Origin of the sequence: Wenzhouxiangella sediminis (genome assembly GCF_003410055.1) — a bacterium.
GTDB classification, from domain to species: Bacteria; Pseudomonadota; Gammaproteobacteria; order Xanthomonadales; family Wenzhouxiangellaceae; genus Wenzhouxiangella; species Wenzhouxiangella sediminis.
Window position 1 is genome coordinate 1 of the sequence record NZ_QUZK01000052.1, and the last position, 55947, is coordinate 55947.

A 55947-nucleotide genomic window follows, 5' to 3' on the forward strand; every position below is an offset into this window, starting at 1 on the left:
TTCCAAGAAGAAGGCTTCCAAGAAGAAGGCTTCCAAGAAGAAGGCTTCCAAGAAGAAGGCTTCGCGCAAGGCTGCCGCAGCCGAGGGTGACATGGCACACGTGCTCGCCGCGGTCGACCAGCTTCGCGACGCCCTCCACGACCTGGCAAGCCACCAGATCAACCAGCGCCGACAGCTGGTGGAGGAACTGCGCACCGCGGCACGCTCGGGCTTTTCCGAAGTCGAGACGGCCGCGCGCAAGACGCTCAACCGCCTGACCGGGAAGGGTTGAGCCGAAACGGTGAGCACTCGGGGGCGGACCCATCCGCCCCCGACTCCCCCGCCTCGCCGCATGCGAGGCTGATCGACGCCTTTCTCGATTCGCTCTGGGCCGAACGCGGCATTGCCCCGGCAACCGCTGAAGCCTACCGAAACGACCTGGCCGGCTTCCTGGCCCGTGTCCCCGCTCCCGTTGAACAGCTGTCCCGAGCCGATGTGCTCGAGTTTCTCGCCGCGCGGATGCGATCGGGCAACAGCACGAGCAGCATCGTCCGCCAGCTCTCCTGCCTGCGACAGTTCTTCGCCTGGGCCCTGAGGGAGCGCGTTGTCGCGCAGGATCCGATGCTCGACCTGGAAGGTCCCCGCCGCCCCCGGCCGTTGCCGGGCACCATGACGCCGCGCGAAGTCGAGGCGCTTCTCGCCGCCCCTGCCGGTGATGCGCCTCTCGACCTGCGCGACAGGGCCCTGCTCGAAACGCTCTACGCCACGGGTATGCGGGTCTCCGAGCTTGCGACGCTTACGCTTTCGAGGATGAATCTCGGCCAGGGCGTGATCCGCGTGCTTGGCAAGGGAGGGCGCGAGCGGCTCGTGCCGCTGGGTCGGGCCGCCATCGACGCCATCGAAGCCTGGCTCCGGGTTCGGTCCAACCTGAAACCGCTTGGCGACTGCTTGTTCGTTTCCAGGAGCGGGCGCGCCCTTTCCCGCCAGGCGATCTGGGCTCGGATCCGTCAGCTTGCGCAACGGGCCGGAATCCGGGATGCGGTTCATCCCCATCGCCTGCGGCATTCCTTCGCGACCCACCTTCTGGACAATGGCGCCGACCTTCGTGTCGTCCAGATGCTGCTGGGCCACGCAGACCTGGCGACGACCCAGATCTACACGCATGTGTCGAGAGCGCGCCTCAAATCCCTGCACCAGCGGCACCATCCAAGGGGTTAATTGGGTGAAACTTGTGCTTTCCGGCGTGTTCCAATGAACAGATCGCGGCACTCGGCTATCATTCGACGGTCCGAATGCACCGCACGACAAGTCTTGTTTCCGAGGAGTGAAGAATGAGGATTTTTTCAGGAGTCATTTCGTTGCTTGCGCTCGCCTTCGCGGCGCAGGTTTCGGCCGCCGACCAGCAGGCGATCGAAGAGCGCGTACGCGCCCTGGTGCCCGAGGTCGAAACGCTGGCCATCGCTGAAACGCCTGTCGGGGGCGTCATGGAAGTCCAGCTCAACAACGAAATCATCTACATGAGCGAAGACGGTCGTTACCTCATGCAGGGTCGTCTGATCGACCTGGAAACCCAGACCGACCTGACCGACGCGGCCAAGTCCGTGCTGCGCCGTGAAAAGCTGAACGATCTGGACGACTCCCAGATGGTGTCCTTCGGCCCGGAAGATGCGGACTACGAGTTGATGGTGTTTACGGATACCGACTGCGGCTACTGCCGGCGTCTCCACGAACAGATCGACGAATATATCGACGAAGGAATTCGTATCAACTACCTGGCCTTCCCGCGCGCCGGCGTGGGTTCGGAAACCTACAACACGATGGTTTCGGTGTGGTGTTCGGACGACCGTCAGAGCGCGATGAATACCGCCAAGTCGGGTCAGCGGCCGCCGGAAGCCGAATGCGAGAATCCGGTTGAGGACCAGTATCGTCTGGGTCAGTCGCTTGGCGTGACCGGCACGCCCTCGATGATGACGCCCAACGGCGAAATGATCCCCGGCTACGTGCCGCCCAGGCAGCTTCGTCAGCGCCTGGACAATCTGGCCAAGGCCCGATCGTCGGCCGAGTAGCAATCCTCGCCCGGACCGCTCTGCCGGTCCGGGCATTCTGTGGCCTATAATGTCGCGCTCACTTGAGCGTTCTCGCGGGGTCACGCATGATCGTCCTGCTCGGCAGGGACTCGCTGCCGCCGTTTCGTCTTTCCCGGCTCGCCACCCGAATCTCCGCGCTAGAAGAGCGTGAGGTCCGTGTCACCGCCCGGGAACTGTTCCTCGTCGATGCCGAGCGGCTGCCCGAGCAGCCTCAGCGCGATCGATTGCTTTCCCTGCTGTCAGCCCGGCCCTTTGACGGTCAATCGCTGAGCCCGAATCAACTCCTGATCGTTCCCCGGCCCGGCACGGTGACCCCCTGGGCCAGCAAGGCCGGCGATATTCTCCGTCGATGTGGCCTTGAAGGCTTTGCCCGCCTGGAACATGCAACCCTTTTCGAGCTCGACGGTGTTGCGGCTGCCGAACTTTCGGCGGACGCCCGACAGCTGATCCACGATCGAATGACCCAGGTCGTGATCGAGGCGCTTGGCGACCTCGACGACTGGTTTCACGAGCGCCCGCCGGCGCCGCTTTCGGTCATCCGACTCGGAGCGGACGCAGCCAGCACCCTGAAGTACCAGAACGACGAGCTCGGTCTGGCGCTCAGCGACGACGAGATCGACTACCTCGTCGATGCCTACCATCGCATGGGACGGGACCCCAGCGACGCCGAACTGATGATGTTCGCCCAGGCGAACTCCGAGCACTGCCGGCACAAGATCTTCAATGCCAGCTGGAGCGTCGATGGCCTCCCCGTGGACGGTTCGCTGTTCGGGATGATTCGCAGCACGCACGCTGCGACGCCGGCCGGCACCCTGGTGGCCTACGACGACAACGCCGCGGTAATCGAGGGCTTCGACGTCGAGTTTCTGACGACATACCGGGAGCAGCCGTCGTATGCGGGGCGCCCCGGCCGCGCCCATATCCAGATCAAGGTCGAGACACACAACCACCCCACCGCCATTTCGCCCGATTCGGGTGCCGCGACCGGTTCGGGCGGTGAAATCCGCGACGAGGCGGCGACGGGTCGGGGCGCTCGGCCGATTGCAGCGCTGTGTGGCTTCTCCGTTTCAGACCTGCGCATTCCCGGCTGGGCCCAGCCCTGGGAGACGGCTCCGGCCGAGCCTGACCGCCTGGCATCGGCACTGGAGATCATGCGCGACGGGCCCATCGGCGCCGCGCGCTTCAACAACGAATTCGGCCGGCCGGCCCTGCTCGGTTACTTCCGGACCTTCAGCGCAAGCATCGACGACCGACTGTGGGGATATCACAAGCCCATCATGATCGCCGGCGGCAGCGGCATGATCGCCGACGGGCTGACCCACAAGCAGCCGCTGGCGGCCGGAGACCGCATCATCGTGCTGGGCGGCCCGGCCATGCTGATCGGCCTCGGCGGCGGCGCGGCCTCCTCGATGAGTTCGGGCCAGTCCGACGCGGAACTCGATTTCGCTTCGGTCCAGCGCGGCAATCCCGAGATGCAGCGCCGCGCCCAGGAGGTGATCGACCGCTGCTGGATGCAGGCCGACCGCAACCCGATCAAGTCGATCCACGATGTCGGCGCCGGCGGGCTTTCCAACGCCCTTCCCGAGCTTCTCCACGACGGCGGGGTCGGTGGGCGGCTGGAACTGCGCGAGATCCCGACCAACGATCCCGCGCTTTCGCCCATGGAGCTGTGGTGCAACGAGGCGCAGGAGCGCTACGTCCTGGCCGTCGCCCCGGAAGACCTGGAGCGGTTCGGCGCCCTGTGCGAACGCGAACGCTGTCCCTGGGCCGACGTGGGCGAGGCCAGCGAGGACGGCCGCTTGCTGCTCGCCGACCGCCTCGGCGAGCGACCGGCCGTCGACATGCCGCTGGAAGTGCTGCTCGGCAAGCCGCCGAAGATGCACCGGGATGCCGCCACCGTGCACCACGCGCTCGAGACCGACGTTCTCGACGGCGTCTCCCTCGACGATGCCATCGACCGGGTGCTCGCGCTGCCCGCGGTGGGCAGCAAGCAGTTCCTGGTCACCATCGGCGATCGAACGGTGGGTGGCCTGAGCGTGCGCGACCAGATGGTCGGACCGCATCAGGTGCCCGTGGCCGATTGCGCGATCACGCTTCTTGACTACAGCGGCTACGCCGGCACGGCCATGGCGATGGGTGAGCGCACGCCGCTGGCCGTTCATGACTCGGCCGCTGCCGCCCGGATTGCCGTGGGCGAGGTCCTGACCAACCTCGCCGGCGTGGCGGTTCGCGATGCGTCCCACATCAAGCTGTCCGCCAACTGGATGGCCGCCGCCGGCGCGCCCGGACAGGATGCCGCGCTGCGTGCTGCCGTCGAGGCCGTGGCCGAGCTGTGCCCCGAGCTGGCTTTATCCATCCCGGTCGGCAAGGACTCGCTGTCCATGCAGACCGTATGGCGCGACGATGAGGGAGACCAGCGCATGATCGCGCCGGTGTCGCTGATCGTCTCGGGTTTTGCGCCGGTGCCCGATGTGCGACGGCATGTCACGCCCGAGCTGAGCGCCGAACCCGACAGCCGCCTGCTTTTCATCGACCTGGGACGCCGCCGACTCGGCGGTTCCTCGCTGGCGCAGGTGTTCTCCCGCCAGCTGGGCGCCGTGCCCGATATCGACGATTCCGACTCGCTCAAGGCGGCTTTTGCCGCCGTGCAGCGCTTGCTGGCCGACGGGCGCCTGCTGGCCTGCCACGACCGCTCGGACGGCGGCCTGTTCACGACGCTCCTGGAAATGGCGCTGGCCGGTCGGCGCGGCCTCCGGATCGATCTGGGCGAGACGGAAGCCGACCCGATGGCCGCCCTGTTCAACGAAGAGCTCGGGCTGGTGCTGCAGGTTTCCGGGGACGAACTCGCGGCGGTGTTGGCCGAGCTGGCGAATGCCGGGCTCGACGAACGGGTTTCGGTCATCGGGACACCGGTCGACGACGCCAGTCTCGAGATCGTCGCCGGGGGGCGCAGCCTGGTCTCGCGTGCGCTCTCCGACCTGGCCGGGCGTTGGTCGGAAACGAGTTATCGCATGCAGCGCCTGCGCGACAACCCCGACTGCGCCGACGAGGAGTACGAGGCGATCCGGCAGTTCGACGGCGCCGGCCTGACCGCCGAACTGACTTTCGAACCGCCCGCGCCGGTCGCCGTCAACACCGGCGCGCGCCCGCGCGTCGCCATCCTGCGCGAGCAGGGCGTCAACGGACAGCGCGAGATGGCCCGGGCTTTCATGTCCGCCGGTTTCGAGGCCGTGGACGTGCACATGAGCGACCTCGAAAGCGGCCGACAGTCGCTCCGCGATTTTCATGGGCTCGCCGCCTGCGGTGGGTTCTCTTTCGGCGACGTGCTCGGTGCCGGTCAGGGCTGGGCCCGCTCGATCCTGTTCAACGATTCCCTGCGCGACGCCTTCCAGGCCTTCTTCGACGATCCCGGCCGTTTCGCGCTGGGTGTGTGCAACGGCTGCCAGATGCTTTCGGCCCTGCGAGAGATCATTCCGGGCACGGAATCCTGGCCGGATTTCGTGGTCAATCGCTCCCGCCAGTTCGAGGCGCGACTGAGCCAGGTCGCGGTCGAGGACAGTCCATCGCTGTTCTTTGCCGGCATGGCCGGTTCGCGCCTGCCCGTGGTGACGGCCCACGGCGAGGGCAGGGCGGACTTCGGCGACCGACCGGCGTCGGGAGCGCCGGTCGCCATGCGCTATGTCCAGGCCGACGGCACCGCCGCCGAGTGCTACCCGGCCAATCCCAACGGCTCGCCCGAGGGCATTACCGGCCTGAGCAGCACCACCGGCCGGGCAACCGTCATGATGCCGCACCCCGAGCGTCTTCTCCGGCGCGTCAACTTTTCCTGGGCACCCGCCGGGTGGGGGGAGCTTTCCCCGTGGATGAAGATGTTTCACAATGCAAGGTTGTGGCTTGATTGAGCCGGATGCGATGAGCGAGCAGGAACAGCAACGAAAAAACAGCACAGAAAGCACCGACGAGCAGGGCAAGAACCCGGTCAAGGAAATGTTCGTCCTTGCTGCGCTCTACCTGCCGCTGGGCTTTTTCCTGTGGTTCTTCATGGCCAGCGGGCTGATGTTTCCCACTTCCCGGCTGGTGGAGTGGTTGCTGGCCGGCCTGTATCCGGACATCTTCGAGCAGGTCGTGCAGCTGGGTTTCCGTTTCGAGGTCCAGACCCTGGTCATCATGCCGCAGCAGGTCGACGGCCGGACCGCCGCCCTGAACCTGGATATCAATCCGATGATCTATGCCTGGGGCCTGGCCTTGTTGTTCGGTCTCACCATGGCCACGCCCACGCGCGGTGTGAGGCGGCTGGTGCAGTTGCTGATCGGCTTCGCGGTGGTCACCCTGGTCACAACCTGGGGCGTGTTCTGGGAGGTCTGGCGCGACATGGCGTTCCTGATGGGGCCGCAGGCCGCGGCGGCCGTGCAGTCGACGAATCTGTCGGCGACGACCATCGCCCTGTGTTACCAGCTGGGCTACCTGATGTTCCCGGGCGTGGTTCCGATTGCCGCCTGGATCCTGATGAACCGACCGTTCATCGAGCAGCTGGTCGATAGCCGGCATCGATGAACCGAAGCAGCCCGGGGCTGTCTGTTTGAGACGTGACTATGGAAACTGAACCGCTGACCGCCACCGACGATACCGAGCTTCTTCCGAGCATCGGCGACCACCTCGAGGATCGGGCCGCCGACTTGTGCCGGCTGATGATCGAGCAGGAGCGCCTGCGCGAGGAAGACCTGCAGCGCGCCAAGGCCTACCGCGAACAGCACGGCGGCAACCTGCTGACGTTGCTGGTGCGCCTCGGCCTGGTGTCCGAGCGCGACCTCGCCCGCGCCCAGTCGGAGCTGCTCGAGATTCCGATGGTCACTGAGAAGGACTACCCGGAGAGCGCGCCACAGATCGAATCCGTGTCGGTGCGCTACATGAAGCAGCAGCACCTGGTGCCCGTGCGCATCGACGACGACACACTCGAAGTCGTCATGGCCGACCCCTGCGACGATTTCGCGCTGCGGGCCCTGGGCATGGCCACCGGGCGTGAAGTCAAGCCGCGCGTGGGCGTGACTTCCGAGATCGACAACACCATCGAGCGCTATTTCGGCGGCGGCAAGTCGGCCATGGGACAGATCGCCGAGCACCTCGGGGGCGAGGGCGGCGGCGGTGAAGACGAGGAAGACGTCGAGCACCTGCGCGACCTGGCTTCCGAAGCGCCGGTCATCCGCCTGGTCAACCTGATTCTCCAGCGCGCGGTCGAATCGCGCGCCTCCGACATCCACATCGAACCCTTCGAGAACCGCCTGAAGGTGCGCTATCGGATCGACGGCGTGCTGCAGGAAGTCGAGGCGCCGCCGGCGCGATCGACCGCCGCGGTCATCTCGCGCGTGAAGATCATGGCCCGGCTCAACATCGCAGAGCGCCGCCTGCCGCAGGACGGTCGCATCATGCACCGCGTCGGCGGCAAGGAGCTCGACCTGCGTGTCTCGACCGTGCCCACGGCGCACGGCGAGTCGGTGGTCATGCGTATTCTCGACCGCGAAGCCGTGGTGCTGGACTTCGCCAGCCTGGGCTTCGCCGAGGATGTGCAGGAGAAATTCATCCACGAGCTGGAAGTGCCGCACGGCATCATCCTGGTCACCGGCCCGACGGGCTCGGGCAAGACCACCACGCTCTACACCGCGCTGTCGAAGCTCAACACGCCCGAGCGCAAGATCATCACGGTCGAAGACCCGGTCGAATACCAGCTCGAGGGCGTCAACCAGATCCAGGCCAAGTCTTCCATCGGGCTGGACTTCGCCCGTGCCCTGCGTTCCATCGTTCGTCAGGACCCCGACGTCATCATGATCGGGGAGATGCGCGACCTGGAGACGGCCAAGATCGCCATCCAGTCGGCGCTGACCGGTCACCTGGTGCTCTCGACCCTGCATACCAACGACGCGGCCGGCGGCGTGACGCGAATGATCGACATGGGCGTGGAAGACTACCTGCTGACCTCCACGGTCAACGCCATCATGGCCCAGCGCCTGGTGCGGCGCCTCGATCCCGAAACGGCCGAGCCCTACGAAGTGCTGCCGGAGATGATCGACGAACTGGGGCTGGAAAGACTGACCGACGAACGACCCATCAGGCTATACCGCCCGGGCACCTCCGAGGCCAGTCCCACCGGTTACCGCGGCCGGACCGGCATCCACGAACTGCTGGTCCTGACCGAAGAGCTCCGGCGCATGGTCATGAAGCACGCCACCTCGACCGAGATTGAAAAGCAGGCGCGCGCCGAGGGCATGCGCACGATGTACGAGGACGGCCTGATGAAGGCGCTGCAGGGCATCACCTCGGCCGAGGAAGTCCTGCGCGTGACGCAGGAAGCCTGATGCCTTTGTTTGAATACAAGGCCGTGACGCCGGCCGGCGAGACCATGACGGGCGAGATGGATGCGCCCAGCAAGGACCTGGTGATCGCCCACCTGCAGGAGTCGGGCAACATTCCGGTCTCGGCCAGGGAGGTCGGTTCCGGATTCAGGCTCTCGACCCTGCTGCGCGGTCGGCGCGGGCTCAAGCAGGGCGAGATCGGCGATCTGACCCAGCAGCTGGCCACCCTGCTGAGTGCCGGCCTGCCGCTCGACCGCTCGCTGGGCATCCTGGCCGAGCTGGCCGAAAACGAGCGGGTGCAGGACACCGTCGAGAAGATCCGCAACCGGGTTCGCGAGGGCGGTTCATTGTCCGAAGCGCTGGAAGAACGCCACGGCGTGTTCTCGCGCTTCTACATCAACATGGTGCGCGCCGGCGAGATCGGCGGTTCGCTCGACCAGACGCTCTCGCGGATGGCCGAGTACCTCGAACGCTCGAAGGAACTCAAGGATTCGGTCATCTCCGCCATGATCTACCCGGCCTTGCTGGTGGTGCTGGCGATTGCCTCGCTGATCCTGCTCATGGGTTACGTCATTCCGCAGTTCACGCCGATGTTCGAGGAGTTCGGCGCCGAGCTGCCGCTACTGACCAAGATCGTCCTGGCGGTGGGCAATGCGCTCCAGAATTACTGGTGGGCGATGATCGGCACTGTCATCGTGGTGTTGCTCTGGTTCCGCGGCCAGATGCGTCGACCGGCCTCGCGCCGCAAGTGGGATGCGCGCTTCCTGCACATGAGAGGCATCGGCGACGTGATCGCCAAGATGGAAACCGCGCGGCTGGCGCGAACGGCGGGCACCCTGCTGGTCAACGGCGTGCCGATCCTGTCGGCACTTTCCATCGCCAAGAATGTCATGAGTAATACGGTGCTGGCAGACGACGTGGCCGAAGCGGCCAAGCAGGTCAAGACCGGCACTCCCATGGCCCGTGCGCTCGCGGCCAACGACAATTTCCCGCGCCTGGCGCTGCAGATGGTCAACGTCGGTGAAGAGACCGGCAAGCTCGACGAAATGCTGCTGAAGGTGGCCGACACCTACGACCGCGAGGTTCGAACGACCATCGATCGTCTCATGGCGCTGCTGGTCCCGGGACTGACGCTCGGTCTGGCCGTGCTGATCGGCGTGATCGTCATGTCGGTGCTGGTGGCCATCCTCGGCATCAACGAAATGGTGGCCTGACGGCCGCAGATGATCGGCAACCTTAAAAACCAAGGCCCGAAAGGGGTCGGAGGAAACTCAACATGAACACTATGCGTAATGGCGCCGGCTTCTCGCTGATCGAGTTGCTCGTCGTGCTGATGATTCTCGGTCTGATCGCCGGCCTGGTCGTGCCCAACGTGCTCGAGCGCGGCGAGGACGCCAAGCTCAAGGCGGCCGCTGCCGAAGTGCAGCGCATTTCGATGGCCGTCGACGAGTACTACCTGGACAACGGCCGGCCGCCGGAAGAACTGCGTCAGCTCGTCGACAAGCCCGGCAACGCCAGCAACTGGAACGGCCCCTACATCAACGAGTCGAACCTCAACGATCCGTGGGAGAACGCCTACCAGTACCGTTACCCCGGCCAGCATCGTTCCTACGACATCTGGTCGCACGGCGCCGATGGTTCGCCCGGTGGTGAAGGCGCCAACGCCGATATCACCAGCTGGGACTGACTTGAGCCAGGGGTTCAGGTTTCAGGTATCAGGTTTCAGGGGTGGGCATCGATGAAATGGCTGCCGGGCCTTCGCGCGGGTGGATTCAGCCTTCTCGAGCTGATGGTCGTGATGCTGATCGTGTCGATGCTGTTCGCCGTGGTGGGTGTTTCGGTCAGTCGCTCCATCGAGGGCGCGGAGATCCGCAACGCATCTCGTGAGATCGTCGCCGGCATCCGCCACACCCGCGGCCAGGCCATCATCCAGCGCCAGCAGCAGGTTTTTCATGTCGATGCCGATGCCAGGACCTGGACGGCCGCCGGGCGTGAACCGGTCAAGATTCCCGAAGGCCTCGACATCACCATCGAGACGGCGCGCTCGGAACTGACCGGCGAGAACGCCGGCGGTATCCGCTTCTATCCCGACGGGGCCTCGACCGGCGGTTTCGTCGAGTTGCTGGCCAATGAACGCACCTGGAAGGTCGAGGTCTCCTGGCTGACCGGCGAGGTCAGCCTCGAGCAGGTGGCCGACGATGCTTGATCGTCGTTCCTTTCGCGCGGGTCCCGGGTCGGGGCTTCGAATGCCTGCGGGGGTGCGTCGGGAAGGTCCCGGATCGGGGTCCGGGACATCCTGCCGGCGGAGCCGGCAGGATGGCTTTACGCTGATCGAGGTGATGGCGGCCTTTATGGTCTTCGCCCTGTTGTTCGGTGTGGTCCTGCAGGTGCTTTCGACCTCGGTGGGCAATACGCGCCTGTCCGGCGAGTACACCCAGGCGGCGCTTTGGGCCCAGTCCAAGCTCGACGTGCTCGGCCTGGATGGGATGATCGAGCCGGGCGTCACCCAGGGCAGTTTCGACGACACCTATGACTGGACCATGGAAATCAACGAAACCGAAGTCGTCGACGAGCGCGCCCTGGATGCCCAGGACGAGTTGCCGATCGCGCTCTACCACGTGCGCCTGACGGTCGAGTGGGGCGAGGGCCGCCGCCAGGCGGTGTTCGAAACCCTGCGTTCGGTGGACATTCACTGGGAAGAACGCCAGATGCAGATGGGCGGCGGGCCGCGGCCATGAGGGCGTGGCGTCGGGTTTCAGGCAGCGGATCCCGCGTTGGGCCGGCACGGCGCGTTCAGGAAGGTCCCGGATCGGGGTCCGGGACGCCCTGTCGGCGTCGCCGACAGGGCGGCTTCACCCTGATCGAGGTTCTGCTGGCCATCGCCCTGGTGTCGATCATCATGGCCATGGCCTACGGCGGGTTCCGCGCCAGCGTGCGCGCGACCAAGTCCGGCGAGGAGGTCATCGAGCAGACCAATCGCCTGAGGGTGGTGCAGCAGTTCGTGCGGCGCCAGCTCATGCAGTCGCGAGCGCTCATCATCGAGCAGTTCGAGGACGGGGAGATCGTTCGCTTCCAGGGCGATCGCGATCACGTCCGCTTCGTCTCGCCCATGCCGGGTTATCTCAGCTACGGCGGCCCCTACGTGCAGGAGCTCAGTCTCGAGCGCGGTTCCGAAGGAATGGAGCTGGTCTACTACTACGCCATGCTCAACGGCTACGAAACCGGCGCCCTGGAAGACACCACCGACGGGCGCGTGCTGATGGAAGACATCGGGGACGGCGAATTCATCTTCCTCGACTTCGACCCGGAGACCGGCGAGACCTTCTGGACCGATCTGTGGGAAGAGCCCGAGCGCCTGCCGCTGGCCGTCGGCGTGCTGCTCGACCTGGAATCCGATCGCGGGCTGGTCTGGCCGGACCTGATCGCGCCCGTCATGGTGGACACCAGCCAGTCGCGCGCCCGGAGCGTTCGCAGTACGCGCGACATGATGATCCGGCAGCGCGGGGCCGGAGACTCGGACCGATGATCCCCTGCCGGTCCGGACAGCGGGGCATCGCCCTCATCGTGGTGCTGTGGATCCTGGTGCTGCTGACCATCGTGGTGGGCACCTACGCGGTCCTGGCGCGTACCGAGAGCCTGCAGTCGCGCTTCCTGTTCGACACCACCCGGGCGCGCTATGCCGCCGAGGCCGGCATTCACCGTGCGGCCTACGAGATGCGCAACATGGACATCGAGACCCGTTGGGTGCCCGATGGTCGGCCCTACACAATCGATTTCGGCGCCGCCCGGGTCGAGATCCGCATCACCGACGAGTCCGGCAAGATCGACCTCAACGGCGCCGACGCCCAGACCTTGTCGGACCTGTTCATTTCTCGCGGCATGGATGAAACCGAGGCCTGGCACCTGGCCGATGCCATCGAGGACTGGCGCGACCCCGACGAGCTGCCCCGGCTCTACGGCGCTGAAGTGGATGATTACGAGGCGGCCGGGTATCCTTACGGGCCGGCCAACGAGCCGTTCGGCTCCGTCGACGAGTTGCAGCAGGTCATCGGCATGAGCTGGGACCTGTTCCGGGAGCTGGAGCCGATGCTGACCGTCCATGCCGGCGGTCGCATCAATCCGGCCTTTGCCTCGGCCGACGTGCTGGCGGCCAATCCGGAGATCTCCGCCGAGGATGCAGCGGCATTCGTCGAGGAGCGGCGACAGTTTCACCCCCGCGACCAGCAGGCGCTGATGCTGCCCGACGGCACGATGGTCAGCTTGCAAGGGGGTGGCCGGACCTTTAGCATTCGCTCGCGGGCGACGCTGGACACCGGCACCTGGAGCGAAGTACAGGCCACGATTGAACTCGGTGGCGACCAGCGCGGTCGACCCTTCCGGGTGCTGCGCTGGCGCGACAATATCGAGGATCGATGAATCAGAGTGCCATCAACGAATACTGGGGCAGCGTCGTTGCCCGCTACCGCGCCGGGCCCCTGCCGGGGTTCCTGAAGTGGTGGCGTGGCGAGCTGGCGGGCCTGTTTCCGCGCTCCCTGCGCGAGCGCATGATTCCGCCTCGTCCGCAGCTGTGGCTGGTGCCGCAGGCCGAGGGCCGGGAGTTCACGGTCTGGGCAGGCGGCGATTCGCCCGATCGACGCGACACCTTCGGTGCGTCCGAAGATGCCGGCCTCTTGCGCGATCGTTGGCAGGAACTGCTGGGCGGTTTCGAAGACGGCCAGCCGGAGATCCGGCTGTGCCTGCCGCCCGAAGACATGCTCCACTGCCCGGTCGAGTTGCCGCTGGCGGTGGAAGCCAATCTCGCCGAGTCGCTGCGCTACCAGCTCGACCAGGTCACGCCGTTCAGCGCCGACCAGGTCTATTTCGACTACGACATCGTCGAGCGCGACGCCGAGCACGGCCGCCTGAAGATCGACCTGCGCCTGGCGATGCGCTCGCGCGTGGACGCCCTGCGCGAGCGCCTGGCGGCCATCGGTATCCGGCCGCACGCCATCGATTGCCTGGGCGGCGAAGCCGGGCATCCCGAGTGCGAAGGCTTCAACATGCTGCCGCTTGCCGAGCGCCCCAGGCACGTCTATCGCCGCGCGCGCATCAACTGGCTGCTCGCCGGCGGTCTGGTGCTGGTGTTGGCGGTGGTGATGGTCGAGTCGCTGTTTCTTCACCAGCGCACGGTGGATCAATTGCAAAGCGAAGTCGACGCCCTGCGCGGCGAAGCCGACCAGGTGCTCGCCCTGCAGCGCGAACTGCAGGACGCCCTTGCGGCCGCCAACTTCCTGGCCGAGCGCCGTCGGCGCCAACCGGTCAGCGTGGAGGTGCTCGACGAGGTCACCCGAATCCTGCCCAACGACATCTGGCTGACGCAGATGCAGATTCGAGGCAACGAATTGATGATCCAGGGCCTGGCCGACCAGTCGCAGCGGCTGATCGAGTTGATCAATGAATCCGACCTGCTGGCCGAAGCGGAATTCCGCGGCTCGGTCAGCATCGACCCCGGCAGCGGCCGCGAGCGCTTCAACGCCCAGGCCCGAATCGAGACCACAGGAGGCGAGCGTGCAGCTGCTGCCGGATCTGGAGAATAACCGCCCGCTGGCCGTCGGCCTGCTGGTCATCGTGCTGGTCGTCGTCTACTTCCTGGGCTTTCACTGGTTCGTGATGCGCCATTTGGATCTGGCCGACGAGGTCAACTCGCTCGAGGAGCGCGCGGCCCGCTTCAAGGCGGCCGTCGCCCGCCGCCCCGAACTGGAGGCGCAGCTCGACGAACTGCAGGCCGAGCGGCTGGACTCGGCGCTGTTCCTGCCCGAGTCGAACTTCAACGTCGCAGCGGCCGGTCTGACGCGCCGGCTTCGGGATATCATTCAGCGCGAGGCCGACGACGCCGACCTGTGCCGCATCGTCTCCACCACCAACCGTCCCGACGACGAGCCTGAACGATTCGAGCAGGTGACGGTCAATGTGCGCATGAACTGCCCGCTGCCGGACCTCACGCGGATTCTCTACCAACTGGAAAACAACGTGCCGCTGATCTTCGTCGACAACCTGATCATCAACCAGCGGATTCCGGCCGACCGCGCGGGGCGGCGCGGCAGCAACGGCTACGGCCAGCTCGACGTGCGCTTCGACATCTACGGTTTCCTCTCCCAGCAGGTGGAAGGCTGACCATGCTCGATTTGCAGCGCAACCTGCTGACCACCCTGCTGGCCGCCGGAATCGGCGTGCTGGTCGTCGCCGGCGGGGTGATTGCGCTGTTGATGGGGCGGCCCGACCTGGCCGCCATCGAACCGCAGGGCAGCACCGAGGCCGCCGAGGTGCAGGTCGACGTGCCGCAGACCGGGCTGGAGGATTTCAGCGCCTATTCGGCCATCATCGAACGCCCGGTGTTCTTCTCCGACCGCCAGCTGCCGATCGTCGAAGCGCCCGGCGACGAAGAACAGATGGCCGTCGACGAGGAAGAGGTCGAAGAGGTCCAGGATCTCAAGGCCGCCCTGGCCGGGGTCGTCATCACGCCGGAGATGAAGCTCGCCATGGTTTCCGATGAGCAGGCCGGCAAGACCTTCGTGCTGCGCGAGGGTATGAGCCTGGAGGGCGAGCAGGCCGCCTGGAAGCTGGACGTCATCCAGGCCCGCCAGGTCAGCTTCGTGTCGGTGGACGGGCGGCAGACCGATCTGGAATTGCAAGTGAACACCGCCGGGCTCGATGCGCCGGCGCCACCCGTCAGCACCAGCGACGCTTCGCAGCAACAGGACGCGCAGCCGCAGGGGCAGCAGGCCGAACAGCCCGCCGACCCGCGGCAGGCCAGCGAAGAGGCGCGGGCCCGGGCAGAGGAAATCCGCCGGCGGGTCGCCGAACGGCGCGCCCAGTTGAGGGCCGAAGCCGAGCGACGCGCGCGACAGAGACAGGAACAACAGGACAACAATGGCTGAACGAATGCGACAGAGCTTGACCCGATACCGAGCGGCGCTCGCCGTGCTCATGCTGGCCGGCCTGGTGCTGTCCGGCTGTGCCTCGATGCGCGGGCGCGACGGAGAAGAAGCCGACACCCGCCTGCGTCCCGGCCAGAGCGCCGTCGACCCCGATACCCTCCGTGGCGACTCGGAAGGCATTCGCCTCGGCGGCGCCGACGAAGAAGGCGAGGAGGCGCAGTTCGACGAAACCGAGACCTATCCCGGCACCGGCGTGTTCATCGACCAGAGCGCCACCAAGCCCCGTGCCGAGCCCCCGGGCGAAGACGGCGAAATCACGCTCAACTTCGAAGGGCAGGGCATCCAGGAAGTGGTCCACGCCATCCTCGGCCACATGTTCGAGGAGAACTACGTCATCGCCCCCGGCGTCAGCGGCGAGGTGACCTTCTCCACGGCCAAGCCGATCAAGCGCGACCAGGTCATGGGCGTGCTCGAGATGCTGCTGCGCTGGAACAGCGCCACGCTGATCTGGCGCGAAGGCCGCTACCACGTCGTCCCCGTCTCGCAGGCGGTGGCCGGCAACCTGGTGCCGCGCATGGATTCGGCCAGCAAGGCCCGCGGCTACGAGGTGCTTGCCGTGCCGCTGGAATACATCTCGGCCGGCAAGATGGCCGAGATGCTCGAACCCTGGGTCAAGGAAGACGCGATCTTCAACGCCGACAATGCCCGTAATCTGCTGTTCCTGGCCGGCACCCAGTTCGAGCTGAACAACTACCTGCAGATCGTCGAGACCTTCGACGTCGACTGGCTCGAGGGCATGTCTGTGGGTATCTTCAACCTCGAGCGCATCGAAGTCGACGAACTGTTGCCGGAGCTCGAAGGCGTCTTCGGCGCCGAGGGCGAAACGCCGCTGGCCGGCATGTTCCGCTTCATGCCGCTCAATCGCCTCAATGCCATCATGGTGATCACGCCCAACGAGCACTACCTCGACGAGGCCGAGAAGTGGATCGAGCGCCTGGACCGCTCCAGCGCCGAGGGCGGCGCCAGGCTCTACGTCTACCGGGTCAAGAACCTCGAGGCCGATATCCTGGCCGGCTACCTGGGCGACCTGTTCGGCACCGGCGGCGGCAGCCGCTCGCGCGAGTCGCGCGGCTCCCTGGCGCCGGGCCTTGAGCGCGCTTCGGCCTCGAGCGTCAGTGATTTCCAGCAGTCGCGCTCGGGCACCGGCGGCTCGGCGTCCGACAGCAACCGCTCCAACGGCAATCGCTCCACCGGCGGCGGCAGCGTTTCCCTCGGAGAAGAGGGCGGGGTGCGCGTCACGGCGGTGATGGAAACCAATTCACTGCTCATCCAGGCCTCGCCCAGCGAATACGACGGTATCCTGTCGGCGATCGAGCGCCTGGACCAGGAGCCGCTGCAGGTCATGATCGAGGCCCAGGTTCTGATCGTTACCCTCACTGACCAGTTGAGATACGGTGTGAGCTGGTTCCTGGCCAATGGCGGCGTCGAGGACAGCGTTCCCGGCCTGCCGGACGGCTTTGCGCCGAGTCGCGAGGCGAACGCAGCCCTGTTCGGTCAGGAGACGGGTTTTCTGGGCACCATTACGCGGCGCTCGGTCGGCCGGAACTTCGTTTCGGCGACCATCGACGCGCTGGAGACGGTTTCCGACGTACGAACGATTTCTTCGCCCAGCCTGATGGTGCGCAACAACTCCGAGGCGAGCATCAATGTGGGCGACCAGCTTCCCGTCCAGTCGACCCGTTTCGTCGGCGGCGGAATCGGGGGCGACAACGGCACCATCGGCAATGTCCAGTACCTCAATACCGGCGTCATCATGGAGGTCACCCCGCGCGTCAATCCGGGTGGCCTCGTCTACATGAAGATCCGCCAGGAAGTGTCCTCGCCCGGCGAGTCGGGCGTGGGCGGTAACCCGTCTGTAGACACGCGCACCATCCAGACGGAAGTGGCGGTGCAGTCCGGTCAGACCATCATGCTGGGCGGCCTGATCCAGGAAGACACGACTAACCGGAAGTCCGGTGTGCCCTTCCTTCAGCGAGTGCCGCTGCTGGGGAACCTGTTCCGCAGCACCCAGGACGACATCACGCGGACGGAAACCCTGGTCATGATCACCCCGACCGTCGTGGAGTCGACCGAGCAGCTCAAGCGCGTCTCCGATGACGTCAGGAGCCAGTTCGAGGCCCTCAAGCCGCTCCGCGGCTTCGGGAAGGGCTCCAACTAAACACATTCAAATCAACTAATTAGGAGTTTTTGAAGCGTGACAAAGCCAGACTTCAATCCCCTTGCCGCCGCTGCGGCTGTTGCCGCATTGCTGCTGCTGGCGGCTTGCCAGCAGCCCGCGGAAGAGCGCTCGGCCGATGAAATCGTCCAGGAACGGGCCCAGGCCCGCTGGGACGCCCTGGTCAACGAGGAGTTCGCCGCCGCCTGGGAGTACTATACGCCCGGATACCGGCAGATGAGCCCGCAGGACGCCTTTGCCGCGGACATGTCCGCCCGGCCGGTGCAGTGGAACGCCGCCACCGTCGTCTCCGCCCAGTGCCAGGAGGCGGAATCCAAGTGCACGGTCCTCACGGAAGTCACCTACCAGCCCGGCGGCGGGGCCGAAGAGCTCCGAAATGTCGAGATCACCCGCGATCTCGAGGAACAATGGATCCTCATGGACGGTCAGTGGTGGTATGCGGCGAACTGATTGCTTTACATCGCTGTATCGATTAGCATAGAATTGAACACGCTAGGGCAGGTTCGGTCCGAACCGTTCTTGCTCGGCTGTGTTTGCACAGAGCCCTGTGTCCAACAACTTTAGGAGTGTTGTAATGAAAAGAAACACCTTGACGACCGCAGTTCTGGCTGGTCTGACGGGTATGGCGGGCATGGTCAGCGTTGCGAGCGCTGTCAACGTCAACCCCGAAGGACTGGGTCAGGTTCTGCTGTACCCGTACTACACCGCCCGCGGCGGCAATGACACGGTCATCTCGATCGTGAACACCACCGAACGCGGCAAGGCGGTCAAGATTCGCTTCATCGAAGCCCTGAACTCGCGCGAAGTGCTCGACTTCAACATCTACATGTCGCCGTATGACGTGTGGACGGGTGCCGTGACCGCGGAAGGCGACGGTGGCAAGCTGGTTACCAGCGACTCCACCTGCTACGTGCCGAACTTCGGCGGCGAGCAGCCGTTCCTGCGCTTCGGTTACGCCGGCGACGGCGGCCCGCAGGGCCTCGAGCGTACCGCTTCCGGTTACATCGAAGTCATCGAGATGGGCACCATGGTCGCTCAGCCGGGTAGCCAGCCTGGCGGCGCTGATCCGGCGATCATTCCGTGGTCGGCCAAGCACGTCAACGGCGTGCCGCGCGACTGCGCCCGTCTGGAAGCCGAGTGGACCGATGGTTCCGGCCTGTTCTGGCTGGACGGCGGTGACTCGACCTTCGGTTTCGACACCCAGCAGGGCGCCAGCGGTGGCCTGTTCGGTTCGGCCAACATCATCAACGTCGCCGAAGGCACCCTGCTTTCCTACAACGCGACGGCCATTGATGGTTTCTGGGCCGCCGGCGACATGAACCACAGTGAGCCGGACTCGGTCCTGCCCGACCTGTCGAACGGCACGAACTCCGAAAGCTTCGTGTTCGACAACGGCGTTCTGGAACAGCACACCTGGTCGGAGCCGCTGCTTGCTCTGAACTCGGCCCTGACGCTGGACCGCCTGATGAACGAATACGTCACTCAGGACGGCCTCAACGCCCAGACCGAGTGGGTTCTGACCCTGCCGACCAAGCGCTTCCACGTGGATCCGGAAATTGGCGCCGCTACCGCCAACAACCCGATTCCGCCGTTCACGCGCACCTGGCACATCAATGGCGACGGCTCCCTGAACCTGCCGTGTGAAGACATGGAATACAGCTTCTGGGACCGCGAAGAGCGCGAGCCGAGCCCGCAGGTCGGTCCGCCGATCGTCTCGCCGCGTCCGCCGCAGGAAGAAACCCCGCAGTTCCAGCTGTGCAAGGAAGCCAACGTCATTCGCTTCTCGAGCGGTGGTGAGGATCTTCCGGCTGCGACCGAAATCCTGAAGGAAACGGCTCGTGACGGCCAGTATGCTCGCCTGGGTTACACCAACTTCGAGCTGCCGTACGACGCCGGTTGGGTCCTGTTCGACCTGGCTCAGGTTCCGGCCGACTCGCCGACCTTCGGTACCTACGGCCCGCGTCGCCAGAGCGTCGCTGCCAACGACGGCACCGTTGTGGAAGGTCTGCCGGTCATCGGCTTCCAGGCCACGACCTACACCAACGGTCAGCTGGGCGGTGGCTCCGTGCTGGCGAACTACGGTGGTGCCTTCAACCACCGCGGCTCGCGCAGCTTCGTGAGCTCGGCTCCGTAAGGACAGCCGTCAGGCTTGCCCGAAAGGGTAATAGAGCTAAACGGGGGCCATCCACAGGGTGGCCCCTGTTTTTTTAGTAAAACGAACTCTTAACGCGCGATTTGGTCTACTGTGCGTGTTGTCGCCTCACGACCCTTGCAGTCGCACCAAACACGAGAGTCATTGCAAATGAACGAGTACCTTCGAATTCTCCCGGCCGCACTCGGCCTGCTGTTCCTGGTTGGAGCGGCCACCTCCGATGCCCAGACCACCAGAAAGCTCATCATCAACGATGAGGTCGAATGCGACCTGGCGCAGATTCAGTCTCTCGGGCTCGTCGATCCCCAGAGCAACGTTCGCGTAACCGTTCAGGATCTGGCCGAATGCATTAACGAAGGCGGCGGACTCGCCGTCAGCCCGATCGTTCTGGAGCCCGAAGTCGTCGAACCGGGCGGTTCGTTCACGGCCGTCTGGGCATCTACCGGCTCCGTCTCCTGCGAACTCAATCTGCCCAGCGGCTGGCAGGCGCCAAATGTGGCCTTGGCCGATGCCGTCAACTTGACGGTTCCCTCGGGTACGACGGAGGCGTCCTACCCCGTGGAAATCAGCTGTTCGGATGCCGGCGGCAACGTTGTCGCGGCGGACTCGTTGCTGCAAGTCGAAGCTTCTGTTCCGACCAGTCCGCCGGAAGCCCCACTCATTGCTAGAACCGTTGTGGAGCCCGTTGCACCCGGCCAGATTCGAATCGACTGGACGAGCTCGGCCACGGCCACCGACTGCGAAGCCAGCAGCAGCCCCACCGTGCCCGGTTGGAACGGCTCCGTGGGCACCGGTGTCGACCAGGAAACCCTGCTGACCGGCCTGAGTGCCGGCAGCTACAACTTTGCGCTTCGCTGCTCGAATGCGGCGGGTGATTCACCCTGGGAAGCGGTCAGTGCGACTATCGCTTCGTCAACTCAGTGCGCCAATCGACAGCCGCCCTCCGGGTGGGCCAGGCTTGGCGAAGCCGGTACGAGCAGCTGTTACTGGACCGGCAATTCCTGGGACCCCAAGGACTGCACGGTCTGGAACGGCGGAATTTCCAACACGCCGTTCTACGCAGAGTCAGGCGTTTCGCATCGCCTGGCTTATGCGGGTCGCCCCGATGCCCACCAGTATCTGGCAATTGAGCTGGACACGACCGGAATGAGCCCGACGAATACCGGAAGGCTGCAGACCTCGTCATCCGATACGTTCGCGCTTTCCGTGACAGGCATCGTGACAATATCCAGCTGCCCGGGTGACTTCCACAAGTCCGAAGTCCTTCAGGACACCGGCTGCTATGCAAGAAGCGCGTTCTCTCCCGGGATCGAATACGGCGGCACGAGCACCAGTAAAACCTGCAAGCTCGAGTCCGGCCGGACCTACTATTTGAACATCATCCCGACCACGTCGCTGGATGGGACGGATCCGGACCTGATCGTGCCGCACCCTAACTGTGAGGAAGGCGTCTGCGGCAGGGTGACCGCCTGGCAGGACTAAGCCGCCTAAAGATAGATTCAAAGGAAAGAAACGAATGAAGAATTGCCTGACAAGCGCTTTGGTAATAGCGGCCCTACTGGGGCCGCTCGCGCACCAGGTTCGTGCCGAAACCGTCGAACAGTCACGATGCGTGAGCTATGAGTCGGAGCTGTTCGCCAAAAGAGACACGGCGACCGTAACCCACAGCGATGTCGATGCATTCATTGCAGCGCAAGTGCCGCCCGACCAGCGCAAGGTCTTTCTCGACAGCCCCGACCGTATTGCAGAAATGGTCGAAACGCTTTTGTCCACCTACGCCATGGCGAATCGCGCCCTGGACGCGGATCTGACTACTGATCCCGTGGTGTCCGCCCGCCTCAACATGAATCTCGCTCGTGAGTTGGCGTCCATGTACCGCGACGAGTATTTGTCATCGAACCGACTCGATGACTACGAGTCCGCGGCCCGGGAGATCTATCTGACCGATCCCGAAAGTTTCGTCGGCGGGGACAGCTACGACTTGCGCCACATCCTCATCGAGGACAGGGGCAGACGCAATTCCCCGGAACTGATGAGAAAGGCGCTCGATATCTATGAGCGGCTTGCCGCGGGCGAAGACTTCGATCAGGTCTCGGCCGACGTGGTTTCAGAAAACGACCCGGCACCTGAAACCAGCCTGGAAGGAGTCCGGCCGACCGAACTTGTTTCACCGCTCCGGGGTGCGCTTTCCGACGCCGAAGAGGGTGAACTGTTGGCGCCGATCCGCAGCCAGTACGGCTGGCACATCGTTCGGCTGGACTCGGTCAACGAAGGCGAGCAGATGCCCTGGGAAGAGGCTCGCTCCAAGGCCATCAACCTGGCAAGGCAGCGACACGAGCAAAAGCTCCTGGAGCGCCTGCGCATGGAGATCCAGGGCGAAGAGGCGCAACTGACCGAAGGCGCGGTTGCCGAATTGCTCGAACGTTACGATGTCGAATGGTCCGGCAGCGGGAACCCCGATCTGCTGATGCAACAGACGGGTTCCAACTAGCCTTCTCCCTTGCCGGAGCATGCAAGGCAACTCCTGAGCCGCCTGATCGCACGGGAAGTGCGGTCGCGGTTCCAGGGCAGCGCAAGCGGATGGATCTGGCTGATCCTCAATCCGCTGCTCCTGCTTGCCGTCTATTCATTCGTCTTCGGCGTCATCTTCAAGGCCCGGGTACCACCCGGGCTGGAGATGCCCTTCGTGGCCTGGCTGGCCGTCGCGCTCTGGCCCTGGCTGATGTTCTCCGAGGGCGTACTTCGCGGCGCGCAGGCCATTCGTGACCACGCCGCGCTGATCTCGAAGGTTGCCATGCCGCGCGAGATGCTCGTGCTGGCCTCGGTATCCGCCGTCTTCATCCTGCACCTGACGGGCTATGCGGCCGTCATTGCGGTCCTGGCCGCCATCGGCGTCGACCTGAACTGGCCTGGCCTGCCGCTGCTGTTGCTTTCCCTGAGCACGCTTTTCGTACTGACGGTGGGTCTTGCGCTGGCGCTGTCGGCCATCCAGGTCTACGTGCGCGACCTCGAGCAGGCCCTGCCCACTGTGTTCATGTTCTGGTTCTTCCTGACGCCCATCCTGTATGCCCCTTCGCTGCTGCCGGACGAATATGCGGCCTGGCTGGACTGGAATCCGATGACCTGGTGGATGACCGAGATCCGCAGCGCATTGCTCTACAACCAGATCCTTCCCGGTTGGCCCTTCCTGGCCCTGCTGGCCGGAAGCCTCTTGATGCTCTGGCTGGGGCGCATCGTATTCAGTCGCCTCAGTCCCTACTTCGAGGATTTCCTGTGAACGCGCCCCTGATGCGGCTCGACGGCGTGTCGAAGCGCTATCCGCCTACCGTGCGCTCGGGCGAGCGGATGCGTGCGTTCTGGCAGTTGCTCTGGCGCGGCCAGGCGCAGGGCGGGACCAGCGTGCTCGAGGACGTCAGCTTCGACATCATCCCCGGCGAATCCCTCGGCATCATCGGTTCCAACGGTGCCGGCAAGTCCACCCTGCTCAAGGTGATTACCGGGGTGCTCGAACCCACTCGCGGCGAGATCCAGAAGCGGGGCAGTGTGGCTGCGTTGCTGGAACTGGGCGCCGGCTTCGATCCGGAGTACACGGGGTTCGACAACCTGCGAATGAACGCCGCCTTCCTGGGCTTGTCGCGTGCGCAGGTGGAAGAACGCCTCGACGACATCCTGTCATTTGCCGACATCGGAGACTCCATCCACGAGCCCGTCAAGCACTACTCGTCGGGGATGGTCGTCAGGCTCGGTTTCGCGGTGGTTGCCTCTGTGCGCCCGGATCTCTTGATCACCGACGAAGTCCTGGCCGTGGGCGACGAGTCCTTCCAGAAGAAATGCATTCGCTGGATCGAGGGCTACCTGGCCGACGGCGGCACCATGATGATGGTGTCGCACAACATGTACCAGGTGCAGAAGCTCTGCCGGCACGCGCTGTGGCTCGAAGCGGGCAGGGTGGCTCGCTACGGCGACGTGTTCGACGTGACGCAGTCCTACCTTGCCTGGCACGAGCGCAAGCACGCACGACAGGAAAGCCCCGCGCACGGTCGCAACGAGAACGCGCCCTATCGCATCGACAGAATGGTGTTGTCACCGGCCAACGATGGCAGCACGGTCGTGGCCATGGGCGGCAGGCTGGACGTCAGGCTGGAGCTGTCGTCCCCCGACGAGCGCCCCCCCGTGGCGGTAGTGGGCGTTGTTCGCGCCGACGGCACCCCGATTTACGGCGTCGGTACGGACCATGATGGTGTGGAGCCGGTCGAGATCGCCCCGGGCCGTTACGCGATCGAGATCAGCTTCAGCGATTTGCCGCTCCTGCCCGGCGGTTACGCCGCACGAGCCCACGCCCTGGACTCGGAAGGACTTCGAATGCACGACACGGTCGAAGAAACTTTTACCGTCACCGGTAAGACGCGTGAAGTGGGCCTGGTCCGGCTCAAGCACGAGTGGCGTCGACCATGACGGTCGTCGTCGTACCGGTCTTCAACGCGCCCGACGCCACCCGCCGCTGCCTGGCGGCCCTCGAATCGACACTGGACCGGCGCCAGCCGGTGATCGTGATCGACGATGCCTCGGACGACCCCGCCATTCCCGAGCTCTTCGCCTCCCTGCCTCGCAACTGGACGCAGGTCCGCAACGAGTCCAACCTGGGCTTCGTCGCCAGCGCGAATCTCGGCATGACGATGGCCACGGGCCAGGACGTGGTCCTGCTCAATGCCGACACCCAGGTCACGCCCGGCTGGCTGACCGCCCTGGAGCGTTGCGCCCGGGGGAATGATCGCATCGCCTCGGTCACGCCCCTGACCAACAACGGCGAGATCGCCTCCATCCCCGAGTTCTGCCGACCGAATCCCTGGCCGAATGATCCTGAACGCTGGGCAACGGCCTGCCGCGAATCCGGTCCGGCCCTGTACCCGGAAGTGCCTACGGCCGTGGGCTTTTGCATGTTCATGCGGCGCGCGGCCATCGATGAGATCGGCCTGTTCGACGAGGCGGCCTTCGGTCGCGGTTACGGCGAGGAGAACGACTGGTGCATGCGCGCGATTGAAGCCGGCTGGCGGCATGTCATCTGCGACGACGCCTACGTGGCCCACGAAGGCGGCGCGAGCTTCGGCCCGCTTGGACTCAAGCCCGGCGGTGAGGCGATGGAAACCCTCCTGGCCCGATATCCCGACTACATGGACCGCGTACGCGCCTTTATCGAAGCCGATCCCCTGGCCAACCGGCGACAAGCCATCCTAAGCCGCTACAGAGCGCTGAACCGCGAGTCATAGTCGCCTTAAGCGCCGATCGCCGAAACCGATCCACTCCATCGTCCCGAACCCCGAACCCCGAACCCCGAACCCCTATCCCGAGCGGTTAAACTGACCGCCACCATCGATCGATCCCGAAACATGCCCGACCCGAGACCCCTCGATTTCACCGGCGAGCGCTTCACGCCGGAGTGCGTGCGCGAGATGGCCTATGAACACTGGCACCGCTATGCCTGGGCCGCCGAGCTGGTCGAGGGGCTGGATGTGCTCGACGCCGCTTGCGGAGAGGGCTACGGCAGCCACCTTCTCGCGGCGCGCGCCCGATCGGTCACGGGCCTCGACATCGGCGAGGAGGCCGTCGCCCACGCGCGCGAAAGATATGCCCGAGACAACCTGAGTTTCGACCAGGGCGACGCCACGACGCTGCCCTACGAAGACGACCGCTTCGACGTGGTCGTCTCCTTCGAGACGCTCGAGCATCTCGAAGCCCAGGAGACCCTGCTGGCCGAATTCCGGCGCGTGCTGCGTCCGAACGGCTTCCTGGTCATTTCCTCGCCCGATCGCAAGACCTACAGTGACGAGACGGGCTACGACAATCCCTTCCACGTGCGCGAGCTCTATCGCGACGAATTCGAATCGCTGGTTTCGGCGACCTTTCCGGCCTTCCGGCTCTACGGGCAGAAACTCATGTTCGTATCCGCGCTCTGGAACCTAGCGACCGCCGAGGGCAGGCAATTCCAGACCGACGAGAACGGTTCCATCCATTCGGGTTCGACGCCGGACTACCCGCCGCTGTATTTCATTGCCGTGGCGGCCGCGCGCGAGGAATCGCTTCCGCCGGTGCCGGGGCTGTCGCTGTACGGCGACCGATCGGAGTCGGTTTACCGGCACTACAACGAGGAAGTGGCCAAACACATCCGGGCCGGCCATCTGCTGGCCGAGCGCGACGCCGAGATCGAGCGCCTCAAGACCAAACTCGCGCGCCCCTGGTGGCGGCGCCTACTGGGCCGGTCATGAGTGCGACAAAAAGTCCGATCTCGCGCGTCACCGCGGTCATCGTGAACTACAACTCGGGCCGCTGGCTGGCTCGCTGCATCGAGAACCTGCGCGGACGAGGTGCGGCCTCGCCGGAGGTCATCGTCATCGACAACGCCTCGGAGGATGGTAGCGTCGACATCCTGCCCGATCTGCCGGGCGTCACGGTGCGACGGGCTCACCGCAACCTCGGCTTCGGCCGCGGCGTCAACCAGGCCCTGCGCACGGTTCGAACCGAATACATCCTGATCATCAACCCGGACTGCCTGCTCATCCCCGCCTCGCTGGCGAGCCTGGTGGAAGAACTCGACGCGCAGCCCGATGTCGCCCTGGTTTCAGGCCGGGTATTCGACATGCGCGGGGCGGAGCAGCGGGGCAGCCGGCGTCGACTGCCCACCCGCCGCCAGGTGCTCTCGGAAGTGCTGCCGTTCAGCCATGTCAACGGCATCGACCTGACGCACGAGCCCGCGCCGGATGAGCCCACCGATGTCGAAGCCGTTTCCGGCGCCTGCATGCTGGTCCGAACCGCCGCGCTCGAACAGGTCGGCGGCTTCGATCCGCGCTTCCACATGCACTTCGAGGACCTGGACATGATGGCGCGCCTGCGCGAGGCCGGATGGCGCATCCGCCTGGTGCCTTCGGTGTTCGTCTCGCACGCCGGCGGCGTGTCTTCGCGACGCCGCCCGGTCGCCGTGATGTGGGCCAAGCACAAGAGCCTGTGGCGCTATCTCAACAAGCACTGCAGCGAAGGATGGAGCTGGCTCAGCCGGTCGCTGTGGTGGCTGCTCATCCACCTTCATGCGGTGGTGATGACCCCGGTGTGCCTGGTCACGCGCCGATGAGCGAGGCCGCCATCATCCTGCTGCTCGGTGCCAGCGGTCCGGTCGGGCAGTGCTTTCTCGACCGTACCGCCGGCCAGCGAATCCGCGTCATCGCCATTTCCCGCCGCGATCCCGAAAAGGCCTGGCCCCACGTCACCTGGCTGCAGCACGACCTCGAGCGCGGCCCGGGCGATGTCCGCGCCGGCACGCTGGTCAGCTTCGGTCCGCTCGCGCATGCGCTCTCGCAGGTCGAGCAGGGCATCGGCCTGGGCCGCGTGATCGCGCTCAGCTCCGCCAGCACCTTGTTCAAGAAGAATTCGAGGGATCGGGCCGAGCGCCGGCAAATGGCTGCCCTGGCACAGTGCGAGGAAGCGCTGGAGCGCGCCTGCCGCGAGCGCGACATCGTACTTACCCTGCTCAAGCCCACCCTGATCTACGGCGGCGGTCAGGACGCCAACGTCAGCCGCATCGCCGGCCTGGTCTCGCGCCTGCCCCTCGTGCCCGTTGCCGGCCGCGGCTTGCGCGCGCCCGTGCACGCCGACGACCTGGCCCGCCTGGCCGTCGAATGCGTCATCTCCGGCCCCAGGAGCGCCGGCACCTGGCTGCTCGCCGGCGGCGAGACCCTGACCTATCCGGACATGCTCAAGCGCGTTGCCGCGGCCGAAGGCCGGCACGTCCGCCTCCTGCGCCTGCCCGCCTGGCTGATGAAGCCCGCCGTACGCGCCGCCCACCTGGCCGGCCGCATGACCGACATCAAGCCGGCCATGATCGAACGCCAGGGCATGGACCTGGTCGTCGACGACACACCGGCGCGCGAGCAGCTGGGGTGGGATCCAAGGCCTTTCCGGCCCTAGTCCTTCAAGCGCTTGTACTTCAGTCTGTGCGGCCCGGCCTGGTCGCCGCGGCGGCGCTTGTAGTCCTTTTCGTAGTCGGTGAAGTTGCCTTCGAACCACTCGACGTGGGAATCGCCTTCGAAAGCGAGCACGTGGGTGGCGATGCGGTCGAGGAACCAGCGGTCGTGCGAGGTGACCAGAACGCAGCCGGGGAAGGCCAGCAGGGCTTCTTCCAGGGCGCGCAGGGTTTCGACGTCGAGGTCGTTGGTGGGTTCGTCGAGCATCAGCACGTTGGCGCCCGAGCGCAGCACCTTGGCCAGGTGGACGCGGTTGCGTTCGCCGCCGGAGAGCTGGCCGATGCGCTTCTGCTGCTCAGCCCCCTTGAAGTTGAAACGGCTGGCGTAGGCGCGCGCCGGCATGCGGTAGTTGCCGACGTGGATCTCGTCGGCGCCGTCGGAGATTTCTTCCCATACCTGGCGATCGTCCTTGAGGCTGTCGCGCTTCTGGTCGACGTAGCCCAGCTCGACCGTCTCGCCGACCTCGATCGTGCCCTTGTCGGGGCCTTCCTGGCCGGAGATCATGCGGAACAGGGTGGTCTTGCCGGCGCCGTTGCCGCCGATGATGCCGACGATGGCGCCCGGCGGCACCTTGAAGCTCAGATCCTCGATCAGCAGGCGGTCGTCGTAGCCCTTGTAGATGCCGTCGACCTCGATCACCTTGTCGCCCAGGCGCGGGCCCGGCGGGATGTAGATCTGCTGGGTCTCGTTGCGCTTCTGGACTTCCTTCGAGTTCAGCTCCTCGAACTGCTTCAGGCGCGCCTTGGACTTGGCCTGACGGCCCTTCTGGTTGGAGCGCACCCACTCGAGTTCGTGCTTGATTTCCTTCTGGCGGGCCTGCTCCTGCTTTTCTTCCACGGCCAGGCGGGCTTCCTTCTGTTCCAGCCAGGACGAGTAGTTGCCCTCGAAGGGGATGCCGTGGCCGCGGTCCATTTCCAGGATCCAGCCGGCGACGTTGTCGAGGAAGTAGCGGTCATGGGTCACGGCCATGACGGTGCCCGGGAATTCATCGAGGAATCGCTCCAGCCAGGCCACCGACTCGGCGTCGAGGTGGTTGGTGGGCTCATCGAGCAGCAGCATGTCGGGCTTGGACAGCAGCAGGCGGCACAGGGCGACGCGTCGGCGCTCGCCGCCGGAGAGCACTTCGACCTTGGAGTCCCACTCGGGCAGGCGCAGGGCGTCGGCGGCCACTTCCAGCGTGCGCTCGATTTCCCAGCCGCCGGCCGAGTCGATCTTGTCCTGCAGCTCGGCCTGCTCGGCCAGCAGCTCGGTCATTTCGTCGTCGTCCATCGGCTCGGCGAACTTCTCGGAAATCTCCTCGAAGCGCACCAGCATGTCGCGCAGCTCGCCGACCCCGTCCATCACGCACTCGCGCACGGTCTGGCCCTCGGGCAGTTCGGGCTCCTGCGGCAGGTAGCCGATGCGGATGCCGGGCTGCGGGCGGGCTTCGCCGTCGAACTCCTTGTCGACGCCGGCCATGATGCGCAGCACCGTGGACTTGCCGGCGCCGTTGAGCCCCAGCACGCCGATCTTGGCGCCGGGGAAGAACGACAGGGACACGTCCTTGATGAGCGTGCGGTTGGGCGGCACCACCTTGGAGACGCGGTGCATGGTGTAGACGTACTGGGCCATGTTGCTGCTTCGAGTCCTGGAGTCAGTTGGGAAAAGTGGGGGCGAGTGTAACGGATTGCTACCTACCAAAAGGGTTCAGGTTTCAGGGTTCAGGTTTCAGGGGCGTCGTCGGAGGCTGAGGGATGGTTGCCGACAACCCATACGCCGTGCTCGCTTAACGCATGGGGATGGATAGGACAGAGGTCCCAGGCCGATTCCGGTTCTTTGGCTCCGACCATTACCCGGCGAAGCCGGCCCGCAGAGCGGCCCGTGCCGCCGGAACCCCGAACCCCGAACCCGGAACCCCTTCTTTTCCAACCCCGAACCCGAAACCCGTCATCCTTTTCCTGAAACCTGAAACCTGAAACCTGAAACCTGAAACCTGAAACCTGAAACCGACGCAAAGCGTCGTCCCGGACCCCGATCCGGGACCTCCCAACCGAAGGCGCCACTGGATGGAAGGCCCCGGATCAAGTCCGGGGCGACGGGTGCTAGTTCCTGAAACCTGAACCCTGAACCCTGAAACCTTTTCACCGTGCACCCCGAAGCCACTCCGGATAATCTGTGGCGACTCCAATGAAGAAAGGCAAACCCATGCGAGTTCTCGTAACCGGCGGAGGCGGGTTTCTGGGCCAGGCGATCGTGCGCCAGCTCCTTGCGCGCGGCGATGCGGTCTCGACCATCAACCGCTCCGATTACCCCGAACTGGCAGATCTGGGCGTGACCTGCCATCGCGGCGATATTTCCGATCGCGAGGCGGTGATGGCCGCCGTTGACGGAGTGGATGCGGTGATCCACGTGGCCGCCAAGGCCGGGCCGGGCCTGTACGCGCCCGATTTCGTGGCCGCCAACGTGGTCGGAACCGGCAACGTCGTCGAGGCCTGCCGTGCGCACGGCGTGCGTGTGCTGGTGCACACCTCCTCGCCCAGCGTGGTGCATGCCGGCGGTGATATCGACGGCGGTGACGAGTCGCTGCCGTACCCGGATCACTTTCCGGCGCCGTACCCGGCCACCAAGGCCGAGGCCGAGCGCCTGGCCCTGGGCGCGAATTCCGCCGGGCTGTCGGTCTGCGCCCTGCGGCCGCACCTGATCTGGGGCCCCGGCGACAATCAGCTGTTGCCGCGCCTGATCGAGAAGAACCGCGCCGGTCGGCTGAAACTGCCGGCACCCGAAAAACTGATCGACACCGTCTACATCGACAACGCCGCCGCGGCGCACGTGCTGGCGCTCGACAACCTCACCGCTTCGGGAACGGCCGCCGGCCAGGCCTACTTCATTTCCAACGGCGAGCCGATGCCGGTCGGCGAAATGCTGTCGAGGATGCTCGAGGCGGCCGGCGAGACGCCGAGACTGGGCCGGGTGTCGCCGAAGGTGGCCATGGCTGCGGCCACGCTGGTGGAGTGGTTCTGGCGGGCGACGCGCCGCAGGAGCGATCCGCCGCTGTCGCGATTCGTCGTCGAGCACCTGGCCACGGCGCACTGGTTCGATCTCTCGGCGGCGCGCCGCGACCTGGGCTACGAGGCAAGCATCAGCATCGACGAGGGTCTGCGGCGCCTGGCGGCTTCCTGGCGGCCCTCATAGCCCCCGGCGCCGCGCCCAGTGGTTGACGCGTTCGATGCGCGAGCGCCGCACCAGGTGGCGATCCAGCTCGTCGACGCGGTCGTAGCTTCCGTACTTGAGCTTGACCCAGCCGTTGAGGTCGATCTGTCGAAGGTAGTCGAACAGCCACTTGTTGAGCGGATGCCAGCCGGGCCTGAGCACGATGGCCGTGCCCAGGTCGATGATGATCGGTCGGCCGTCGCCGGCGACCATGACGTTCTGGCGGCTCTTGAGGTCGCCGTGCGCCACCCCGCGCTCGTGCATGGCCTTTATGGCGCCCCTGAGCTCCTCGAAGAACCGTTCGGGTTCGGCCGGAGTCGCGTGCTTGAGCAGGGCGCCGTCGACGTACTCCATGGCCAGGTGGCAGCCGCCGAAAAGTCCATAACAGCGAGGGAAGCCGGGCACGCCTTCGATGCGCCGGTAGGCCCTGTGCTCGCGCCGCAGGGAGAACTGCCGCGCCCGCCAGGCGATGCCGCGCCCGCGCGGTGTCTTGACGGCCAGATCGAGACTGCCGGATCGCACGCGCACGATGAGGCCCTGGTTGCTTTCGGCCACGATGGGCCAGTCCGCGGGATCGAAACCCTCGAACAGCGCGGAAAGATCGTCGGGTGAAGCTCCTGCCAACGGCATGCGCCAATCATAGCGGATTGGCGCGGCGCGTCAGGGCGCGCGATAATAGCCGGTTTGGGCCCGCCCGGACTCGAAAACCGGGTCGGCGACCCCCACAATACGCACCAACCAAGGATCCAGACGGGGATTTCGAACCATGCCGATCTATGAATACCGCTGCCAGGCCTGCGGACACGAACTGGAAAAGCTGCAGAAGATTTCCGACCAGCCCCTGGTCGACTGCCCCGAGTGCGGCAAGCCGACGCTCACCAAGCTGATTTCCGCCGCCGGATTCCGGCTCAAGGGCGGCGGCTGGTACGAGACCGACTTCAAGAAGGACAACAAGCGCAATCTCGCCGGCGACGGCAAGTCGGACAAGAAGTCCGACGGGGGTTCCGAGTCGAAGGCCGACAGCAAGCCGGCCAAGTCCTCCGACAAGAGCGGCAGCGCCAGCAGCGCCCCGGCCGGCCAGGTGGCCTGATGCGTTCCCACCTGTGCGGAGAAGTCAACGAAGCGCTCGACGGCCAGACGGTCACCGTCTGCGGCTGGGTCAACCGCGCCCGTGACCTCGGCGGGCTGATCTTCATCGGCCTGCGCGACCACGCCGGTGTGCTGCAGGTCGTGGTCGAACCCGACAACGAACCCGCCTTCGCCGAGGCCGAGAAACTCAGGAACGAGTTCTGCGTTCGCCTCAGCGGCAAGGTGCGCATGCGCCCCGAAAGCCAGTGGAACGCCGACATGCCCACCGGCAAGGTCGAGGTCGTCGCCGACTCGGTCGAGATCATCAACGCGGCAGCGCCCCTGCCGCTGCTGATGAACGACGAGGACGGTGAGGAAGTGCGGCTGAAGTACCGCTTCCTGGACCTGCGGCGGCCCCGGCTGCAGCGCAACCTCAGGCTGCGCTCGAAGCTCACGCGCGCGATCCGCAACTTCCTCGACGACCGCGATTTCGTCGACGCCGAGACGCCGATCCTGACCCGGGCCACGCCCGAGGGCGCGCGCGACTACCTGGTGCCCAGTCGTGTCCATCCCGGCAGCTTCTTCGCGCTGCCCCAATCGCCGCAGTTGTTCAAACAAATCCTGATGATGGCCGGGCTCGACCGCTATTACCAGATCGCGCGCTGCTTCCGCGACGAGGACCTGCGCGCCGACCGCCAGCCCGAGTTCACCCAACTCGACATGGAGATGGCCTTCGTCGAGGAAGCCGACGTGCAGGGCGTTGCCGAGAACCTGATCCGCAAGGTCTTCTCCGAAGTGCTCGATGTCGAGCTCCCCGATCCCTTCCCGCGCATGACCTATGCCGAGGCGATGCGTCGCTACGGTTCCGACAAGCCGGATCTTCGCATCGACCTGGAGCTGGTCACGATCTGCGAGCACGTGCGGCACGTCGAATTCAAGGTCTTCTCCGGCCCGGCCAACGATCCGGCCTCGCGCGTGGCCGCGCTGCGCGTGCCCGGCGGCGCCGAGCTCACGCGCAAGCAGATCGACGGCTATGCCGATTTCGTCGGCCGCTACGGCGCGAAGGGCCTGGCCTGGATGAAGGTCAACGACGCCGCTGCCGGTCTCGAAGGCGTGCAGTCGCCGGTGGCCAAGTTCCTCGACGAGCAGGCCGTCACCGGCATATTGAACGACACGGGCGCGCAGAACGGCGACATCCTGTTCTTCGGCGCCGGCGAGAAGGTCACGGTCAGCACTTTCCTGGGCGCGTTGCGCCTTCAGGTGGCCAGGGACCTCGACCTGGTCGGCGAAGGCTGGAAGCCCCTGTGGGTGGTCGATTTCCCGATGTTCGAGTACGACACCGAGGACGAGCGTTACTACGCGCTGCACCATCCCTTCACCGCGCCGGCCGTGCACGACGGCGATGCGCTCAAGGCCGATCCGGTCAACGCGCTCTCGCGCGCCTACGACATGGTGCTCAACGGCTCGGAGATCGGCGGCGGTTCGATCCGTATCCACGACCCGAAATTGCAGCAGGCCGCCTTCGACGTGCTCGGCATCGACGAGACCGAGGCGAAGGAACGCTTCGGCTTCCTGCTCGAGGCGCTCAAGTACGGTTGTCCGCCGCACGGCGGCATCGCCTTCGGCATCGACCGCATCGCCGCGCTCATGGCCGGCGAGGACTCCATCCGCGAAGTCATCGCCTTCCCCAAGACCGCCAATGCGTCCTGCCTGATGACCGGCGCGCCGGCAGCGGTGGAGGCCGAGCAGCTTCAGGAGCTACAGCTGAAGTTGGGGTCATCGGAATGAAAACCTGTTAAACGCAAAGACGCGAAGACGCAAAGCTAAACAAGTGAACGAGTGAGTTCATCACCAGGGAACGCCGGAAGCCTCAGGTGAATGAGTCTTCTCATTGGTGACTTCCTTGCCTTCAATGTAATGATTGTTTTCTTTGCGACTTCGCGTCTTTGCGTTAGAAGGATTATGCTTTTCCTGCACACAGGTTCCGACATGTTCCTCAGACAGGTTGCCCCATGAGCCGCTCCGTGGTGCTCGTCCACGGCCTCTGGTGGGGCCCCTGGAGTATGGGGTTGCTCGGGCGTCGGCTCGGGCGCCGGGGGCTGGAGACTTGTGCTTTCGGCTACCCGACGATTCGCCGCGGCCTGCAAGACAATGCCGCGGCCTTGCGTGAGTTCATCGACACCCTCGATGCAGAGCGGGTCGATCTGGTGGGACATTCCCTGGGCGGGCTGGTGATCCTGCGCATGCTCGACGAATACGCCGACCTGCCGCCCGGGCGGGTGGTGCTGCTCGGGTCGCCGGTGCACGGCTCCGCCGTGGGGCGTCGCGTGGCCGACCGGGGGCTGTTCCGGCCGCTGGTCGGGCGGGCGCGCACGGCACTGGAGAACGGCTTTTCGCACGCACCGGCCGGCCGTGAAACCGGCGTCGTCGCCGGCAGCCGTTCGGTGGGAGTGGGCCGCATCTTCGGTCCCCTGGACGGCCCCAACGACGGCACGGTCACCGTGGCCGAATGCCGCCTGGACGGGGCGAGCGAGTGCATCCTGCCGGTGACGCACACCGGCCTGGTCACGGCGCCGTCCGTCGCTCGCGCAGTCTCGGATTTCCTTCTCGAAGGCGATTTCCCTCACTCGCAGGACTGATCGCCGGGGCTTCGAGCGTCGGTCCGGTCCGGGTGCCATCGGCTCGGTTCGACGCGGTGGCGAGGCCCTCGCCGATGACACCCGGATCGGACCGACGGTGGGGTGCTGCCGCCGGCGCGGCGGCCTGTCATTAGATCGACTGCGCGGGTCGGGAGGCCTGGTCCCGACCCGCGCGCCGTGGGGGTTATTGCCAGGGATTGCAGTCGTAGCCGGCCATTCTCAGCAAGCGGGTGGCCTCGAACTGTCCGGCACCCAGCCCGCCTTCGGAAAAGTTGTAGCCGACCAGCAGCGTGTTGCAGTCCAATGCCTCGATGGTCATGGTGCCGATCGAATCGATGTCGACATCGCCCGGGTCGTAGCTGCCGGGGTTGCTGGTAATGAACTCGCCGCCGGCGAACTCGAGCATGTCGAGCGTGACGATATCGAATCCGGGCTCCAGCTCGGTCGCGGCACCCAGTACCCAGAACGGCGCGCCGTTGAAGTAGGTAAAGAATATGGCGGTGACGTTGTTGGTGTCCGGCCCATTCGGGTTGTATTGCTCGCCGATCTGCAGCACCAGGCCGCTGTAGGGCAGCCCTTCGACCGTGTACTGTCCCGACATGCGCCCGTGCAGGGTGGGGAATGCATTCTGGGGCGGATCGAATTCGGGCACGTACTCCGGAATGCTGAACAGAACGTAATGTGATTCGTCCGAGCCGGAATAGTCGCCCCAGTACATATCCAGCGTGAACAGCCCGTTGTAGTCCTCAGGCCAGAATTCGGTTTCTCCGTCGATCGAGAAGGGGTCGACGCCGAGCATGTAGGTGATGCCCTGCTCGCCGATCTCGTTGCCCGAGGCGCCGACATTGCCCACCGCCGGGTGGCGGATCAGCTGGGCCATATGGTCGGGCACGTCGACCTCGCCGGCTTCGGCGAAGACCCGGGGAACGAGCACGCGGCCGCCGCTGACCTTGCGCAGGCGCACCATGACCACCGAATAGCCTTCGTCGTGGCAGCCGGTGCGCCAGATCCGGACCCGAACCTGCGCGGCCGGCTGGCTGGCGTTGACCGAGGGCACGGCGATGGTCTCGTTGAAAAGCTCATCGCCACCCGGCGCAGGTCCCTGCGGCAACGAGACCGCCACGCATCCCGGCGGGAAGGGCGACTTGAGATCGGTCAGCACGTTGATCTCACCGGTGGCCGAGGCCTGGCCGACGAGCAGGAAGGTCAGGGCGAGCAGCAAACTACGCATGGTCTTGGCAATCCCGTTGAATACGTCGCCAATTCTAGCGCCGGTTTCTGACCGTTGGCTGAATGGGAAATGCCGACAGGTTTCAGGGTTCAGGTTTCAGGTTTCAGGGTTCAGGAGCGTGTGGAGGAGGCTGGGGGTCTGGCGCCCGTAATCCCGGCGCCGTGCATTGCCCGGCGAAGCCGGCCCAGCGCCCTCCGCGCCGCCTGAAACCTGAAACCTGAAACCTGAAACCTGAAACCTCCGTAGCTTCGGTTAAAATGCCCCATTACCCCGAACGAGAGGCAATCCAGGCATGGCCGGTCACAGCAAATGGGCCAATATCCAGCACCGCAAGAAGGCGCAGGACGCCAAGCGGGGCAAGATCTTTACCCGACTGATCCGTGAAATTTCGGTGGCTGCGCGCGAAGGCGGCGGCGACCCGGACACCAACCCGCGGCTCAGGCTGGCCGTCGACAAGGCCAACGGCGCCAACGTGCCCAAGGACAACATCGAGCGGGCCATCAAGAAGGCGACCGGCGATCTCGAGGGCGCGTCCTACGACGAACTGCGCTACGAGGGCTATGCGCCCGGCGGCGTGGCGGTGATGGTCGACTGCCTGACCGACAACCGCAACCGCACGGTCTCGGAGGTGCGTCACGCATTCAGCAAGCACGGCGGCAATCTGGGTACCGAAGGTTCGGTGGCTTTCCAGTTCGAGAAGAAGGGCGTGATCACCTTCGCGCCGGGGGTCGGCGAGGACAATGTGATGGAAGCGGCCCTGGAGGCCGGTGCCGAGGACATCGTCAATCACGAGGACGGCGCCATCGAGGTGCTCACCGAGCCCGAGGAATTCGAGGCCGTGCGCGACGGGTTCCGCAAGGCGGGCCTGGAATTCGAGGAGGCCGAGGTCACCGAGCGGCCCAACAACCTCATCGAAGTCGACGTCGAGACCGGGAAGAAGGTGCTGAATTTCCTCGACGTGCTCGAGGATCTCGACGACACGCAGAATGTCTGGTCGAACGCCGATATTCCGGCGGAGGCGTATGAGTAAGGTTTCAGGGTTCGGGTTTCTTGTTTCAGGGGGGCTGGCCGGCTGCGTCGGTTCGCCATGAGAATCCTCGGCCTCGACCCCGGCTCGCGCAAGACCGGAGTCGGCATCATCGACGGCGAGCGGCTGGTCCACGCCGAGACGCTGAGGCTGGGTGACGGGCCGATGCCCGAGCGGCTGGGGCTGATCTTCTCTGAGTTGCGGCGGCTGATCGCCGAGCACCGGCCCGACGTGGCGGCCGTGGAAACCGTGTTCATGAGCCGCAACGCGCAGTCGGCGATCAAGCTCGGCCAGGCGCGCGGGGCGGCGATCTGCGCGGCGGTGGAGGCCGGGCTCGAAGTGCACGAGTACGCGCCCACCGCCATCAAGCAGGCCATCGTCGGCCGCGGCCGGGCCGGCAAGGAGCAGGTCCAGCACATGGTTCGCGCGATCCTGAAGCTGGACTTCGATCCCGGCGAGGACGCGCACGATGCACTCGCCGCGGCGCTGTGCCATCATCACACCGCACAGACCGCCAGCCGACTGCCGCCCGGAGTGGTATTGCGATGATCGTTCGACTTTCCGGAACTCTCGTCTCGCGCCAGCCCCCGTCGCTGGTCGTCGACGTGCACGGCGTCGGCTACGAGGTCGAGGCGCCGCTCAACGTCTTCGATCGCCTGCCGGCCGACGGCGAGGCGCTCTCGATCCTGACCCACATGGTGGTCAAGGAAGACGCCCACACGCTCTACGGCTTTCTTTCCGAGGCCGACCGCAAGCTGTTTCGCGAGCTGCTCAAGGTCTCCGGCATCGGCCCGCGCCTGGCCCTGGCCATCCTTTCGGGCGTGTCCGGCGACGACTTCGCCCTGATGGTCGAGGCCGGCGACAGCCAGGCCCTGACCCGCCTGCCCGGCATCGGCAAGAAGACCGCCGAGCGGCTGATCCTGGAGATGCGCGGCAAGGTGTCCGACCTGGGCGACGGCGCCGGTGGCGCCGGCGGCGGGGCGCTCAGCGCCGAGGCCGAGGCGCGCGAGGCCCTGACCGCGCTGGGTTATTCCTCCTCCGAAGCGCTCAAGATGATCAAGGCCGTGGGTGACAAGGATCTCTCCGCCGAGGCTTTGATCCGCAACGCGCTGAAGAAGAAGATGCAGGGATGAGCGAGGACAGACTGGTCACCGGAGAAGTCGACCGCGACGAGGCCCGCATCGAGGCGAGCCTGCGGCCCGACCGCCTGGGCGAGTACATCGGCCAGCCGGCGATGAAGGAGCGCCTGGGCATCTACCTGGAATCGGCCCGCGGGCGCCACGAAGCGCTCGATCACGTGCTCATCTTCGGCCCGCCCGGGCTCGGCAAGACCACCCTGGCGCACGTGATCGCCCACGAGATGGACGTCAACGTCCGCCAGACCTCCGGGCCGGTGCTCGAGCGCGCCGGCGACCTGGCCGCGCTGCTCACCAACCTGGAGCCCGGCGACGTGCTCTTCGTCGACGAGATCCATCGCCTGAGCCCGGTCGTCGAGGAGGTGCTCTACCCGGCGATGGAGGACTACCGGATCGACATCATCATCGGCGAGGGGCCGGCGGCGCGCTCGATCCAGCTCGACCTGCCGCGCTTCACCCTGGTGGGTGCGACCACCCGCGCCGGCCTGCTCACCTCGCCGCTGCGCGACCGCTTCGGCATCGTCGAGCGCCTCGAATTCTACGGGCCGGACGAGCTGGCCGAGATCGTGGTTCGCTCGGCCGGCATCCTCGGCATCGAGGCCGACCAGGAAGGCGCGCTGGAAATCGCCCGGCGCTCGCGCGGCACGCCGCGCATCGCCAACCGCCTGCTCAGGCGCGTGCGGGATTTCGCCCAGGTGCGCGCCGACGGACGCATCATCGAGGCCGTGGCCGCCGAGGCCCTGGAGATGATGCAGGTCGACGCGCGCGGATTCGACGCCATGGACCGCCGGCTGCTCAAGAAGCTGGTCGAGGACTTCGGCGGCGGGCCCGTCGGCGTAGAAAGCCTGGCCGCCGCGCTCTCGGAGGAGCGCGGCACCATCGAGGACGTCATCGAGCCCTACCTGATCCAGGAGGGCTACCTGATGCGCACCGCGCGCGGCCGCATGGCCACGGCGGCGACCTGGAAGCACTTCGGCCTCAATCCGCCAGACCAACCTGAAGATCTTTTCAGCAATCGCTCCGAGTCATGATCGAACCCTACCGCTACCGCGTCTACTGGGAAGACACGGACGCTGGCGGCGTGGTCTACCACGCCCGCTACCTGGCGTTCTTCGAGCGTGCCCGCTCCGACTGGCTTCTGGCCATGGGCTTTCCGCAGGTGCCGATGCGCACCGAGCAGAACCGCCTGTTCGTGGTGCGCCGGGTCGACACCCGCTTCGTCGCCCCGGCCCGGCTCGAAGATGAACTCGAGATCACGATCGGCGTCGAACACCTTCGAGCGGCTTCGCTGACGTTCAACCAGCGCATGACTCGTGCGGGCGACGGCGAACTGCTGGCCACGGCGCGCGTGGACGCTGCCTGCCTGGCCGCCGACCGCTTCGTGCCGGCGCGAATGCCCGAGGCGTTGCGCACGGCCATCCAACGACAACAAGAGAAACAGGAAACGCAATGAACGGCGAGTTGCAAGTCTGGGAACTGATTCGCGAAGCCAGCCTGCTGGTGCAGTTCGTGATGGCGCTGCTGGTGGCCGCATCGGTCGCCTCGTGGATGGTCATTTTCCGCAAGCGCCAGATGCTCGCGCGGGCCGAGTCGCGTTCGCGCAAGTTCGAGGAGAAGTTCTGGTCGGGCGCCGATCTCAACAAGCTCTACGACTCGGTGGCCGGCGGTCGCGAAGCGCGCGAAGGCCTGGAAGCGGTGTTCGAGGCCGGCTTTCGCGAGTTCACGCGGCAGCGCGAAGAGCGCCGCCTAGATCCCGACGCAATGACCAATGGCGCCCAGCGGGCGATGCGTGTGACGCTCACCCGCGAGATGGACCGCCTCGAGCATCGGCTCAGCTTCCTGGCCACGGTCGGCTCGGTCAGCCCCTATGTCGGCCTGTTCGGCACGGTCTGGGGCATCATGAACTCCTTCCGCGGCCTGGCCGGATCGCAGCAGGCCACCATCGCCATGGTCGCGCCGGGAATTTCCGAGGCCCTGATCGCCACGGCCATGGGCCTGTTTGCCGCCATTCCGGCGGTGGTCGCCTTCAACAAGTTCTCCAACCAGGTCGAGCGCCTGGAAATCCGCTACGACAACTTCAAGGAAGAGTTCGCCTCCATTCTTCACCGGCAGGCGCGCAAGCTGCAGGAACAGGGCTGACAGAGGATCTGATTCGATATGTCCGATCAACCCTATATCCGGCGCCGTCGCAAGCGCATGTCGGAAATCAACGTCGTGCCCTATATCGACGTGATGCTGGTGCTGCTGATCATCTTCATGGTGACTGCCCCGCTGATGAACCTCGGCGTGGAAGTCGAACTGCCGCAGGGCTCGGCCGAACCGCTGACCGACCAGGGTGATCCGCTGATGGTCACGGTCACCGCCGAGGGCGATCTGTATCTTGATACCGGTGATGCGCCCGAGCTGATCGACGAGCAGACCCTGGTCGATACCGTCAGCGCGATCGTGGCCCGGAACCCCCAATTGCAGGTCACCGTCAGCGGCGACCGCGACGTGGCCTACGAGCACATCTACGGCGCCATGGTCCTGCTGCAGCGCGCCGGTGTGGCCTCCGTCGGCCTGGTGGGCGACCCCGAGCCCGAATCCGAATGAAATCCCAGATGAACGCGGATGAACGCAGATGATCTGTTTGTCGGTTCTGCCGGTTCAGCAGCCAGTCGCCAGAGCGCGAATCGTCTGATCACTGCAATGAAATTCCGGTTCCTTTCTTTATCTGTGTTCATCTGTGTTCATCTGTGTTCATCTGTGGACGATTTGCTTTCCTTGACTTGAATGATGCTCTCCCCCCAGCGCAAACAGGCAATCAAGGACGGGCTGGCCGCCTTCGGGCTGGCCGTCGCCGTGCACATGGGTTTCGTGCTGGTGCTGGTGATCGGCACCTGGGAGTGGGAGCCCTTCGAGCACCGCCCGGTGCCGGTGCAGGTCACGCTCGTGGACCAGGGCGCGGTGGCCGAGCCGCAAGACCGGCAGGAAGAGGAACGTCAGGAACGGGCCGACGAACAGGAAGCCGAGCGGCGTCGTCAGGAGGAGGCCGAGCGCCAACGCCAGGCCGAGTTGGAGCGCCAGCGCGAGGAAGAAGCCGAACGCCAGCGCCAGGAAGAGGAGGCGGAGCGACGCCGGCAGGAGCAGCTCGAGCAGCAGCGTCGCGAGGAGGAGCGCCGTCGCCAGGAAGAAGCCGAGCGCCGCCGCCGGGAAGACGAAGCGGCGCGCCAGCGTGCCGAGGAAGAAAGAAGACAGCTCGAGCGCGAGCGACGCGAGCGGGAGGAAGCCCGCCAGCGCGAACTCGAGGAATTGCGCCGCCAGCGTGAGGAAGCCCAGCGCGAGCGCGAGGAACAGGAACGCCGCCTGCAGGAGCTGGCCGAGCAGCGCGAACGCGATCGCCAGCAGCAACAGGCCGAAGAGGAAGCCGAGCGCCTGCGTCTCGCCCAGGAGCAGGCGGCTGCCGAGGCCCGCCGCGCCACGCTCAAGGAAGAGTATGTCGCCACTATCCGCGAGCTCGTGCGGAGAAGCTGGATCCGGCCGCCGACCACGACGCCGGGCGTGGAATGCTCGGTGCGCGTCGTGCAGATCCCCGGCGGCGAAATCATCGATGCGAGTATCGTGTCACCATGCAATGCCGACGACGCCACCCGCCGCTCGATCACTGCGGCGGTCATGCGGGTCGGAAATCTGCCCTATCGAGGTTATGAGGATGTATTCGAGCGCCAGATCACTTTTGTCTTCGTTTACGACGGCTAGCCTGCTCGTCTTCGCACTGTTGTTCGCCGCTCCCGCTGCGGCGGAGCTGCGCATCGAGATCGTCGACGGCGTCGAGGGCGCCATGCCGATCGCGGTCGCGCCCTTCGAGTGGAACTCGGACATGCCCGAGCCCGAGGACGGCGTGGCCGATATCGTCAGCGCCGACCTGCATCGTTCCGGCCTGTTCGACCCGATGGACGAAAGTGAGATGGTCGATCGGCCCTCGGAGCCGACCGAAGTGCGCTTCGGCACCTGGCGACTCCTGAAGGTCGACCACCTGGTCATCGGCTCGGTACGCGAGACCAACGACGGCATGGGTTACGAAATCGAGTACCACCTCCTCGACGTCCATACCGGCCGCATCCTGCTTTCCCAGGCGCTGACCGTCGGTCTGGGCGACCTGCGCTTCGGCGCGCACCGCGTCGCCGATGCCGTCTACGAGGCCTTGCTGGGCGTGCCGGGCGCCTTCGCCACCCGTATCGCCTACGTGGCGGTTCGCGGCACGGGCGCGGACAACGAGACCTTCGAGCTCGTGGTCGCCGACGCCGATGGGCACAATCCGCAGACGGTGGTGCGCAACAGCCAACCGATTCTCTCGCCGACCTGGTCGCCGGATGCCCGCAAGCTGGCTTACGTGTCTTTCGCCACCGGACGCTCCCAGGTCATCGTGCAGGATCTCTATACCGGCCAGAACCGGGTGGTCAGCGCCGACAAGGGCATCAACGGCGCTCCGGCCTTCTCGCCCGACGGCGACAAGCTGGCGGTCAGCCTGTCGCGCACCGGCAGCCCGGAAATCTGGGTCATCGATCTCGAGACGGGCCGCAGCGAGCAGCTCACGCACCACTGGTCGATCAACACCGAGCCGGCCTGGTCGCCGGACGGGGAGACGATCTATTTCACGTCCGACCGGGCCGGTCGCCCGCAGATCTACGCGATGGACGCCGGCGGCGGCGATCCCGAGCGGGTGACCTGGGAAGGACGCTACAACGCGCATGCCAGCTTCGGCCTGGAGGAGCGCTACCTGGCGGTCATCTACAGCGAAGGCGACGAGGACTACAGGATCGCGATCCATGATCGCGAAACGGACCGTTTGCGTGTATTATCTGATGGTCGGCTTGACGAATCGCCGAGCTTTGCGCCCAACGGCAGCATGGTGCTCTATGCCACGCGCCGGGACGGCAAGAGCGAGCTGGCAGCCGTTTCGGCTGACGGCCGGGTCCGTCAAAGGCTGGTCCTGAGCGAGGGTGACGATGTTCGGGAGCCGGCCTGGTCGCCAATGATTCGATAATGAGAAATTGCCCCCAACAATGCCTGTACGATTCCCAGGAGGTAGCATGAAGACTGCACTGCGATTCATCGCCCTTGTCATGCTGGCCGCCATTCTGGCTGCCTGCGCGAGGGAGACGGTTGAAGAACCGGAAGCCCCGGAACCGCCGCCGACCCAGGAGCCGGTGGACGAGCCGGAAACCGATCGGCTGAATCCGCGAGATTACACCGATCCGCGCAACCTCGACAATTCCGACAGCCTGCTGAGCCAGCGCGTCATCTACTTCGAGTTCGACCGTTCCAACGTTCGCTCGCAGTTCCGCCCGATCATCGAGGCGCACGCCGAGTACCTGCGCTCCAACCCGTCGGCCCGCGTGATGCTGGAAGGCCACGCCGACGAGCGCGGTTCGCGCGAGTACAACCTGGGCCTGGGCGAGCGCCGCGGCAACTCCGTGCAGGATCTGCTGAGCGCCAACAACGTTCCGTCGCGCCAGGTCGAAGTGGTCAGCTATGGTGAAGAACGCCCGGTGTGCCGCGAGAGCAACGAGGATTGCTGGCAGCGCAACCGTCGCGTGGAGATCGTCTACACGGCCCGGTAATGGCGTTGAGACACTTCACCAAGACACTGGTGATTGCGGCGGTCGGCCTCGTGCCGGCCGTCGTCGTTCCGGTGCAGGCACAGGACAGCAGCGACCTGGTCTACGACGTCCAGGCCCTGATGGAAGAAGTGCGCGAGTTGCGCGGCATGGTCGAGTCGCAACAGCGCGAAATCGAGAATCTCCGTCGCCGGCAACGGGACCAGTACCTGGATCTCGACCGGCGCCTGCAGGCGCTGGAGCAGGGGGGCAGCGAGCCGGCGCCGGTGCAGGAGAGCGACCCGGTGCAAGGACGAACCGGCCGGGAATCGCAGCCCGTTGAGCCGGCCAGCGAATCGGTGCCGCCTTCCCGGCCCGCCCGGGATGTACCCGAAGTCCGCGAACCCATCGATGCCCAGGCCGAAATCACGACCCTGGCAGAGCCGTCTACCGGCCCGGCCCGGGACCTCGACTCGGTCGGTGAAGACGAGAAAGCCGCATACGATCGCGCTTTCCGGGCGCTTCGCGAAACCCGATATGCGGACGCGGCCGAAGGTTTCTCGTCGTTCCTGGAACAGTATCCCCAGTCGGCCTACGCGCCCAATGCGCTCTACTGGCTGGCCGAGACCTACTACGTCACGCGCGATTTCGAAACCGCGCTCGACTATTTCGACGAGTTGCTCGAGCGCTTCCCCGATAGCGGCAAGCAGGGCGACGCGCTGCTCAAGATCGGCTTCAGCCACTACGAACAGGAACGCTGGAACGAAGCCCGCGCCGCCCTCGAGCAGGTGCGCAGCCAGTACCCCGGAACGACCCTGGCCCGCCTGGCCGAGGGGCGCCTGCGGGATATGCGGCTGGCCGGGCATTACTGAGGACGGAAGGCAGAAGACGGAAGACTGAGGACTGAGGACTGAATTCCGACCTCCGACCTCCGGCTCCTGTCCTCCGCTCTCCGTCCTCCGCTCCCCGTCCTCCGTCCTCGCCCCCCGCGCCCTGAATCGGCTACCATGTCGACCTTTGGCACGCCAGGGGCTCATCCACCATGATCGAAACCGTCGTCTTCCCCGTCGCCGGGCTCGGCACGCGTTTCCTTCCGGCAACCAAGGCCATTCCGAAGGAAATGCTGCCGGTCGTCGACAAGCCGTTGATCCAGTACGCGGTGGAAGAGGCCGTAGCCGCCGGTGCGCGTCGGATGGTGTTCGTCACCGGTCGCACCAAGAACGCCATCGCCGATCATTTCGACATGGCCTACGAGCTCGAGACCGAGCTCGAGCAGCGCGGCAAGCACGAACTGCTCGAACTGGCGCAGAAGACGGTGCCGGAGGGTGTCGAGTGCCTGTACGTCCGGCAGCGCCAGGCGCTTGGCCTGGGACACGCCGTGCTGTGCGCACGTTCGCTGGTGGCCGGGGATGCCTTCGGCCTGATCCTGCCCGACGACCTGATCGACAACGGCGACGATCCCGTCCTGTCGCAGTTGGCCCGGCATCACGCCGAAACCGGCGCATCGGTCATCAGCGTCGAGGAAGTGCCGCGCGAGAAGACCCGTTCCTACGGCGTGGTCGATGTCGAGTCGTTCTCCGGGCGCAGCGGCCGCATCCGCGGCATGGTCGAAAAGCCCGAGCCGGAGGATGCGCCGTCCAACCTGGCCATCGTGGGCCGTTACGTGCTCAGCTCGCGACTGTTCGGGCTGCTCGAGAACACCGCTCCGGACCACCGCGGCGAAATCCAGATCACCGACGCCATCGCCGAGCTCCTGAACGAGCAGGTGGTCGATGCCTACCAGTTCGAAGGCCGGCACTACGACTGCGGCTCCAAGCTCGGCTTCCTGCAAGCCACCGTCGACCTGGGCCGCAAGCACTCCGAGCTGGGTGCCGACTTTTCCGCGTGGCTTGAGAACCTTTAAAACGCAAAGACGCGAAGACGCAAAGAAAACGAGAAATCAAGAAGGCGCAGAGCCGAAACCCGGAGCTTTCCCAAGCCATTCTGTCCCATGCATGAATGACTTTTCATTCCTTCGCGTCCTGGCGTCTTTGCGTTTCAAAGATCTTGCCCGAATCGAATCAATCGACTAATCGAGAAGACTATGCAATTGAGTGAAATGTTGCCTCGCGTGCGCGAGGCCGTGGCCGAGGCCGGGAAGGCCATCATGGCCGTCTACAACGACCCGGCGACCACCGAGGTCGTCGACAAGGACGACAAGAGCCCGCTCACCGAGGCCGACCTCGCCGCCAACCGGATCCTGGTCGAGCGCCTGAAAGCGCTTACGCCCGATATCCCGATCCTTTCGGAGGAATCGAAGCAGGCGCCGTGGTCCGAGCGTCGTCAATGGAAAGCGCTGTGGGTGGTCGATCCGCTCGACGGGACGCGCGAGTTCATCAAGCGCAACGGCGAGTTCACGGTCAACGTGGCGCTCGTGCGCGATCACAAGCCCGTGCTGGGCGTGGTCTACGCCCCGGCGCTCGATCGCTGGTATTTCGCCTCGGTCGACGACGGTGCCTGGCGGCAGGACGACGAAAGGGAACCGGTTCGGATCGAGGCGACCGACAAGCCCGACGACCGTCCCTGGCACGTCGTCGGCAGCCGCTCGCACAACACGCGCGAAGTGGAAGATTTTGTCGCGCGCCTGGGGTCGGCCGAGTTCGTGGCCATGGGCAGTTCGCTCAAGCTCTGCCTCGTCGCCGACGGTTCGGCGCACATCTACCCGCGGCTCGGGCCGACCTGCGAGTGGGATACCTGCGCCGCGCAAGCGGTCGTCGAGGCGGCCGGCGGGCAGGTGGTCAATGCCGAAACCGGCGAGCCGCTGACCTACAACGCCCGCGAGGAAGTCCTCAACCCCTGGTTCATCGTGTGCCGGGATCCCAGGGAAGAGTGGTTCAAGGTCGAGACGACCGGCTGACCCGGTCGTCCCGCCGGGCGGCGCTCAGGCCTGGGGTGACTTGACGCTCTTGTTGAGCGTCTGTGCCAGGCCGGCGACCACGCCGCCGATGTCCGACAGTTCGGCCGGCAGGATGAGCGTGTTGGTCTCCTTGGCCAGGTTGCCGAATTCCTCGACGTACTGCTCGGCGATGCGTAGGCTCACCGCCTCGCTGCCGCCGGGCTGATTGATGGCCGTGGCGATGCGTTCGATCCCGGCCGCCGTGGCCTCGGCGATCAGGCGGATTTCCTCCGAACGGCCCCGCGCCTCGTTGATCTGCTTCTGCATGTCGCCTTCGGAGACGTTGATCGTCTCCTGCTTCATGCCTTGCGAGACGTTGATCTTGGCTTCGCGTGCACCCTCGGATTCCGCCACCACGGCGCGTCGTTCGCGTTCGGCGCGCATCTGCTTCTCGAGCGCGTCGCGAATGGTCTCGGGCAGGGTGATGTCGGCCACCTCGTAGCGCAGCACCTTGATGCCCCAGGGCTCGGACGCTTCCGACAGCACTTCGACGACCTTCTCGTTGATGATCACGCGCTCCTCGAAGCTCTTGTCGAGGTCGGTCTTGCCGATCACCGAGCGCAGCGTCGTCTGTGCCAGCTGGATGGCGGCATAGCGGTAGTTCTCGATGCCGTAGGAGGCCAGTCGCGGGTCGATGACCTGCATGTAGATGACGCCGTCGACGTGGATCTGGATGTTGTCCTTGGTCACGCAGGCCTGCTGCGGCACGTCGATGGCTTCTTCCTTGAGCGTGTGCTTGTAGGCGACCTTGTCGACGAAGGGGATCATCAGGTGGAAGCCGGCGTCGAGCACGCTGTGGAAGCGGCCGAGCCGTTCGACCACGTAGGCCGAGCGCTGCGGCACGATCTGGGCGGTCTTGACGACTGCGATGATGACGATCAGCAGGACGATCAGGGAAAGAATAGTGGCAGAGTCGAGATCCATCGTTGGTCCCTCTGGTGGCGTTAGTAGTTGGGTTGGCGATCAGCCGGCGGCCTGATCGTTCGAATGCTCGGGGCGGGTGGCGGAGACGAGCAGGGTGATGCCGCGGTGACCGACGACCCAGGCGGTGTCGCCCTCCGCGAGTTCGCCGTTTTCGCACTCTGCCTTCCAGTCGACGCCGCTGAGCCGGACCTGCCCGACGCCCTCGGAGAAGCTGCGGGTCACCGTGACCCGTTCTCCACGCGTGGCGATCAGGTCCTTGTCGCCGTCCCAGCGGTCGGAGACGTTGCCGCGAAACCAGACCTTGATGCGTTCGCGGGCGAACAGCAGGCTGCCGACCGAAAGCACGGCAAAGCTGATGACTTGTTCCGGCAGGCTGTCGAGCAGCCCGATCGCCGTGGCAATACCGACCAGGATGGCGCCCGCGCCGAAGAAGATGGCGACAATACCGGTGATGAAGAACTCGGACAGGACCAACAAGGCCCCCAGGATCAGCCAGAACCAGGACTGTTCGATCATCTTGTGCTCCCTTGAGTAGTGCAACGCCCGCCCCGGAGGCGAGACTGAATTATAGCTGTTTGACCCAGAACTGCATGGGCTTGTCGGTTTCGCGTGTTTCGCCGATGTCCTGCCAGGCGAAGCTTGTCGTCAGGCCTCCGATCGGCTTGTAGCCCCGCTTCTCCCAGAATTCATCCAGCGGGCGGTAGCCGGCGGGGCGTCGCGGATGGTCGCTCGAACGCACCACCGCGCAGAAGGCCGTGATGTCGTGGCCCAGCTTGCGTGCGTGGGCCTCGCGCTCGTCGAAGAAGGCGTGGCCTGTACCCCGGCCGCGCCAGGCGGGATCCAGTACCGACTCGCCGAAATAGAAAACGCGATCGAGCGCGTAGCCCGCTTCGCGAAAGGGTGTCCGGAACTCGTCGTGGGCGTCGAGCAGGGGCAGCCCGGTCGAACAGCCCACCACGCCGCCGGTGTCAGCCAGCGCGAGTACGAACACGCTGTTCGGAGAGGCCTGGTAGTGGGCAAGGTAGTCCCGCTCGTAATCGAGGCTACCGTCATACAGGTAGGGCCAGTCGCGAAAGACCCGGATCCGCAGCTCGGCCACGGCTTCGATCCAGGGCGTGATGCTCTGGCCGGTTTCGACCCGGATCGTCACAGCCCGGCCTCCGAGCCGGCAGCCGGCTGCCAGCGCTGCCGCAGGGACGCTTGCGATTGCCACTGGCCGCGAATCACGACACCCGTGACTGCGCCGACGTGGCGGATATCCTCGAGCGGATTGGCTTCCAGCACGACCAGGTCGGCCGGCTGGCCGGTCTCTATGGTCCCGCGACGATCCTTGTCCCCGAACCAGGCGGCCGCATCCACGGTCGCCGCGGCCAGGGCCTGCTCAGGAGGCATGCCGGCTGCGACCAGTCGCTCCAGTTCCAGGTGCAGGGCACGGCCCGGAACGAGCCAGGGGTTGGGGCTATCGGTCCCCGGCAGAATCGACCCGCCAGCCGCGATCAGCGCCCGGGTAAAGCGTTCGGCATTGCGTGACTTGCAGTTGGCCGCCCTTGCGCGCTCGCTTCCGGGCTCGGGCGTGGCGCCGAGCCAGAATTGCCCGGTAATGCCGGGTGGCAGGGCGTTGAATTCGGGCTGAGCTCGGGTAAGCTCGCGAGAATCGGCGTTGCTGGACTGGTGAAACAGGGACAGGGTCGGGACGACCGTCACGCCGGCTTCCGCCAGTCGACCGGCGAGCCTCGTCAGTTGCCACTCGGGAATGTCGCAGGCTTGTCGTCCGCCGCTGAACCAGCCGGGCAGATAACCGCCGACATGTTCCAGGCTGGCCGGATCGTGGACGAGCAGTTGCTCGAGTTCGATCGCGTCGGGCATGTGGCCGACCACCGGGAGGCTGTGCCGCTTCGCTTCTTCGGCCGTGGCGGCGAGGACCGGGGCGGTCAGGCCGTCGTAGATCTTGATGGCACGGTAGCCTTCGGACGCGTAGCGTTCGACCAGTTGTCGCGCCTGCTCCGGCGTGGTGACGGGCTCGGATTGCGGCCAAAGTGGCGGCTGCCCCTCCAATAGCGGGCTTGCCAGAAAGATGTTCGGACCGAAGATGCCGCCATCGGCAACGCCCGAGACCAGCTCGAGCAGGCTCTGGTTGCCGTTCATCACGCGGATCGAGGTCACGCCGTTGGCCACGTACATGGCCAGCATCTGCTCGGTGCCCAGGTGTACGTGCATGTCGTGCAGGCCGGGGATCACCCAGGCGCCGTTGACTTCGACGACGCGGCCTTTCGTCGTCAGGCGGCCCGTATCTTCGATTGCGACGATGCGGCTGTCGCGGATCAGGATGTCCTGCGAGGCGATCGGGGGCGCACCGGTCATGGTCACCACGTTGGCGTCGCGCAGCAGCCACTCGCCGGACTGCGCGGCGGCGGGCAGCATGAACAGGACTGCGAGAACGCCCACAAGGGCCTTTCGGATCTGGAACATCGGGTCTTCGGTGGACTAAACCGATCTTCATTCTAGGCCCCGCGCGTGCTGTTGCCATGGGTGACAAGTCACGCATGGGAACAGATATTCCTTACAATCGTTGCTTCTCCTGACCCCCTCGTTGTCCATGTCCCTGGTTTCCATCCGCAAGCTCGACTTCAGCATCGGCGGTCCGCTGCTGCTCGAGAACGTCGAACTCGATATCGAGCCGGGCGAGCGCATCGCGCTGGTCGGCCGCAACGGCGCCGGCAAGTCGACGCTGCTGAAGCTGATCGCCGGCTCGATCGAGCCCGACGACGGCGAAGTGACGATCGGCGACGGGGTGCGCGTGGCGAGTCTCCAGCAGGAAGTGCCCGACGATGCCCGGGGCAGCGTTTTCGACCAGGTCGCGAAGGGGCTTGGGGACGTCGGCGACCTGCTGGCCGAGTTTCATCGGGTCAGCCACGGCGACTTCGACCCCGACGCGCTGGCGCGCGTACAGGCCAAGCTCGACGCCACGGGCGGATGGGACGTCGACAGCCAGGTCGAGCGCGTGCTTGAGCACCTGGCGCTGGACGGGGAGGCGGCGTTCACCGAACTGTCGGGCGGGATGAAGCGTCGCGTCCTGCTGGGCCGCGCGCTGGTACAGCGCCCCGATGTCCTTCTGCTCGACGAACCCACCAACCACCTCGACATCGAATCGATCGAGTGGTTGGAAGGCTTCCTGAAGGAATTTTCCGGCAGCCTGGTCTTCGTCACCCACGACCGGCGTTTCCTGCAGGCCCTGGCTACCCGAATCGTCGAGATCGACCGCGGGCAGGTGACGTCCTGGCCGGGTGACTGGCAGAACTACCTTCGCCGCGTGGAAGAACGCGCCCACGCCGAAGAGCTGGAGAACCGGCGCTTCGACAAGAAGCTCGCGCAGGAGGAAGTCTGGATCCGGCAGGGCATCAAGGCGCGACGAACCCGCAACGAGGGCCGGGTGCGCGCGCTCGAGAAGATGCGCCGCGAGCGCCTGCAGCGCCGCGAACGGCAGGGCAGCGTTCAGATGGAAGCCGCCAGCGCGGGCAAGTCCGGCCGCAAGGTCATCGAGGCCGAAAACGTCTCGTTTGCCTGGGATGGCCGGCCGATGGTGCGCGATTTCTCCACCACGGTGTTCCGCGGCGATCGCATCGGCCTGATTGGTGCCAACGGCAGCGGCAAGTCGACCTTGCTCAAGCTGCTGCTCGGCCAGCTCGAGCCCCAATCGGGTACGGTCTCGCTGGGTACCAACCTGGAAATCGCCTACTTCGACCAGCACCGATCGGTGCTGCGCGACGACTGGTCCGCTGCCGAAAACGTGGCCGAGGGCCGCGATTTCGTCGAAATCAACGGCAAGCGCAAGCACATCATCGGCTACCTGCAGGATTTCCTGTTCACGCCCGAGAGGGCGCGTGCGCCGATCAGCAAGCTCTCCGGCGGCGAGCGCAATCGGCTGCTGCTGGCGCGCCTGTTCGCCCGGCCGTCGAACCTGCTGGTGATGGATGAACCCACCAATGACCTTGACGCCGAGACGCTCGAATTGCTCGAGGAGCTCCTGGCCGAATATGCCGGCACCCTGCTGCTGGTCAGCCACGACCGCGAATTTCTCGACAACGTGGTCACCGCGACCTTCGTGATGGAGGGTGAAGGCCGGGTGGGCGAGTACGTCGGGGGCTACAGCGACTGGCTCAGGCAGCGGCGTCCGGAGACGCCGGTGACGGAAGCAGCGCGGGAACGGCCGGCTGCGCCGAAGCCGAAGCCGGCAAAGAAGAAGCCGGCCAAGCTCAGCTACAAGCTGGCGCGCGAGCTCGATCAGTTACCCGAAAAGGTCGAGGCGTTGGAAGCGCGGATGGCCGAATTGACCGAGCGGATGAACGAGCCGGACTTCTATCGGCAGGACGCCGAGGCGATCACCCGCCACACCGCGGAAGTCGAGGCACTGCAGGCCGAGCTGGATGCCGCCTACAGTCGTTGGGAGGAACTGGAAGACCAGGCCGGCTGACCGGCCCGGCCCAGGGGTGACGAGTCAGAGCCCGAAAATGCCCACGACCCCGATCACGATCAGGTAGATCGCCACGATCAGGTTGAGCAGCTTGGGCGCGATCAGGATGGCGATGCCGGCGACGAGGGACAGGACGGGAACGGCTTCGAGATGGATGGTCATGCGGATTCTCCTTGGGGATTTGATGTTGTTGTCGGCAACATCACCCTAGCAGAACGAGTTCGAAGCGTTCGGCCGAACCCATTGGGAGCTGAGGCACCCTAACGCCCTGAGCCGGGCGAGCATCGTTGCCGAATGCGCGCTTTGGCCCGTTGTTCCAGGTCGAAGACGTGTTCGTCGTTTTCGCCGAGTTCGCGGAGCGCGCCGGCCAGCCTGAGCAGGTACTCCAGGTTGTCGCCGCTGGGCCCCCGTGCGTCGAGTATGTGTTGCGCCATTGCCTCGGCATCGGCGGGGCCGAGAAAGGCCGGATTGTCCCGGCCGGCGACGTAGAGCGTTCCCGACACCGACTCGCCGCGCTCGAGCAGGTCGATCGCCACGCGGTGACGTTCGTAGCCGTTCTTTTCCCGGTGGTCGAGGTGTTCGAATACCGAATGCTCGACCCGGTAGGCCACGCCGCGGCATACCCGGCCCGGCTCGGGTACCAGCGTGGCCACCCGGCCGGGGGCCTCGGGCGTGCCCCGGTGGTCGTGCGAACCCTGCCAGAAGCGGCGGGTCCAGCCCACGATCTCGGCCGGCTCGCGATCCAGGTAGGGAAAATCCACCTTGTAGATCAGCGAGCCGTAACCGAAAACCCAGTCGCTCATCGGCAACTCGTGGGCAGGTGCTTGTCCTCGATGGCGTCGCTGCTGCAGGTCCATCCCATGAGCCGGCCGTCTTCGATCGTCGGGCTGAGCATCAGCTTGGCGTTCTGTGCCAGGCCCTGTCCGCCGGTAAGGATCAGGCGCAGGCCCGGTGGTTCCGATTGCCAGAAAGCACTGACGAGTTCGGGGCCGAGAGCGATGCCGCCGGTCCATTCGGCCGCGACTTCGCTGTCGGGCAGGCTGCCATGCTCGGCCACGTGAGTGGCGACCCGATTCCGGAATTCGGAAGTCGCGGCCAATGCCGTGGCCAGGCGGGAGCGTGTGACGTAGTCCTGGTAGGCCGGAACGGCCACGGCGGCCAGCACCCCCACGACCGCAATGCCGCCGAGGCTACCGCCGCCGGCATAGAACAGGTCGCCGGGGTTGTTCTCGAAAGCCAGGTCGAGGCCTAGCCGGCCTTCCACGTATTCCAGCCCGAAGCCGATCGTGCCGGCGTCGGGCAGGTCGAGTTCGCGCGCGGTCGGAAACGCCATGGCGTCGATTTCCGTGCCCAGCATGTCGGCCATCCCCAGCAAGGAGGCGATATAGGCATAGTAGTTGCGGCGAGGCGCGTCTTCGGCGTGAAGCGCGGCGAAAAGGGCGGCATGCCGGGTGTCCACGCCCGCGCTGGCGAGCCAGTCGCCGACTTCGACATCCCCTGGATGGTCCAGGCGGGCCATGAGAACCTGCGGGACCGAGGCGATCAGGATGCGATCGTTCTCGCGCATCCAGAACAGGTGGGTGCCCGCCTGCATCGATCGGGCCATGAGGAAGGCCAGTCCGGGATTGGACTCGGGCAGGTCGTCGATTTCGTCCGAGATGTCGATGCCCGGAATGACCAGGTGATGAATCTCCGCACCGCCGATCTTCTTGCTGGATTGTTCGATGTCGAAACGCCGCGACAGGGCGTCCCAGAACTGCGTCCAGCGCTCGCCGTCGCCGTCGTGAACGAGGTAGCTGCCGTTGGCGTCGTCGACCAGCATCATGCGGCCTGCGAAGGTGTCGACCACGGTGGTCAGGTCGATTCCGATTTCCGTTTCCAGCCGGTCGCTGATCTCCGCCAGTTGCATGTCGGCGTCCTCGCCCAGCGAGCCCAGCATCTGCCGCAGCCAGTCGTTGCCCGGCAGCACCGCGCCGATCACGAAATCGGGCTCGCCGCTGCTGCGGAAATCGACGGGGCCGGAAGCCGGCAGGGAAAGGTCCCAGACGCGGCCCTCGCTGCCCTCGGCAATCACGGCCAGATGAGCCTTGCCGCCGCTGCTGCCGTAGCCCATGGCCAGCTGGCGGGTGGCGAACACACCCATCGCCTCGAACTGCGTGAGCTGCTCGTCTTCGAGTCCCTGGCGCATGATCGGGCCCAGCCGCGCCATGTCCGCCCACAGGAAGAAGCCGTGGCCCGAGGCGTCGATCCGCTCCTCGAATCCGCGGGCCGGGCTTTCGTCTGCCGGCTGCCACTCGTAGGAGGCCGCCAGGCCCTCGGCGGTGGCAGCCATCCCGGTCAGGAATCGGGCTCGCCGGGTGTCCGGATCGAAGTCGTAGAAGATCGGGAACATCGTCGCCAGGATCTGCCCGGGTCCCTCGCCCTCGGCCGGCTCGATCAGCTGCAGCAGGCCGGCCTGGCCGGTCAGCTCGGCCATCGCGGCGTCGAGCTCGGCAACCGTCTCGAAGTCGAAGCGACCCTCGATGATCAGGTCGGCTTCCAGCGGCTGCGGGCCCTCGCCCACCAGCGCGAATTCCAGCGGCGATCGCAGGGTCTCGAGCAGCAGCGTGAGGATGGGGGCGAGCTGGCCCATGTCCTCGGCCAGCACTTCGGGCAGCCGGGTCTGAAGCGTCGTGATCGCGTCGCGATTGGCCTGGGTGTCGAGTCCCTTGCCGAGGGCGCTGGTCTTGGGCGCGCCGGCCAGTCCCCAGGGGCTGGGCAGTCGCGCATAGGCAATGGCGTTGTCGGGCAATTGCTCGACGAGTCGGGCACGGTCGGCCAGCCCGGCGTCCCAGGCCGAGAATTCGCCGCTTTGGTCGGAGTCACTGGTGGCGGGGCGTTCGCAGCCGACCGTCGCCAGTACGACGGCCAGCAGCAACGCCAGCAATACGGATCGCAGTTTCATTTCGGGCCCTCTGGATTGGGTTGGGGGTGTTTGTTCCCGGCACGGCAGTATAGCCGCCCGACCGCAGGCCTTGCCGCCGGTCGCGTGCATGTAGTTGCCGGAAGAATGATCGTATGATGGGTCTTTTGCACGGGAAAGCGACATGCCTTCTTTCGATATCGTCTCCGAGGTGGACCACCACGAGCTGGCCAACGCCGTCGACCAGGCCAACAGGGAAGTGACGACGCGCTTCGATTTCAAGGGCACGGATTCGAGCTTCGAGCTTGATGGGAACCGGATCGCGCTCGAGACCGAATCCGAGTTCCAGCTCGGGCAGATGCTCGACATCCTCTACGCGAAGCTTTCCAGACGGGGCATCGATCTCGACGGCGTCGAGGCCGACGAGCCCGAAATCGGCGCGAAGACCGCCCGGCGCAACGTGACGGTCCGGGAGGGGATCGATACCGAGACGGCGAAGAAGATGGTCAAGCTGGTCAAGCAGTCGAAGATCAAGGTGCAGGCTGCCATCCAGGGCGAGCAGGTCCGCGTCACCGGCAAGAAGCGAGACGACCTGCAGGCCGTCATGGCCCTGCTGCGCGAGGCCGGGCTGGGCCTGCCGCTGCAGTTCAAGAATTTTCGCGACTGAATCTCACGGGAGGGCTGTGCCATGAAACGCTCGATCAAGCCGGTTCTTGCTCTTGCCGGCCTACTGCTTTCCTTGTCGCTCCCGGCACTGGCTAACGACCAGGCCGACCTGGCGCGCCTGCTGCAGGATTTCCTGGCCGGCGCATCGGAAAACGACGCGGCCGTGCATGATCGTTTCTGGGCCGAAGACCTGATCTACACCAGTTCCGACGGCCGCCGATTCGGCAAGGCAGCGATCATGGAAGGCCTTACGGAGGACGGCCAGGCCGGCGACGCGGATGCGGCGACGCCGCCGGAATACTCGGCTCGCGACGTCACCATCCGCGTCTTCGGCGATACCGCTGTCGTGACCTTTCGTCTCGTGGCCGAGGTGTCGGGCGAAACCGTTGGCGAGTACTTCAACACCGGCGTGTTCAGACGGCGGGACCCGGGCTGGCGCGCGGTGACCTG

56 protein-coding genes (1 of these 56 only partly in view) are annotated in these 55947 nt (G+C 65.6%); 46 read left to right on the forward strand and 10 right to left on the reverse strand.

Translation table 11 applies throughout. The annotated features are described in order from the left end of the window. From DZC52_RS15575 to DZC52_RS14425, 26 genes are all read left to right on the forward strand, one after another. The coding region (locus tag DZC52_RS15575) for a hypothetical protein (RefSeq protein WP_181918968.1) at positions 1–271 on the forward strand (271 nt) is incomplete at its 5' end. A 68-nt stretch (positions 272–339) separates the two neighbouring features. Further along, entirely contained in the window at positions 340–1197 is an 858-nt protein-coding gene (xerD, locus tag DZC52_RS14305) for a site-specific tyrosine recombinase XerD (protein ID WP_116651971.1), read from the forward strand. A 113-nt stretch (positions 1198–1310) separates the two neighbouring features. Continuing rightward, the gene (locus DZC52_RS14310; protein ID WP_116651832.1) at positions 1311–2045 is read left to right on the forward strand and encodes a DsbC family protein; all 735 of its coding nucleotides are present in this window, start codon (positions 1311–1313) and stop codon (positions 2043–2045) included. An 86-nt stretch (positions 2046–2131) separates the two neighbouring features. Then, positions 2132–5968, forward strand: coding sequence for a phosphoribosylformylglycinamidine synthase (gene purL, locus DZC52_RS14315; protein ID WP_116651833.1), 3837 nt, complete (start codon positions 2132–2134; stop codon positions 5966–5968). A gap of 10 nt (positions 5969–5978) precedes the next feature. Continuing rightward, on the forward strand, positions 5979–6620 hold the full coding sequence (locus DZC52_RS14320; RefSeq protein WP_116651834.1) for an exosortase H-associated membrane protein: 642 nt from the start codon (positions 5979–5981) through the stop codon (positions 6618–6620). 38 nt (positions 6621–6658) lie between these two features. Beyond that, positions 6659–8416 (forward strand): type II secretion system ATPase GspE, encoded by a 1758-nt coding sequence (gspE, locus tag DZC52_RS14325; RefSeq protein ID WP_116651835.1) that lies wholly within the window; start codon positions 6659–6661, stop codon positions 8414–8416. Continuing rightward, entirely contained in the window at positions 8416–9627 is a 1212-nt protein-coding gene (locus DZC52_RS14330) for a type II secretion system F family protein (protein ID WP_116651836.1), read from the forward strand. The genes gspE and DZC52_RS14330 overlap by 1 nt, the downstream gene beginning before the upstream one ends. 62 nt (positions 9628–9689) lie before the next feature. Next, on the forward strand, positions 9690–10100 hold the full coding sequence (gene gspG / locus DZC52_RS14335; RefSeq protein WP_116651837.1) for a type II secretion system major pseudopilin GspG: 411 nt from the start codon (positions 9690–9692) through the stop codon (positions 10098–10100). Positions 10101–10151: 51 nt separating this feature from the next. Next, entirely contained in the window at positions 10152–10619 is a 468-nt protein-coding gene (locus DZC52_RS14340; protein WP_116651972.1) for a GspH/FimT family pseudopilin, read from the forward strand. Between the two features lie 40 nt (positions 10620–10659). Beyond that, complete coding sequence (locus DZC52_RS14345) at positions 10660–11151, forward strand: type IV pilus modification PilV family protein (protein WP_281268759.1); 492 nt, start codon at positions 10660–10662, stop codon at positions 11149–11151. Continuing rightward, positions 11148–11939, forward strand: a complete 792-nt coding sequence (locus tag DZC52_RS14350) for a prepilin-type N-terminal cleavage/methylation domain-containing protein (protein ID WP_116651839.1) — start codon at positions 11148–11150, stop codon at positions 11937–11939. The genes DZC52_RS14345 and DZC52_RS14350 overlap by 4 nt, the downstream gene beginning before the upstream one ends. Continuing rightward, positions 11936–12829, forward strand: coding sequence for a type II secretion system minor pseudopilin (locus tag DZC52_RS14355; protein ID WP_116651840.1), 894 nt, complete (start codon positions 11936–11938; stop codon positions 12827–12829). The genes DZC52_RS14350 and DZC52_RS14355 overlap by 4 nt, the downstream gene beginning before the upstream one ends. Next, positions 12826–13989: a PilN domain-containing protein gene (locus DZC52_RS14360; RefSeq protein WP_116651841.1), complete on the forward strand. Its 1164-nt coding sequence runs from the start codon at positions 12826–12828 to the stop codon at positions 13987–13989. Before DZC52_RS14355 ends, DZC52_RS14360 begins: the two co-directional genes overlap by 4 nt. Continuing rightward, a complete protein-coding gene (gspM, locus tag DZC52_RS14365; RefSeq protein WP_181918970.1) occupies positions 13961–14566 on the forward strand; it encodes a type II secretion system protein GspM in 606 nt (201 codons plus the stop codon). Before DZC52_RS14360 ends, gspM begins: the two co-directional genes overlap by 29 nt. 2 nt (positions 14567–14568) lie before the next feature. Further along, positions 14569–15330 (forward strand): hypothetical protein, encoded by a 762-nt coding sequence (locus DZC52_RS14370; RefSeq protein ID WP_116651843.1) that lies wholly within the window; start codon positions 14569–14571, stop codon positions 15328–15330. Then, positions 15323–17548 (forward strand): type II secretion system secretin GspD, encoded by a 2226-nt coding sequence (gene gspD, locus DZC52_RS14375; RefSeq protein ID WP_147307723.1) that lies wholly within the window; start codon positions 15323–15325, stop codon positions 17546–17548. Before DZC52_RS14370 ends, gspD begins: the two co-directional genes overlap by 8 nt. 36 nt (positions 17549–17584) lie before the next feature. Beyond that, a complete protein-coding gene (locus DZC52_RS14380; RefSeq protein ID WP_147307724.1) occupies positions 17585–18016 on the forward strand; it encodes a hypothetical protein in 432 nt (143 codons plus the stop codon). A gap of 124 nt (positions 18017–18140) precedes the next feature. After that, positions 18141–19700: a hypothetical protein gene (locus DZC52_RS14385; protein WP_147307725.1), complete on the forward strand. Its 1560-nt coding sequence runs from the start codon at positions 18141–18143 to the stop codon at positions 19698–19700. A 168-nt stretch (positions 19701–19868) separates the two neighbouring features. Further along, positions 19869–21200 carry a hypothetical protein gene (locus tag DZC52_RS14390; RefSeq protein ID WP_116651847.1) on the forward strand — a complete coding sequence of 444 codons (1332 nt, stop codon included), beginning with the start codon at positions 19869–19871 and terminating at the stop codon, positions 21198–21200. Positions 21201–21234: 34 nt separating this feature from the next. Further along, the gene (locus tag DZC52_RS14395; RefSeq protein ID WP_116651848.1) at positions 21235–22209 is read left to right on the forward strand and encodes a peptidylprolyl isomerase; all 975 of its coding nucleotides are present in this window, start codon (positions 21235–21237) and stop codon (positions 22207–22209) included. A gap of 9 nt (positions 22210–22218) precedes the next feature. Next, the gene (locus tag DZC52_RS14400; protein ID WP_116651849.1) at positions 22219–22995 is read left to right on the forward strand and encodes an ABC transporter permease; all 777 of its coding nucleotides are present in this window, start codon (positions 22219–22221) and stop codon (positions 22993–22995) included. Further along, the gene (locus tag DZC52_RS14405; protein WP_245960837.1) at positions 22992–24173 is read left to right on the forward strand and encodes an ABC transporter ATP-binding protein; all 1182 of its coding nucleotides are present in this window, start codon (positions 22992–22994) and stop codon (positions 24171–24173) included. The genes DZC52_RS14400 and DZC52_RS14405 overlap by 4 nt, the downstream gene beginning before the upstream one ends. After that, positions 24170–24985, forward strand: a complete 816-nt coding sequence (locus DZC52_RS14410; protein WP_116651850.1) for a glycosyltransferase family 2 protein — start codon at positions 24170–24172, stop codon at positions 24983–24985. The genes DZC52_RS14405 and DZC52_RS14410 overlap by 4 nt, the downstream gene beginning before the upstream one ends. A gap of 120 nt (positions 24986–25105) precedes the next feature. Continuing rightward, the gene (locus tag DZC52_RS14415; RefSeq protein ID WP_116651851.1) at positions 25106–25981 is read left to right on the forward strand and encodes a class I SAM-dependent methyltransferase; all 876 of its coding nucleotides are present in this window, start codon (positions 25106–25108) and stop codon (positions 25979–25981) included. Continuing rightward, a complete protein-coding gene (locus DZC52_RS14420; RefSeq protein ID WP_116651852.1) occupies positions 25978–26841 on the forward strand; it encodes a glycosyltransferase family 2 protein in 864 nt (287 codons plus the stop codon). The genes DZC52_RS14415 and DZC52_RS14420 overlap by 4 nt, the downstream gene beginning before the upstream one ends. Then, on the forward strand, positions 26838–27674 hold the full coding sequence (locus tag DZC52_RS14425; protein ID WP_116651853.1) for a Rossmann-fold NAD(P)-binding domain-containing protein: 837 nt from the start codon (positions 26838–26840) through the stop codon (positions 27672–27674). The genes DZC52_RS14420 and DZC52_RS14425 overlap by 4 nt, the downstream gene beginning before the upstream one ends. On the opposite strand, the gene ettA is transcribed toward DZC52_RS14425, so the two are convergent. Continuing rightward, positions 27671–29341 (reverse strand): energy-dependent translational throttle protein EttA, encoded by a 1671-nt coding sequence (gene ettA / locus DZC52_RS14430; RefSeq protein WP_116651854.1) that lies wholly within the window; start codon positions 29339–29341, stop codon positions 27671–27673. The two genes, DZC52_RS14425 and ettA, sit on opposite strands and share 4 nt — an antisense overlap. A 573-nt stretch (positions 29342–29914) precedes the next feature. On the opposite strand from ettA, the gene DZC52_RS14435 reads away from it, so the two are divergent. After that, positions 29915–30901 (forward strand): NAD-dependent epimerase/dehydratase family protein, encoded by a 987-nt coding sequence (locus tag DZC52_RS14435; RefSeq protein WP_116651855.1) that lies wholly within the window; start codon positions 29915–29917, stop codon positions 30899–30901. Here DZC52_RS14435 and DZC52_RS14440 read toward each other — a convergent pair. After that, positions 30896–31549 (reverse strand): RIO1 family regulatory kinase/ATPase domain-containing protein, encoded by a 654-nt coding sequence (locus DZC52_RS14440; RefSeq protein ID WP_116651856.1) that lies wholly within the window; start codon positions 31547–31549, stop codon positions 30896–30898. The genes DZC52_RS14435 and DZC52_RS14440 overlap by 6 nt on opposite strands. A 136-nt stretch (positions 31550–31685) precedes the next feature. Between DZC52_RS14440 and DZC52_RS14445 the strand changes: the two genes are divergently transcribed. The 3 genes from DZC52_RS14445 to DZC52_RS14455 all read left to right on the forward strand — a co-directional run bounded on the left by DZC52_RS14445 (position 31686) and on the right by DZC52_RS14455 (position 34626). After that, positions 31686–32009: an FmdB family zinc ribbon protein gene (locus tag DZC52_RS14445; protein WP_116651857.1), complete on the forward strand. Its 324-nt coding sequence runs from the start codon at positions 31686–31688 to the stop codon at positions 32007–32009. Beyond that, the gene (gene aspS / locus DZC52_RS14450) at positions 32009–33775 is read left to right on the forward strand and encodes an aspartate--tRNA ligase (protein WP_116651858.1); all 1767 of its coding nucleotides are present in this window, start codon (positions 32009–32011) and stop codon (positions 33773–33775) included. Before DZC52_RS14445 ends, aspS begins: the two co-directional genes overlap by 1 nt. A 224-nt stretch (positions 33776–33999) precedes the next feature. Then, positions 34000–34626 carry an alpha/beta fold hydrolase gene (locus DZC52_RS14455; RefSeq protein WP_116651859.1) on the forward strand — a complete coding sequence of 209 codons (627 nt, stop codon included), beginning with the start codon at positions 34000–34002 and terminating at the stop codon, positions 34624–34626. A 184-nt stretch (positions 34627–34810) separates the two neighbouring features. Here the strand turns inward: DZC52_RS14455 and DZC52_RS14460 are convergent, their stop codons facing one another. After that, positions 34811–35857 carry a hypothetical protein gene (locus DZC52_RS14460; RefSeq protein ID WP_147307726.1) on the reverse strand — a complete coding sequence of 349 codons (1047 nt, stop codon included), beginning with the start codon at positions 35855–35857 and terminating at the stop codon, positions 34811–34813. A gap of 292 nt (positions 35858–36149) precedes the next feature. Here DZC52_RS14460 and DZC52_RS14465 point away from each other — a divergent pair, with 292 nt between their 5' ends. From DZC52_RS14465 to cysQ, 13 genes are all read left to right on the forward strand, one after another. Further along, positions 36150–36887 carry a YebC/PmpR family DNA-binding transcriptional regulator gene (locus DZC52_RS14465; protein ID WP_116651861.1) on the forward strand — a complete coding sequence of 246 codons (738 nt, stop codon included), beginning with the start codon at positions 36150–36152 and terminating at the stop codon, positions 36885–36887. A gap of 57 nt (positions 36888–36944) precedes the next feature. Beyond that, on the forward strand, positions 36945–37433 hold the full coding sequence (ruvC, locus tag DZC52_RS14470) for a crossover junction endodeoxyribonuclease RuvC (protein ID WP_116651862.1): 489 nt from the start codon (positions 36945–36947) through the stop codon (positions 37431–37433). Then, on the forward strand, positions 37430–38017 hold the full coding sequence (ruvA, locus tag DZC52_RS14475) for a Holliday junction branch migration protein RuvA (RefSeq protein WP_116651863.1): 588 nt from the start codon (positions 37430–37432) through the stop codon (positions 38015–38017). Before ruvC ends, ruvA begins: the two co-directional genes overlap by 4 nt. Continuing rightward, positions 38014–39051 (forward strand): Holliday junction branch migration DNA helicase RuvB, encoded by a 1038-nt coding sequence (gene ruvB / locus DZC52_RS14480; protein ID WP_116651864.1) that lies wholly within the window; start codon positions 38014–38016, stop codon positions 39049–39051. Before ruvA ends, ruvB begins: the two co-directional genes overlap by 4 nt. Continuing rightward, positions 39048–39473, forward strand: coding sequence for a tol-pal system-associated acyl-CoA thioesterase (ybgC, locus tag DZC52_RS14485; RefSeq protein WP_116651865.1), 426 nt, complete (start codon positions 39048–39050; stop codon positions 39471–39473). Before ruvB ends, ybgC begins: the two co-directional genes overlap by 4 nt. Beyond that, complete coding sequence (gene tolQ / locus DZC52_RS14490) at positions 39470–40159, forward strand: protein TolQ (RefSeq protein WP_116651866.1); 690 nt, start codon at positions 39470–39472, stop codon at positions 40157–40159. Before ybgC ends, tolQ begins: the two co-directional genes overlap by 4 nt. 18 nt (positions 40160–40177) lie before the next feature. Continuing rightward, positions 40178–40612, forward strand: coding sequence for a protein TolR (tolR, locus tag DZC52_RS14495; protein WP_116651867.1), 435 nt, complete (start codon positions 40178–40180; stop codon positions 40610–40612). Positions 40613–40792: 180 nt separating this feature from the next. Further along, entirely contained in the window at positions 40793–41758 is a 966-nt protein-coding gene (gene tolA, locus DZC52_RS14500; protein ID WP_116651868.1) for a cell envelope integrity protein TolA, read from the forward strand. After that, the gene (gene tolB / locus DZC52_RS14505; protein ID WP_245960838.1) at positions 41736–43046 is read left to right on the forward strand and encodes a Tol-Pal system beta propeller repeat protein TolB; all 1311 of its coding nucleotides are present in this window, start codon (positions 41736–41738) and stop codon (positions 43044–43046) included. Before tolA ends, tolB begins: the two co-directional genes overlap by 23 nt. A gap of 46 nt (positions 43047–43092) precedes the next feature. Then, complete coding sequence (pal, locus tag DZC52_RS14510; protein WP_116651870.1) at positions 43093–43623, forward strand: peptidoglycan-associated lipoprotein Pal; 531 nt, start codon at positions 43093–43095, stop codon at positions 43621–43623. Further along, positions 43623–44471, forward strand: coding sequence for a tol-pal system protein YbgF (gene ybgF / locus DZC52_RS14515; protein ID WP_116651871.1), 849 nt, complete (start codon positions 43623–43625; stop codon positions 44469–44471). Before pal ends, ybgF begins: the two co-directional genes overlap by 1 nt. A gap of 170 nt (positions 44472–44641) precedes the next feature. Next, positions 44642–45502: a UTP--glucose-1-phosphate uridylyltransferase GalU gene (galU, locus tag DZC52_RS14520; RefSeq protein ID WP_116651872.1), complete on the forward strand. Its 861-nt coding sequence runs from the start codon at positions 44642–44644 to the stop codon at positions 45500–45502. A 180-nt stretch (positions 45503–45682) separates the two neighbouring features. Further along, entirely contained in the window at positions 45683–46495 is an 813-nt protein-coding gene (cysQ, locus tag DZC52_RS14525) for a 3'(2'),5'-bisphosphate nucleotidase CysQ (protein ID WP_116651873.1), read from the forward strand. Between the two features lie 24 nt (positions 46496–46519). Here cysQ and DZC52_RS14530 read toward each other — a convergent pair whose 3' ends face one another. Genes DZC52_RS14530 through DZC52_RS14545 form a run of 4 tightly spaced genes read right to left on the reverse strand, consistent with a single transcriptional unit; the run spans position 46520 to position 49927 of the window. Next, complete coding sequence (locus DZC52_RS14530) at positions 46520–47458, reverse strand: SPFH domain-containing protein (RefSeq protein WP_116651874.1); 939 nt, start codon at positions 47456–47458, stop codon at positions 46520–46522. Positions 47459–47497: 39 nt separating this feature from the next. Beyond that, the gene (locus DZC52_RS14535) at positions 47498–47974 is read right to left on the reverse strand and encodes an NfeD family protein (protein ID WP_116651875.1); all 477 of its coding nucleotides are present in this window, start codon (positions 47972–47974) and stop codon (positions 47498–47500) included. A 49-nt stretch (positions 47975–48023) separates the two neighbouring features. Beyond that, on the reverse strand, positions 48024–48608 hold the full coding sequence (locus DZC52_RS14540; RefSeq protein WP_116651876.1) for a GNAT family protein: 585 nt from the start codon (positions 48606–48608) through the stop codon (positions 48024–48026). Further along, positions 48605–49927: an amidohydrolase family protein gene (locus tag DZC52_RS14545; RefSeq protein ID WP_116651877.1), complete on the reverse strand. Its 1323-nt coding sequence runs from the start codon at positions 49925–49927 to the stop codon at positions 48605–48607. The genes DZC52_RS14540 and DZC52_RS14545 overlap by 4 nt, the downstream gene beginning before the upstream one ends. Positions 49928–50054: 127 nt before the next feature. Here DZC52_RS14545 and DZC52_RS14550 point away from each other — a divergent pair, with 127 nt between their 5' ends. Next, positions 50055–51929, forward strand: a complete 1875-nt coding sequence (locus DZC52_RS14550) for an ATP-binding cassette domain-containing protein (protein ID WP_116651878.1) — start codon at positions 50055–50057, stop codon at positions 51927–51929. Positions 51930–51953: 24 nt separating this feature from the next. On the opposite strand, the gene DZC52_RS14555 is transcribed toward DZC52_RS14550, so the two are convergent. The 3 genes from DZC52_RS14555 to DZC52_RS14565 all read right to left on the reverse strand — a co-directional run bounded on the left by DZC52_RS14555 (position 51954) and on the right by DZC52_RS14565 (position 54873). Further along, a complete protein-coding gene (locus DZC52_RS14555; RefSeq protein ID WP_116651879.1) occupies positions 51954–52091 on the reverse strand; it encodes a DUF3096 domain-containing protein in 138 nt (45 codons plus the stop codon). A gap of 98 nt (positions 52092–52189) precedes the next feature. Next, positions 52190–52732: a gamma-glutamylcyclotransferase gene (locus tag DZC52_RS14560; RefSeq protein ID WP_245960839.1), complete on the reverse strand. Its 543-nt coding sequence runs from the start codon at positions 52730–52732 to the stop codon at positions 52190–52192. Next, entirely contained in the window at positions 52729–54873 is a 2145-nt protein-coding gene (locus DZC52_RS14565; RefSeq protein ID WP_181918971.1) for a pilin, read from the reverse strand. Before DZC52_RS14565 ends, DZC52_RS14560 begins: the two co-directional genes overlap by 4 nt. Positions 54874–55015: 142 nt before the next feature. Between DZC52_RS14565 and DZC52_RS14570 the strand changes: the two genes are divergently transcribed. After that, the gene (locus DZC52_RS14570) at positions 55016–55498 is read left to right on the forward strand and encodes a YajQ family cyclic di-GMP-binding protein (RefSeq protein ID WP_116651882.1); all 483 of its coding nucleotides are present in this window, start codon (positions 55016–55018) and stop codon (positions 55496–55498) included. A gap of 21 nt (positions 55499–55519) precedes the next feature. Then, positions 55520–55947: the 5' portion of a nuclear transport factor 2 family protein gene (locus tag DZC52_RS14575; RefSeq protein WP_116651883.1), read on the forward strand. It continues 61 nt past the right edge of the window; only the first 428 of its 489 coding nucleotides appear in the window; it begins with the start codon at positions 55520–55522; its stop codon lies beyond the right edge, outside the window.

Coding starts and splice junctions, on each gene's coding strand:
- DZC52_RS14310 (WP_116651832.1), top strand. CDS start 1,311: ATGAGGATTTTTTCAGGAGTCATTTCGTTGCTTGCGCTCGCCTTCGCG.
- purL (WP_116651833.1), top strand. CDS start 2,132: ATGATCGTCCTGCTCGGCAGGGACTCGCTGCCGCCGTTTCGTCTTTCC.
- DZC52_RS14320 (WP_116651834.1), top strand. CDS start 5,979: ATGAGCGAGCAGGAACAGCAACGAAAAAACAGCACAGAAAGCACCGAC.
- gspE (WP_116651835.1), top strand. CDS start 6,659: ATGGAAACTGAACCGCTGACCGCCACCGACGATACCGAGCTTCTTCCG.
- DZC52_RS14330 (WP_116651836.1), top strand. CDS start 8,416: ATGCCTTTGTTTGAATACAAGGCCGTGACGCCGGCCGGCGAGACCATG.
- gspG (WP_116651837.1), top strand. CDS start 9,690: ATGAACACTATGCGTAATGGCGCCGGCTTCTCGCTGATCGAGTTGCTC.
- DZC52_RS14340 (WP_116651972.1), top strand. CDS start 10,152: ATGAAATGGCTGCCGGGCCTTCGCGCGGGTGGATTCAGCCTTCTCGAG.
- DZC52_RS14345 (WP_281268759.1), top strand. CDS start 10,660: ATGCCTGCGGGGGTGCGTCGGGAAGGTCCCGGATCGGGGTCCGGGACA.
- DZC52_RS14350 (WP_116651839.1), top strand. CDS start 11,148: ATGAGGGCGTGGCGTCGGGTTTCAGGCAGCGGATCCCGCGTTGGGCCG.
- DZC52_RS14355 (WP_116651840.1), top strand. CDS start 11,936: ATGATCCCCTGCCGGTCCGGACAGCGGGGCATCGCCCTCATCGTGGTG.
- DZC52_RS14360 (WP_116651841.1), top strand. CDS start 12,826: ATGAATCAGAGTGCCATCAACGAATACTGGGGCAGCGTCGTTGCCCGC.
- DZC52_RS14370 (WP_116651843.1), top strand. CDS start 14,569: ATGCTCGATTTGCAGCGCAACCTGCTGACCACCCTGCTGGCCGCCGGA.
- gspD (WP_147307723.1), top strand. CDS start 15,323: ATGGCTGAACGAATGCGACAGAGCTTGACCCGATACCGAGCGGCGCTC.
- DZC52_RS14385 (WP_147307725.1), top strand. CDS start 18,141: ATGAAAAGAAACACCTTGACGACCGCAGTTCTGGCTGGTCTGACGGGT.
- DZC52_RS14390 (WP_116651847.1), top strand. CDS start 19,869: ATGAACGAGTACCTTCGAATTCTCCCGGCCGCACTCGGCCTGCTGTTC.
- DZC52_RS14395 (WP_116651848.1), top strand. CDS start 21,235: ATGAAGAATTGCCTGACAAGCGCTTTGGTAATAGCGGCCCTACTGGGG.
- DZC52_RS14410 (WP_116651850.1), top strand. CDS start 24,170: ATGACGGTCGTCGTCGTACCGGTCTTCAACGCGCCCGACGCCACCCGC.
- DZC52_RS14415 (WP_116651851.1), top strand. CDS start 25,106: ATGCCCGACCCGAGACCCCTCGATTTCACCGGCGAGCGCTTCACGCCG.
- DZC52_RS14420 (WP_116651852.1), top strand. CDS start 25,978: ATGAGTGCGACAAAAAGTCCGATCTCGCGCGTCACCGCGGTCATCGTG.
- DZC52_RS14425 (WP_116651853.1), top strand. CDS start 26,838: ATGAGCGAGGCCGCCATCATCCTGCTGCTCGGTGCCAGCGGTCCGGTC.
- ettA (WP_116651854.1), bottom strand. CDS start 29,341: ATGGCCCAGTACGTCTACACCATGCACCGCGTCTCCAAGGTGGTGCCG.
- DZC52_RS14435 (WP_116651855.1), top strand. CDS start 29,915: ATGCGAGTTCTCGTAACCGGCGGAGGCGGGTTTCTGGGCCAGGCGATC.
- DZC52_RS14440 (WP_116651856.1), bottom strand. CDS start 31,549: ATGCCGTTGGCAGGAGCTTCACCCGACGATCTTTCCGCGCTGTTCGAG.
- DZC52_RS14445 (WP_116651857.1), top strand. CDS start 31,686: ATGCCGATCTATGAATACCGCTGCCAGGCCTGCGGACACGAACTGGAA.
- aspS (WP_116651858.1), top strand. CDS start 32,009: ATGCGTTCCCACCTGTGCGGAGAAGTCAACGAAGCGCTCGACGGCCAG.
- DZC52_RS14455 (WP_116651859.1), top strand. CDS start 34,000: ATGAGCCGCTCCGTGGTGCTCGTCCACGGCCTCTGGTGGGGCCCCTGG.
- DZC52_RS14460 (WP_147307726.1), bottom strand. CDS start 35,857: ATGCGTAGTTTGCTGCTCGCCCTGACCTTCCTGCTCGTCGGCCAGGCC.
- DZC52_RS14465 (WP_116651861.1), top strand. CDS start 36,150: ATGGCCGGTCACAGCAAATGGGCCAATATCCAGCACCGCAAGAAGGCG.
- ruvC (WP_116651862.1), top strand. CDS start 36,945: ATGAGAATCCTCGGCCTCGACCCCGGCTCGCGCAAGACCGGAGTCGGC.
- ruvA (WP_116651863.1), top strand. CDS start 37,430: ATGATCGTTCGACTTTCCGGAACTCTCGTCTCGCGCCAGCCCCCGTCG.
- ruvB (WP_116651864.1), top strand. CDS start 38,014: ATGAGCGAGGACAGACTGGTCACCGGAGAAGTCGACCGCGACGAGGCC.
- ybgC (WP_116651865.1), top strand. CDS start 39,048: ATGATCGAACCCTACCGCTACCGCGTCTACTGGGAAGACACGGACGCT.
- tolQ (WP_116651866.1), top strand. CDS start 39,470: ATGAACGGCGAGTTGCAAGTCTGGGAACTGATTCGCGAAGCCAGCCTG.
- tolR (WP_116651867.1), top strand. CDS start 40,178: ATGTCCGATCAACCCTATATCCGGCGCCGTCGCAAGCGCATGTCGGAA.
- tolA (WP_116651868.1), top strand. CDS start 40,793: ATGATGCTCTCCCCCCAGCGCAAACAGGCAATCAAGGACGGGCTGGCC.
- pal (WP_116651870.1), top strand. CDS start 43,093: ATGAAGACTGCACTGCGATTCATCGCCCTTGTCATGCTGGCCGCCATT.
- ybgF (WP_116651871.1), top strand. CDS start 43,623: ATGGCGTTGAGACACTTCACCAAGACACTGGTGATTGCGGCGGTCGGC.
- galU (WP_116651872.1), top strand. CDS start 44,642: ATGATCGAAACCGTCGTCTTCCCCGTCGCCGGGCTCGGCACGCGTTTC.
- cysQ (WP_116651873.1), top strand. CDS start 45,683: ATGCAATTGAGTGAAATGTTGCCTCGCGTGCGCGAGGCCGTGGCCGAG.
- DZC52_RS14530 (WP_116651874.1), bottom strand. CDS start 47,458: ATGGATCTCGACTCTGCCACTATTCTTTCCCTGATCGTCCTGCTGATC.
- DZC52_RS14535 (WP_116651875.1), bottom strand. CDS start 47,974: ATGATCGAACAGTCCTGGTTCTGGCTGATCCTGGGGGCCTTGTTGGTC.
- DZC52_RS14545 (WP_116651877.1), bottom strand. CDS start 49,927: ATGTTCCAGATCCGAAAGGCCCTTGTGGGCGTTCTCGCAGTCCTGTTC.
- DZC52_RS14550 (WP_116651878.1), top strand. CDS start 50,055: ATGTCCCTGGTTTCCATCCGCAAGCTCGACTTCAGCATCGGCGGTCCG.
- DZC52_RS14555 (WP_116651879.1), bottom strand. CDS start 52,091: ATGACCATCCATCTCGAAGCCGTTCCCGTCCTGTCCCTCGTCGCCGGC.
- DZC52_RS14560 (WP_245960839.1), bottom strand. CDS start 52,732: ATGAGCGACTGGGTTTTCGGTTACGGCTCGCTGATCTACAAGGTGGAT.
- DZC52_RS14565 (WP_181918971.1), bottom strand. CDS start 54,873: ATGAAACTGCGATCCGTATTGCTGGCGTTGCTGCTGGCCGTCGTACTG.
- DZC52_RS14570 (WP_116651882.1), top strand. CDS start 55,016: ATGCCTTCTTTCGATATCGTCTCCGAGGTGGACCACCACGAGCTGGCC.